Genomic DNA, 57,671 nt, shown 5'->3' on the forward strand with positions numbered 1-57,671 from the left:
TCGAGTACTCCCCCTCAAAAAATTCCCCAGTTAGGAAAAAATTTTTTTCTAACTGGGGAATTTTTTTTCCCTAACTGGGAAAAATTATAGCTTAAAGCAGTTTGAATTCATATCCTTCTTCCTTCAGAAAATTGAGGGCACGGGGCAGGGCATACTGCAGGTTGCCGTTGTCCCAGGACTTGAGGGAGTCGTGGAAAGTGATGATGGAACCGTTGCGGGCGTAGCGCATGACGTTGGCCAGCACTTGGGGGCCGCGAAGCTTCTTGCTGTAGTCGCGGGTGACGAGGTCCCACATCACAATCTTGTATTTGCTTTTCAGCACCATGTACTGTGCCCAGCCCATATGGCCGTGTGGCGGGCGGAACAGGAGCGGGCGCAGGGCTTTTGTGGTGATGTCCGGGTCGCAGATGGAGCACATGAAGTCGTATGCCTCTTCCGTGTTCTCCAAATAGCTGTACGAGGTAAAGTATTTCCGGCTGAATCCGCGGATGTGGTTGAAGGTGTGGTTGCCGATGCGGTGACCACGCTCCACCACCATGCGGAAGATGTCGGGATACTTGCGCACGTTGTCGCCTACCATGAAGAAAGTGGCTTTGACCTGATGCTGGTCCAGCAAGTCGAGCACCCAGGGGGTGACTTCGGGGATGGGGCCGTCATCGAACGTCAGATAGACGGCCTTTTCCTCCGGATTCATACGCCACAGGGCACTGGGGTATAGCTTGCGGAACAGCTTGGGGGGTTGTTCTATAAACATGCTGTCTTTATTTCATTCGATCTACATACATGTTGTATAGTTCTTCCACTTTCGGCTCATAGACGCCGGCTAATTGCGACTGATACTGCTTCATGATTTTCACTTCGCGGTCCAGTATCGCCCAATGGTATTCGTACTCACGGCTGGCATACATGAAGCGGGTGTCGCTCATGCTCATGTACCATGTCATGTATTCCACCGACTTGTCGGCCAGCTGCTTCATGATGGCGTCGGCTTTGGCGGTCTCGCCCAGTTTGTAGTAGGCTTCGGCTATCTGTACGGCACCGTTCTGGAAGTCGTATGGCACGTTGCTGGCAGGTATCATCTTTTCGCCATAGTCGAGCACGACTTTGGCCTTGTCGTTTTTGCCTTCCTTGATGAGCTGGTTGCCCAGTTGCGAGAAGAGGCGGCGGTGCGTGTAACACATGCGCATGGCGTTTTCGTCGATGTAGATGCCGGGCTTGTCGATGCCGCCGAACTTGAACTTGTTCATCAGGTTGTCGTACATCTTCTCGCTGTCGATGCTGACTCCGGTCTTGGTGTTGTCGAACGGCGTGAAGCGGTAGGCCAGGCCTTCCTGAACGAAATGGTTGGCCATGCCGAGCTGGTTGTCCTCACCCACGCTGATGGCGATGTAGATGGGTCGTTCCCAGTTGGCCTCGGACAGCATTTCGAGCATCATCAGTTCGCTCTTGTACAGGGCTCGTTTGCCTTTCAGCGAGATGTGCATGTAGTCGGGGATGGAGTCGCCCGGTATCAGCATGCCGCTGCGGCGTACGGCTTCCTTGTCCACCTTGATGACGATGCTGTCGGTCGGGATGACTTTCAGTTCTTCGTTTTTGCCGCGTACCCAGTACTTCAGGATGTTCTTCAGCTCGTAGGGATTGTCGCCGAACTCCTTCTGTACGTTGATCAGGGCTTCGTTGTTGCCGTTGAGGGCCTGCTTTTTGGCTTCGGCGTACAGGGCATCGAGGCTCTTTTTGTATTCGGGACGGACGGGGACGTATTCGTTGGTTCCTTCGACGTACTCCATGCGTTCCCAGGTGATGGGCAGCGACGGGCTGTCGTAGGCCGGACGTTTCATCTGGTCGATGTACCAGTCGGTCTGCAGGTACGAGAGGTTGCAGGTACGTGCATCGGTGCGGCATCCTTCGGTTTCCTGGTTGTACCACAGGGGGAAGGTGTCATTGTCGCCGTTGGTATAGATGATGGGGTTGCCCGATTCCTGAAGCGACATCAGATAGTTCTGGCCGAAGTCGCGTGCCATGTAGCGGTCGCTGCGGTCGTGGTCGTCCCAGGTCTGGCTGGCCATCTGTATGGGCACAAGCAGGCAGACGATGGAGATGATGAGGGCAGAAACCAGCGAGGGTGTAAGGGCGGCGGGCTCGTTTTCCTCAGGGATTGCCTGGTGGGCTCGTTTGCTTGTCCACTTGTTGACCGCCTGTGTCAGTCCGGCCACGCCCATACCTATCCAGATGGCAAATGCGTAGAACGAGCCGGCGTAGGCATAGTCGCGTTCGCGCGGCTGGCTCGGGGTCTGGTTCAGGTAGAGTACGATGGCGATACCCGTCATGAAGAACAGGAAGAATACGACCCAGAACTGCTGGATGCCCTTCTGTCCGCGGTAGGCTTGCCACAGCAGACCGATGAGGCCGAGCAACAGGGGCAGGCCGTAGAACACGTTGTGGCCCTTGTTCTCTTTCAGTTCGGTGGGCAGCAGTTGCTGGTTGCCCACCAGCATGTTGTCGATGAAGTCGAAGCCCGTAATCCAGTTGCCGTGCTCTATCTCGCCGGAGCCTTGCAGGTCGTTCTGGCGGCCTACGAAGTTCCACATGAAGTAGCGCCAGTACATCCAGTTGAGCTGGTAGGAGAAGAAGAACTTGATGTTTTCCCATTGGGTCGGCATCTTCACCATAATCATTTCGCCGCACTGGTCGTAGGGCACTTCGTAGCCCTGAATGTCCTGCCAGCTTTCGTATTGCTGGGTGTGCAGGCTGCTGTACATACGCGGGAAGAGCATGTTCTGTGCATACTCGTACTCGATGCGTCCGGGTATTTCAACGTAGCTGTCTTTCTCGTCGGGGGTGGCTTTTTCCTTGCGGATGAACTTGGTGCCGCTGTACGAGATGCGCGGCTGGCAGTAGCCGTCCTTTACGTCGAGCGCCACTTTGGACGAGTAGGCCGGACCGTAGAACAGCGGACGCGTGCCGTACTGCTCACGTCCCAGATATTCGCCCAGCGTGAAGATGTCTTCCGGCGAGTTCTGGTCCATCGGTGTGTTGGCTGTAGAGCGGATGACGATGAGGGCATACGACGAGTAGCCGATGACCATCATCATGGTGCACAGCAGGGCCGTGTTCAGCGTGCGGGCGCTGACGCGGTATTTTTCCTTCATGCGTGCCTGCATTTTCGGGTTGAGGTAGAGCCACAGCAGGGCAATGATGATGATGCCGATGATGACCGAGCTGGCACCGTGGCCGTAGAAGGGAATACCCAGCATGGCAATGGTGAGCACGAACGACAGGGCCATGCGCATCTTGCTCTTTTCGGTGTAGCTTTCGTACACGCCCCAGATGAGGCAGGCTGCCAAGAGGATGATATAGACGATGACGCCCGTGTTGAACGACATGCCCAGCGTGTTGACGAACAGCAGCTCGAACCATCCGCCCACTTTCACGATGCCCGGTACGATGCCGTAGAGCACCACGGCCACCAGCACCATAGAGCCTATGAGCGCCAGCAGCGAACCTTTGGCGTTGGCATGGGGCACTTTCTTATAGTAGTACACCAGCACGATGGCAGGCAGACAGAGCAGGTTGAGCAGGTGGACACCGATGCTGAGGCCCGTCAGATAGGCGATCAGGATGAGCCAGCGGTCGCTGTGAGGCTGGTCGGCCACGTCTTCCCACTTCAGTATCAGCCAGAATACGATGGCTGTGAACAGGGAGGAGAAAGCATATACTTCGCCTTCGACAGCCGAGAACCAGAAGGTATCGCTGAACGTATAGGCCAGTGCGCCTACCATTCCGCTGCCCATGATGGTCACAATCTGTCCGCGGGTGATGTGTTCGGGGTCTTTGACAACGAGTTTGCGTACCAGGTGCGTGATGGTCCAGAACAGGAACAGGATACAGGCACCGCTCATCAGCGCGCTCATGTAGTTGACCATTTTGGCAACTTCCGAGGGGTCGGAAGCAAATTGCGAGAACAGGTTGGCCGTCAGCATGAAGAAGGGTGCGCCGGGCGGGTGACCGACTTCCAGCTTATAGCCGGTGGTGATGAACTCGGGGCAGTCCCAGAAGCTTGCTGTAGGCTCGATGGTCATGCAGTAAACGGTCGCCGCAATGAGGAAGGTAATCCAACCCACAATGTTGTTTACGGTTTTGTACTGTTTCATTCGGATGAGGTTATTCTGTTTTTATTATTTATATTTCATCGTTTTGCCGATGCCGCGGCAGAGCCGTGCATACGGCGTGGCGGCAAAGATAATGATTTCTGTTCTAAATTGGTGACAATAAGCTTCATTATTAGTATAGGTTAAGGGATGGAGGAGTCAGCGCGGAGACTGCCGTGAGCCGTGCAAGTGTTGCTCGTGAGCCGTGCAAGTGTTGCTCGCGAGCCGTGCAAGTGTCTCTCGCGAGCCGTGCAAGTGTCTCTCACGAGCCGTGCAAGTGTCTCTCAAGGGGCGTACAAATGCCGTTTGAATGAGGTTCGGATTGTAAGGCCTAATCGTCTGAGCAACAGTGATCTGTGTGTTTGTGGTTCCCCAGGATGCGATGGGGCAGTGAGCCGTGTCCCAACAGCTCTATCGGACAGTTGAAGTTCTTCTCGAGCCATTCGCCCGTGACGCATTCGGTCGAGGGGTGGTAGTCCAACGTTTCGTTGACGCAGGCTACGGACTTGACCTGTTGCAGGATGGTGCCGATGTCGTGGCTGACTAAGATGATGGCGCAGTCGCGGTTGATTTCGGCCAACAGCTGGTAGAGGCGTGCTTCGAACCGCTTGTCGATGTAGGTGCTGGGTTCGTCGAGTATCACGACTTCGGGATCGGAAATGATGGCCCGGCCAAGCAGGGCGCGTTGCAGCTGGCCTCCGCTCAGTGCTCCGATGGGGCGCTGTTCGAGTCCCTCCAGTCCCATGCGGGCTACGACCTGACGGGCCAGTTCGCGGTGTCGGGCGGTGAAGCGCGAGGCCAGCGATTTCTTGCTGCTGAGGCCGGAGAGTATCACTTCTTCGACGGTGATGGGAAATTTACGGTCGATGCTGTTGTACTGGGGCAGGTAGCCCATGGTGATTTTTCCCGTTGCGTGGCTGTTGTCGGTGGCGGATATGTCTTTACTACTTTGCGAGGGAGTGAAGACGATTTCCCCCTGCAAAGGAGGCAACAATCCGAGGATACACTTTATCAGCGTAGTTTTCCCTCCGCCATTGGGGCCGATGATACCCAGAAAATCATGTTCGTATACGGTCAGGTTGACATCGTGCAGCACGGTGCGTCCGTCGTATCCGGCACTGAGATTTCTGATTTCAATGATAGGTTGCTGGGACATGGTCGGCAAATGTTTTTTCTTGAGGGTATCTGTTTGGCTTGCAAATGCTTTATTTTTCAGTCGCCTTTTCGCCGGACAGTGCCCGTGCTACTTTCAGCATTTCGTCTTCCCAGTCGTAGGACAGCGGATTGATGGGCACAACGGTAGTGCCGGTCTGCTTGGCTATCAGGTCGGCGTTGCGGCGGTCAAATTCGGGTTGCACGAAGATAACGTGCACATTTTCTTCCTTACAAGTATTGATCAGCTCCTTCAGCTGCGCGGGTGACGGTTCTTTACCTCCGGCCTCGATGGGAATCTGATACAGGTCGTAGTCGCGTGCGAAATACGATAGGGCGGGGTGGTAAATCATAAAGGCACGGTCGGCGTTCGGGGTCGACAGCATGTTACATATCAAACTGTCGGTCCGCTCCAGCTTGCGGCACAGCGTGTTGTATCGTTCCAGATAGACGCTCTCGTTCTGTTTGTTCATCAGGCACAGGGCGTTCAGTATGTTTCCGGCAATGATTTGGGCATTGGTTGGCGAGTTCCAGATGTGTGGCTCCACTCCGAGCAGGGGGCGTTCGCCGTCAGCTTCGTCGGCATGGTGCATTTCTTCTTCCTGATAGTTGCTTTCGGGTGCCGAGGAATGGACGTGTTGGTGCGGGGTGTCAAAGATCAGTTCGATGCCACGCGATAGTTCGAAAAACTGCAAGTGGGGCGCATTGTCTGCCAGTCGGTCGGCCCATACTCGTTCGAACCCGATGTGTCCGATTCGGAAGTAAGCTTTGCTTTTGGCCAGTTCAACCAGTTGCTGAGGAGTAGGATCGTAAGTTTCCGGGCTGCTTCCTTTGGGCACCATGCTGACTACGGTGTATTCGTCGCCGGCAATGGCCTCGGTAAAGTAGCGCAGAGGTTCGATGGTGACTGTGATGACGGGCTTTTCGGTACCGGCATCTTTTTTCGAGCCGTTTCCCGATTTGCATGCAATCATCAGAACAGACGATATAAGTAAGATAAGGAGTTTTTTCATATATAAAGCATGTCGTTTAAGTTCGCAAGTACAAAGTTGGAGTTAGGCTGCATCGCACTTGACTGTGCAAAGATAGTGAAATGTCACATTTATACGAAGTACAAGTTAAAAATGATAAGCGGGAACTTTGGATTGCAGAATTTTTTTTTGGAAAAATAGCAGGTGCGCATAGGGGTTTTTACGGAAGTCTGCGTTATAAAGGCAGAATCACCTGGCCAAGTGATGCGACAGCGAAAACAGAAACAGACAGGTATTCCGGCCGTTTTGTTGCATGGAAACAAGAAGAGAGAGAAAAAGAGACATCCGAAACGGGAAGGAGAAAACCTGATGAGTATTCAACCATTAAAAAACAAGAAGTTATGAAGATTAAATTTATTGCATTATCTTTGTGTGCATTGGCAAGTGTAAATATGGTAAACGCTCAGGAGAGCAGTAAAGGAGAGAGTAAACACGAAATCCGTCTTTCGGTAAGCGACGGACTAACGCAAGGAACGGTCGATGTACTCGGAATGGGATTGGCCGATGCTGTGTTGGGTAGTAAACGTACTGACGAATCATTCAGCATGGTATACGGATTGGGTTACCGTTATTCGCTCAATCGTTTCCGGGTCGGTACAGACTTTGGTTTCTCGTATGGAAGCAGTAAATTGATGTTGTCCGGCGAAAAGTCGCCTTCATTGAAGGAGAAAGACCTGAATATGCTGGTACTGCCCACTGCCGAGTTTACCTATTATAAACACGGGCTGATAGAATTGTATGGTGGAGCTTCGGCTGGTGTCAAACTGAACCGTCACACCGAAACTGGGCTTACTGATGCCGGCAAGAAGGTGGCAAAGAAAGCGGACTTGTCTACTTCGTTTGCCTATCAGGTTAATCCGATAGCTTTGCGGGTTGGCAATAACCGTGTCGGTGGATTCGTTGAAGCCGGATTGGGTCACAAGGGATTCCTGACGGCAGGTGTCAGCCTGAAGTTCTGACAAAACGATATTTGATGTGAATGCAATGATATGAGAGCCGATAGAAAGGAAATATTCAGATCCAGGTTTCAGAAACATTATTCCAGGCTGTGTAGTATAGCCTACGGATATGTTTCTGACAGGGATGACTCGGAAGACATTGTTCAGGAACTGTTCATCAGTATCTGGAACAAGGGACTCGACTCCATGCCCGAAGCTGAGTTCACGGCTTACGTGACTACTTCCGTGCGAAACAGTTGCATCTCTTTCCTGCGGAAGCGCAAGGAAGATGTAGTTTCTATCGAGGACTGCCCTTTCCTGGCCGGTGACGTAACGGACGATAGTCCGGAGGCTGGGCATGAGTCTCCTTCGCCTGCCGAGCTCCTGGAGTCGGCACTTGCTACCTTGCCTCCCAAGTGCAAAGGCATCTTCCTGATGGCGAAGTTGCAGGGACTGAAGTATCGTGAGATAGCCCAAAAATTGGAATTGTCCGAGAAAACCGTTGAGAACCAGATGACAAAAGCCATCAAGATGCTGCGCGCCTATGCAGCCGAAAATCGGTCGTTGCTGGCGGTAGCTGTCATTCTCCTTTTATCAATTATCGTAAACCGTTAGTACATTATGAATAGTAAGACAGATATCAACGAGCTGCTGGCCAAGCATTTTGCCAACGAACGGCTGACCGCTTCCCAGCAAGAAGAGCTGAACGAATGGATATCAGCCCATCGGGATGAATACAGACGGTTGCAAAAACTGATAGGTGCCTCTGTTGGAAAACCGCAAGGTATCAGCTTCGATGCAGAGCGGGCTTGGCAGAAGGTAGAAGCACGGTTGGAGGAACGGTCTCAGAAGGTCATACCATTCAGGCGAAAGATGTTGTTTTGGACTTCGATGGCAGCTTCACTCCTCATTGTGCTTGCTGTATCGGTGTTCTACTTCTCTTCGGCATCGGACGAAGAAATGGTGCGTTATGCCAATGTCGGCCGTACGGAGCAGCATTGCTTGTTGCCTGACAGTTCGGAGGTTATTCTTTATCCCGAAGCAGTGGTTACCTATCAGCATACCGATAAAGGTCGGTTGGCACGACTCGAAGGAAAAGCATTTTTCCAGGTAAAAAGGAAAATACACGGTGTCCCTTTCAAGGTAGAGACCAACTTGTTGAAGGTAGAAGTGCTTGGTACTTCGTTTCTGGTCGATGCAGCCGGTAAAGAGCAAGCCGCCGTATTTGTAAAGAGTGGCAAAGTCAGAGTCAAGACAGACGAAAGCGGAGCGGTGCTCGAAGCCAATGAAAAAGCTGAATGGAAAGACGGGCGTCTGGAAGTAGGTATCATTGAGGATCCTCAGGCTTTGTTTGGTGAGGCTCCGGTAGTATTGGTGTTCAGCGCGACTCCCTTGCCTGATGTAGTGCGGGAGATTGAAAAGAAGACCGGCGTTCGTATCGAATTGGAGGCTGGGTTAGAAAAGAATTTGATTACTACCCGAATAGAAAGTGAAAGTGCACAGGATATGGTAGAAGAACTGGCTTTCCTGTGCGGATGTAAATACAAAACTCTGACAGAAGGAAAACATTATCGCCTGTATGAAGAGTAGGCTGTATATCTTACTGCTGTTGGCAGTGTTAGGTATGACCGAAGTGGACGGACAGGATTTGAAGCCGTCGGATGCGGTAGCGGAAGAGCTGGTGCAGGTCAGCGCCTCTTCCGCTACCGTGTTGCAATGGTTTGGCTACATCGAGAAGCAATGTGGTATTGTGCTTTCGTATAATCCTGCGCAAATCGATCTTACTAAAATCTGCACTATAGAGACTGCTGGAGCCATGACTGTAGGCCGGCTGCTGGCACAGGTGCTGAAAGACTATCGCTTCAAGACAGCCTTTGTACCTCCTCGCAAGCTGGTCATACAAATACAGAAACAAGAAGAACATTATGTTCGGGGAAAAGTGAGCGAAGCCGATACCGATGAGAAACTCTATGGTGCGGTAGTCTCTTGGACTGACGCTGCAGGCAGACAATGGAATACGGTAACAGACGAGAACGGTATTTTCAAGCTTTATTTGCCTGAAGGAGCCTATACATTGAGCGTGTCGTACATGGGGTATACGCCCTATACCCGTCAGGTTAGAATCAGTCGCGACTGTTTTCAGAATGCTTCTTTGCAACCTTTGCTGTTCGAGATAGACGAAGTGACGGTACGTTCGGAGAAATCTACTGATGAACTCACTGAACTGAATCCTTCCAATCTACTTGCTTTCAGTACCAATGACCTGTTCTCACAGATATGGATTTTGCCGGGGGTGACTTCTTTTTTGGCCGGAAACAACCTGCAGGTAGATGGTGGGGGACCGGACGAGAACCAGTTTTTGCTTGATGGAGTACCGGTCTATCATCCGGGGCATTTCGGTTCATTGCTGCCCATGTTCAACGGAGATGCTGTGAAAAACATGGTTTTTCATAAAAGCTTCTTTCCCACCCGTCTGGCGGGTCGATTGTCTTCTGTCACCGAAGTCAACCTGAAAGAGGGGAATAAGGACGAACATATGCGTACCCTGACGCTGGATATGCCGGCGGCATCGGTGATGCTCGAAGGACCTATCCTGAAACAGAAGCTGTCGTATATGGTAAGTGCCCGTCGCAGTTGGCTCGATTTTTTCGACAATCTGTTATCGGAAGACGACCGGCTGAACCATTCTTCGTACGACTATAACGCTAAGTTGTCTTACTCCATCTCGCCGCTTTCTACCCTTAATCTGCTGGCGTATGGTGCACGTGACGATTATCACCTGCCAGTGTATGAAGGCGAGACAACTTCGGTTTTAAGATGGGAGAATCAGGTCTATCAATTGTCTTATAATATCCAGTGGGGTAAGTTGGGTAATGCAACTTCCCTGTATTATTCATCTTATTCCAACCGTGCTCTTGTTGACGGTCTGGGGCTGGATGGTGAGGGATATGTACGTAGTGGGATTAAGTCGCTGAATGTCTCGACCGAGTTTACTTATGCTCCTGAGAATTTATATCGGGCCCGTTGGGGACTGAAGTATACACATGAATCTTATGATTTGGCAACGTTGGGCGAAGAAATCCGTACCCGTCGTGAGCCTATCGGACAGGTGTCGCTGTTCTATGATAATACGGTGAATATTTCGCCTCGTTTTTCCGTGCAGGTCGGTGTGCACGGAGTGGGCTATTATCCACGAAATCATCGTTCGTATTATAGTATTCAGCCACGACTGTCGGTGAAGTATTTTCCGACGGAGAAAGACTTACTTTATTTTCATTTTTCGAAAATGGAGCAGTTTTATCATTATCTGCGTTTCAGCAGTTGGGCTTTGCCTACCGACTTCCGAATGCCGAGTATTGACGGTTATAGACCCCGTACGTCGGAACATTATGAAATAGGCTGGAAGCACTTTCTAGAAGAAGGTCGTTTGGAAGCTTCGCTTTATTACAAAACACGACGTAATGTTGTGGCCTTACGTCCTGAAACCTTTGTCGAGAATGGGGCGTGGCAAGAATATATTATGAGTGGTAACGGCGACAGTTATGGTGCGAAGTTCTATCTTTATAAAAATTGGCAACGCTGGAAACTGCAGCTTTCCTATGCGTACACCCGTAGCAGGGAATGGTTTGCCGAGGTTGAGAACAGGAAGAAATTGCCATCTTTGTACGATGTTCCCCATCAGTTGGGCGGGGCATTGTCCTATCAGCTGAATGCGCGTTCACTGTTTTCGGTTGGCGGTATGATGCGTTCAGGGAAAGTCATCGATCTGGACGAATGGTTTGAACCTTTACCTGAGGCCGATTTCCGTATGTGGCGCGAACCGCTTCATTATCGGGTGGATGTTGGTTATGCTTATAAGAAGTCGTTTGGTGAGAAGTTGTTCACATTTCGTTGTGGACTTTATAATGTAGTGGGTAATCCTTCGGAGGAAGATGTACTCAGTTTCTATTCCGTCCATTGGCATGGCAACTGTTTACCTTATGCTGGTATCAGCTTTAAATTCTAAAAAGGTTGCTCTGCCCGTTTTCGTTTGGTTATAGCTATTATTTGGATAAAAAAGAAAGAGGGTGCGTCTCTTCGTTGACGCACCCTCACTTCTGTGATATTAATCAAATGTAAAAAACAAATTAGTCTTTCAATTTGGCGATGATGAAGTCGCGGTTCAGACGGGCAATGTTGCTGATAGAAACATTCTTTGGGCATTCAGCTTCGCAAGCGCGGGTGTTGGTACAGTTACCGAAGCCCAGTTCGTCCATCTTGGCAAGCATAGCCTTTGCACGACGCAGTGCTTCAGATTTACCTTGCGGCAACAGGTTGAGCTGGCTTACTTTAGCTGATACGAACAACATGGCCGAACCATTCTTACAAGCAGCTACACAAGCACCGCAACCGATACAGCTGGCGGCATCCATAGCTTCGTCAGCAACGGTCTTCGGGATCAGAATAGCATTGGCATCTTGCGGAGCACCTGTGTTTACGCTTACGTAACCACCTGCCTGCATGATCTTGTCGTATGCTGTACGGTCTACCATCAAGTCCTTGATTACCGGGAAACCTGCAGAACGCCAAGGCTCTACTGTGATGGTATCGCCATCATTGAAGCGGCGCATGTAAATCTGGCAAGTAGTAGCTCCGGTAGCAGGTCCGTGCGGATGTCCGTTGATGTAGAGTGAACACATACCGCAGATACCTTCGCGGCAGTCGTGATCGAATACAACTGGTTCCTTACCTTCAGAAATCAGCTGTTCGTTCAGGATATCCAGCATTTCCAGGAAAGAAGTATCGCCGGGAATGTCCTTCATCTGATAGGTTTCAAAAGCGCCTTTAGCCTTGGGGCCTGCCTGACGCCATATCTTCAGTGTAAATGATATATTTTTATCCATACTTTCTTTAGTTTTTAAGTTGGTGAGTTTTTAAGTTTTTGAGTTAAATAACTCACCACGCTGTTTTGGTTGATTATTATTTTAAGTTATTTGAATCCAATCCTTTTTTTCTTCTGTAAATTAATGATTGTAACATTTTGTTTACTTCATTATTGAGTTTTTCTATTTCTTTAAATCTGTCTTCTGTGATGAAAGAAAGCTCGTAGGAAACAGTTAACTGCGTATCTAACTCATTTGAAGAACCTAAGGATATATATAAGAATTGAACTAATTCCTTATCAGAACCTCTTCCAAATCCCTCCGCTATATTAGATGGGATTGAAATAGAACATCTTCGCATTTGATTGGTTAATCCGAATCGTTCATCTGAGGGATAATTGGCAGTAAGCTGGTAAATAGCTTTGGCTAACTTTATGCTTTTTTGCCATACCAACAAATCCCTGTAAGTTCCCATAACTTATAAACTCAAAAACTTATAAACTCAAAAACTTATGATTTGTAGTTACGAGTCTGAACTTTGATTGCTTCGTAAACCAGTGGTTCTTTCAGCAATACCGGAGCTTTATCGTCGCTGTCTTGGTATTCCCAGCAAGCTACGTAGAAGTAGTTTTCGTCATCACGCTTAGCTTCACCTTCTTCTGTCTGGTATTCTTCGCGGAAGTGACCACCACATGATTCGTTACGGTTCAGTGCATCGTAAGCGATCAGTTCACCCATAGTGATAAAGTCGTTCAGACGGATAGCTTTGTCAAGCTCTACATTCATGCCTTCCTTGCTGCCTGGGATGAAGAGGTTGGTTTCGAATTCCTTGCGGATTTCTTTCAGTTTGGCCAAACCTGTCTTCAAGCCTTCAGCTGTACGGCCCATACCTACGTATTCCCACATTACGTGACCCAGTTCTTTGTGGATAGAGTCTACAGACTTCTTACCCTTGATGTTCATCAGATGGTCAATCTTGTCCTGAACGGCTTTTTCAGCAGCTGCGAATTCGGGCAGATCGGTTGAGAAGCGGGGAACGGTGATCTGGTCAGCCAGATAATTCTGGATAGTGTAAGGCAATACGAAGTAACCGTCGGCCAGACCCTGCATCAATGCAGAAGCACCCAGACGGTTGGCACCGTGGTCAGAGAAGTTACATTCACCAATAGCGAACAGACCCTTGATGCTGGTCATCAGTTCGTAGTCTACCCAGATACCACCCATTGTGTAGTGGATAGCCGGATAAATCATCATCGGGTTTTCGTAAGGCGATACGTCGGTGATTTCTTCGTACATGTCGAAGAGGTTGCCATAGCGTTGTGCTACTACATCTTTACCCAGACGGTTGATAGCTTCGGAGAAGTCGAGGAATACGGCCAGACCTGTGTTGTTTACACCGTAGCCCTTGTCGCAACGTTCTTTGGCTGCACGGCTGGCAACGTCGCGCGGAACGAGGTTACCGAATGCCGGATAACGGCGCTCCAAGTAGTAGTCACGATCTTCTTCGGGGATATCTTTACCTTGCAGTGTACCTTCCTGCAATTTCTTGGCATCTTCCAGTTTCTTCGGAACCCAGATACGACCGTCGTTACGCAGAGACTCAGACATCAAAGTCAGCTTAGACTGCTTGTCGCCGTGTACAGGGATACAGGTCGGGTGGATCTGTACGTAGGCTGGGTTGGCGAACCAGGCACCCTTACGGTAGCAAGCCATAGCAGCTGAACAGTTACATGCCATAGCGTTAGTCGAGAGGAAGTAAGTGTTTCCGTAACCGCCAGTTGCGATAACTACAGCGTGAGCAGCGAAGCGCTCCAGCTTACCTGTTACCAGATTCTTGGCGATAATACCACGAGCACGACCGTCGATGATAACGACGTCTTCCATTTCGTAGCGTGTATACAGTTTTACAGTACCGGCATTTACCTGACGGCTCAGTGCAGAGTATGCACCCAGCAGCAGCTGCTGGCCTGTCTGACCTTTAGCATAGAACGTACGTGATACCTGTGCACCACCGAATGAACGGTTGGCCAGTGTACCGCCGTATTCGCGAGCAAAAGGAACGCCCTGTGCCACACATTGGTCGATGATATTGTTCGATACTTCAGCCAAACGGTATACGTTGGCTTCGCGGGCACGGTAGTCACCACCTTTTACTGTATCGTAGAACAGACGGTATACAGAGTCGCCGTCGTTCTGATAGTTCTTGGCAGCATTGATACCACCCTGTGCAGCGATAGAGTGTGCACGACGAGGAGAGTCCTGAATGCAGAAGTTGAATACTTTGAAACCCATTTCACCCAACGAGGCAGCAGCACTGGCACCAGCCAGACCTGTACCAACCACGATGATGTCCAGACGACGCTTATTGGCGGGGTTTACTAATTTCTGATGGGCTTTATAGTTTGTCCATTTCTCAGCTACCGGTCCTTCCGGTATTCTTGAATCTATCTTGGTCATAATGATTTTTTAGTTTGTTAGTTCGTAAGTTCGTAAGTTTATAAGTTGATAGGTTTATCGGTTCGTAGGTTTACGAGTTTGGGAAACTCAAAAACTTAGAAACTCAAAAACTTAAATGAGAGATTGAATGTAGAATGCAACAACTACCAGTGCAAAGCAGATGACAACGATGGTGGAGTAGATGTTAGAAATGCATTTCCAACGGTTAATCCAAGTCTTGTTGTTCCATCCCAATGTCTGCATAGCGCTCCAGAAACCGTGAGTGAGGTGGAACCACAGCGCACCCAGCCAGATGATGTAGAGTACTACGTTGACTACATTGCCAAAGGTGTTCTGGATGTGATAGATACCATTAGCGGCATTCATCATTACGCCCAGATCTTGGCAGCCTGCCAGTTCGGGAAGCATCATTTTTGACCAGAAGTGTACCAAGTGCAGGCACAGACCTACAATGACGATGATACCCAACACCAACATGTTTTGTGAAGCCCATTCTACTGTTTTAGGCTTTTCTACCACTGCATAGCGTTCGCTACCGCGTGCACGGCGGTTCTGCATAGTCAGCCAGAAGGCATAGATGATGTGAATGATGAACAAGGCGGCCAGACCGAGTGTACCGACCACTGCATACCAGTTCGCTCCCAAGAACTCACAAACCATGTTGTAGCCTTCGGCCGAAACCAGCGCAACAAGGTTCATCGCCATGTGAAACGTCAGAAACAGGATAAGGGCGATACCGGTAACGCTCATCACCACTTTCCTTCCTACAGATGAATTACTTAACCACATAAATGATTGAATTTAAATTATTTAATAGTTAGAAAAAAATTCCTGTCAATGCCCGATGGCTATTTTCTTGCAAAAATAGGTGAAATACCTTGATTAAGCAAGGAATTAAAGAAATAATTCCTTAATAAGTAGTGGCTTGTTTCTCTGTTCGTTGCATGTATGAAGAAAGTAGATTATATTTGCTGCCTGATAGGAAAGAAGGATGTTAGAACGCTAAATTGATGGAAATGCAAATGATGAAACGTTGGACTTTTTTTGTATGTTTTCTGTCGTTGCTCGTGTCGGGCGCATGGGGGCAGAATTGGGATATCAACACGGTGCATCGTGTCAATAGTTGGGACGGAAAGTTCATTCGTAATTATAATAAGGTGATTTCACGGACGGAGCCGTATGTGGCAATTGGAGTACCTGTTGCCATGGCGGTAACTGCATGGGCCAAGCATGACAAGCAGTTGCTGAAGGATGCTGTTTATGTAGGTACCAGTGTGGCAGGTGCTTTTGTTGTGACGTACGGCATGAAGTATCTGGTGGACAGGCAGCGGCCTTATGAACGCTACCCCGACAGAGTGCATGCTTACAGCCACGAGAACAGTCCGTCTTTCCCTTCGGGGCATACGGCGACAGCCTTTGCATTGGCTACGTCGCTCAGTGTGAAGTATCCCAAATGGTATGTGATTGCTCCTTCGGCCGTGTGGGCCTGTTCGGTAGGGGTATCGCGAATGAACGAAGGCGTACACTATCCGTCCGATGTGCTGGCAGGTGCAGCAATCGGAGCCGGATGTGCAGTGGCTAATATCTATATCAATCGTTGGCTGAACAAATGGTTGTTCGGTGACTGATTACAATTCAGTCGTAGTCTTATCCATCAGTTGTTCGTAGAAGCCTTCGTTCAGCACTTTCAGAGCCTGCTGTACGCTTTGGTTGGTGGCGTTCATCACTTGGAAATATTCGTTCATGTCCCATAGGTCGCGGGCGATGAGGGCTTTCAGCTGTGTCTTGATGAGGGGAATCGCACGTTGGTATTGCGCTTCATCGAATTTCACCTTTTCCTTGTCGGCCAGTGCACGCAGGTCGGTCAGGAAGGCTTCGTCTATCTCGAAATCCTTGTCGAAGGCTTCAAAATTCTTGTATTTCTTCTGTAATTCCTGGCGGTGGTGTTCGATGTAGCCCGTTGTGCTGCGTATAATGACTCCCTTTGCCACGAGATTGCGGTGGTAGTCAGTGTACTGCGTAGTATCCATGGGGACAAAGAAGTCGGGCATGATGCCTCCGCCGCCATAAACGGTACGTCCCAGACGTTTGGTCTGGTATTTCAGTGAGTCGGGGAGGTGGATGCTGTCGGCGTGCATCAGTTCGCCGTGGTTGAAGCGATCGAGCAAATCCTTGGCGTAAGCTTCCTGCATGTCGTCGCCTTTGCCGCTGTAGGGTTTCTGGATGCAGCGGCCGGCAGGTGTATAGTATCGGGCAATGGTAAGCCGTATCATTGAGCCGTCGGGCAGGTCAATGGGACGTTGTACCAATCCCTTGCCGAAGGTGCGGCGACCTACTACTACGCCACGGTCCCAGTCCTGTATGGCACCAGTGACGATTTCGCTGGCCGAAGCCGAATATTCGTCTACCAGTACTACGAGGCGTCCTTCACGGAAGTTTCCGTTACCTTTGGCGTAGAAATTGCTGCGGCGGGCAGCCCGTCCTTCGGTATAGACAATCAGGTCCTTCTGGTTGAGGAATTCGTTGGCCAGATCGATAGCGGCGTTCAGATAACCGCCGCCGTTGCCTTGCAGATCGAGGATGAGGTCTTTCATTCCTTTCTTCTGGAGGTCTTTCATCGCAGTGAGAAACTCTTCGGCAGTAGTGGCTCCGAAACGGTTGATGCGGATGTAGCCTGTATGGGGTTGTATCATGTACGAGGCGTCAAGGCTCAGGATGGGTATTTTGTCGCGCTTCACGGTGAAGTGCAGCGGATCGGCAATGCCGCGGCGCACGATGGTCAGATTGACTTTCGAATCCTTGGGACCGCGCAGCCGCTTCATGATGTCTTCGGTACTCATTTTTACTCCGGCAATGGCTGTGTCGTTAACCGCTGTGATACGGTCGCCGGCCAGTATACCTACTTTTTCCGAGGGGCCACCGCTTACGGGCTGAATAACGAGCAGGGTGTCTTCTATCATCTGGAACTGTACCCCGATTCCTTCGAAGTTGCCTTGCAGGGGCTCGTTCATTTTCTTCACTTCTTCGGCGTTGCTGTAGGTAGAGTGTGGGTCGAGCTGCTCAAGCATCCCGATGATGGCCTCTTCTACCAGTTTGTTTTCGTCTACAGAGTCGACGTAGAGCTTGCTGATGGCAAATTCGGCCATTTGCAATTTGCGTAAAGCGTCCTGGTTTATGTTCTGTGCCTGTAGAGCAAGGGTACAGACAAGCAGAACCGGTAATAGTATATATTTCATGATGTGATTTGTTTTCAGTAGGTTCTCGCTACAGATTGCACTTCTCTGTTTAGCTGATTATTCTTCACTAATCTTCATGCCTTCGGGCAGGAATTGGCTGACATCTTTCTGAAACTGTAGCAGTTCGCGTACGGCGGTCGAGCTGATGCTGGTCAGTTCGGGTTCGGTGAAAAGCAGAATGGTTTCCACTCCCGCCAGTTTGCGGTTGATGTCGGCGATGGTTTCTTCGTATTCGAAGTCTTTCACCGTGCGGATGCCGCGGATGATGAGGTTGGCTTTCTCTTGCAGAACGAAGTCGATAGTAAGACAATCGTAGGATTTGACGCTGACACGCGGTTCGTCTTTATAGAGTTGCCGTATCATGGCTTTACGCTTTTCGGTAGGAAAGTAGCTGTGTTTCTTGTCGTTGATGCCGATGCCGATGACAACCTCATCGACAAATGTCAATGCACGCTTCACTATAGAGTAGTGGCCGATGGTAAAGGGGTCGAATGTTCCCGGAAAAATAGCTTTGGTCATAATTAAATTAAGAATGAAGAATTAAGAATTAAGAATCTTTGAGATGAAGGATAAAGAACGAAGAATGAAGAATTTCAGTTAAGCGGAAAACGGTAGGCTGTAATGTCACATAGCCAAAATTCTTCATTCTTCGTTCTTCATTCTTCATTTACCATGTCTTCTTCGATAACCAGATTATCTATAATAAAGTTCTGCCGTTCCATGGTGTTTTTGCCCATGTAGAATTCGAGCAGTTCTTTTACAAGGTCGTTTTTGCGAAGGTTCACCTGTTCCAGCCGCATGTCTTTGCCAATGAAGTGGCGGAACTCGTCGGGCGAGATTTCGCCCAAACCTTTGAATCGGGTGATTTCGGGGTTCGGTCCCAGTTCTTCGATGGACTTCAGCCGTTCGTCTTCGGTATAGCAGTAGTTGGTTTTCTTTTTGTTGCGTACACGGAAGAGGGGGGTCTGCAAGATGTACACGTGGCCTTTCTTGATGAGGTCGGGGAAGAACTGCAGGAAGAAGGTGATGATGAGCAGACGGATGTGCATGCCGTCCACATCGGCATCGGTGGCTACGATGACCTTGTTGTAACGAAGTCCGTCAAGGCCGTCTTCGATGTTGAGGGCGGCTTGCAACAGGTTGAACTCTTCGTTCTCGTAGACTACCTTCTTGGTCAGTCCGTAGGAGTTCAGCGGTTTTCCGCGTAGCGAGAATACGGCTTGGGTATTCACGTCGCGGCTTTTGGTGATGGAGCCGCTGGCCGAGTCGCCCTCGGTGATGAAGATACACGATTCGGCTTCCTGCTCCTTGCCTTTACCGTCGTTCAGGTGGTAGCGGCAGTCGCGCAACTTGCGGTTGTGCAGGTTGGCTTTCTTGGCACGCTCACGGGCCAGCTTAGTGACGCCGGCAATGGCTTTGCGCTCTTTTTCGGAGTCTTGTATCTTCTGCAGCATGACTTCGGCCATCAGCGGATTCTTGTGCAGGTAGTTGTCCACTTCGGTCTTGATGAAGTCGCCCACGTACTTGTTCACCGTGGGACCTGCCGGCTTGTCTTCCTGCGGCACGGCGGGCCACATGTTGTTCGAGCCCAGCTTGGTCTTGGTCTGACTTTCGAACATGGGCTCTTCTACATCGAGTGCAATGGCGGCTACCAGTCCGTTGCGGATGTCGGCATAGTCCATGTTTTTGTTGTAGAATTCCTTGATGGTACGTGCCAGATGCTCTTTCAGAGCTGTCTGGTGTGTACCGCCTTGGGTGGTATGCTGGCCGTTGACGAAGGAATAATATTCCTCGCCGTACTGGTTGGTATGGGTGAAGGCTATTTCGATGTCCTCGCCCTTCAGGTGGACAATGTCGTAAAGGCCCTCGCTGGTCATATTATCTTTCAGCAAGTCTTCCAGGCCGTGACGCGAGACAATGCGCTGGCCGTTGTAGATGAAGGTCAGACCTGTGTTTAGGTAAGTGTAGTTACGCAGCAGTGTTTCTACAAACTCGTTCTGGAAACTGTAGTTGAGAAACAGGGTGTTGTCCGGCTCGAAGAAGATGTAGGTACCGGTTTCTTCCTGTGTGTCTTCGGTAGTGTCGTTTTGCAGTACACCCCGTTCGAAGATGGCAGTGCGTACTTTACCGTCGCGGTAGCTGCGGACTTCGAAATGGCTGCTCAGTGCGTTGACGGCTTTGATACCTACACCGTTCAGTCCGACGCTTTTCTTGAACGCTTTTGAGTCGTACTTTCCGCCTGTATTCAGTTTGCTGACAGCCTCAATGAGCTTGCCTTGGGGGATGCCCCGGCCGTAGTCGCGTACACTGACACGCAGGTTGTCTTCGATGTTCACTTCGATTTTTTTGCCGGCTCCCATTTTGAACTCGTCAATCGAGTTGTCCATAACTTCCTTGAGCAGGACGTAGATACCGTCATCGTTTTGTGAACCATCGCCCAACCGGCCGATGTACATACCCGAGCGGACACGGATGTGCTCCATGTCGTCCAGGTGGCGTATGTTGTCTTCGGTATATTCTACCGGTACTTCTGTAAATTGCAGGTTGCCGTCTTTTTTTTCTTCTTCCATGGTCTGACTATTCCCTTTCTGTCTTATCTTGCAAAAATAACGGTTTTATGGGGCATGAACAAATTTTTTATTCTTTTTAGGGGAGAAGTTTTTGGGCTTTTAGCCGAGCAGAGGGCTTCTGTATGCAGTCATCTCGCCGTTTTCTTGTCCAATATCCCTGGACTTTGCAGGCAAAACCGCTGGGGTTTGTGGGGCTGTTGCCCCGCATTTGCCAGGAAAACGCCACGCGTCTGTCTGGCAAATGCGGCGGCTTTATTTGTTCAGTATGAGCCTCCGTTGATACGGACGATTGTTTCAAGTGGAACGTTGTCGTCGGTTGTCGTTTCTCTAACAACAACAATATCTTTTTTTCTTTCTTTCTTTTTATATATATAAAGAGACGTTTTTTTGTCGTTTCTTTGCGTAAATGGATGATAAGTTGTTTGCTATCAGTTTGTTAGTTCGATTTTTAAGGCGTTTTTTATGCCTGTTTTCAGCTATTTTTCATCGGTTTTTGCTGTTTTTTCAGCGTTTTTTGCCCGATTTTGAGCGAAATTTTACTGTTTTTCCGCCAAAATTCGTTGTTTTTTCGTCAGAATTCATCAGTTTCCCATCAAAAAACATCCGTTTTTCGTCAGAAATCATCGTTTTTTCATCGGATTTCGAGTAAAAACGGGGTAAAAACAATCTCTTCAGGCATTACTTGATTTCCTTGATGAATGCTCGGCGACGCTTGTGCTGCTCCGTGCGGAAGTATTCCCACTGCGCCTGTACTTTTCCGTTCAGTTCCAGTTCAGGATTACTTTCGGCATATTCGAAACCCAATTGCTGGTAGACGGGAATCAGGTCGGAGAACAGCAGTGCATTGACGCCCTTATTCTGATATTCGGGTTTGACGGCTACGAGCAGCAGGTCGAGCATCTTGGCGCGGCGTTTGAAGAACAGAGCTTTGAGCAGGTAGAACCATCCGAAAGGTAACAGACGTCCGTGCGACTTCTGCAGGGCTTCGGACAGCGACGGCATGGAGATGCCTACGGCAATCAGCTGGTCGTCGGCATCGGTGATGAGTGTCACCATGCGCAAGTCCAGAATGGGCAGGTACATCTTGACGTATTGGTCTATTTGTTTCTGCGTCAGAGCCGAGTAACCGTAAAGTGGTGTATAGGCTTCGTTTACCAGTTCGAAAATAGCCTGTCCGTAATCGCGGGCGATTTCTTTCCCCGATGTATATTTTTTTACTTTAAGATTGTACTTCCGCTGTATCAGGTCAGAGATGCGTTTGTGCTTGTCGGGGATGGCGTCGGGGATAAATATTTTATATTCTACCCAGTCAGCATCTTTCGCAAATCCCATCCGTTCCATGTGCTGCGGATAGTAAGGATAGTTGTAGATGGTAGCCATGGTACCCAGCTGGTCGAAGCCTTCGACAAGCATTCCTTCGGCATCCATGTCGGTGAAACCCAACGGACCGGTGATGTGGGTCATTCCACGCTCCTTACCCCATTGTTCGACAGTGCTGATCAGGGCATCTGCCACTTCGGCGTCGTCGGTAAAGTCGATCCATCCGAAACGGACTTCCCGTTTGTTCCAGGTCTGGTTGGCCCGATTGTTGATGATGGCGGCCACACGACCTACTAGTTTCCCGTCTTTGTATGCTAGAAAGTATTCGGCCTCGCAAAACTCGAAAGCTGCGTTCTTTTTCTTGTTGAACGTGTTCAGCATATCGTCGTAAAGGTCGGGTACGGAGTAGGGGTTGCTTTTGTATAGTTCGTAGTTGAAGCGGATAAAGCGCTTCAGTTCTTTTTTTGTGGTAACTTTTTTTATTGTAACAGCCATGGTCGTTGAGTTAGTTTGATGGCGCAAAGATACTTTTTTTTCATGAAGAATGAACTATGTGGGAAGAAGAATGATGCCCCAGTCATGAGTTTTAGGCGGCATTGTAGATCAGCCAGGCTGTATATCCCACATAGCATGCTATCAGTATGGCACCTTCGACGCGTGTGATGATGCGCTTGCCGAAGAAGACTCCGAACAGCCATAGCAGAATGCTGGAGCCGACGAGTACCAGCAGATCGGTATTGTTGATACCTGCCAGGTGCAAGGGGGTGATAGAAGCCGAACAACCCAGTACGAAAAAGATGTTGAACAGGTTACTGCCTACTACGTTGCCGATGGCTATTTCAGGATTTTTCTTCAAGGCGGCAACAATGCTGGTTGCCAGTTCGGGCAGTGAGGTTCCTCCTGCCACCAGCGTCAGACCGATGATCGATTCGCTGACTCCCAGACTGCGTGCAATGCCGCTGGCACCGTCTACAAAAAACTGTCCGCCGTAGATGAGGCCTGCCAGTCCAGCCACGATGTATATCAGAGACCGCCACAGAGGCATCTCTTTAATTTCCGTTTCTTCTTCTGCAGTAGCCGGACCGTCGCTTTCTCCACTCTTTTCGGGAGAGGGGGTGAGGCCACTTCTTGCAATGGCAAAAGTATAACTCAGGAAGATGGCCATGAAGCACAACAGGATAAGGCCGTCGGTGATGCTGATTACGTTTTCGCCAGATTTGTCGAGCAGCATGTCGTTGCCCATAATCAACAGGGCAAGTGAGGCCAGTATGCAGAGTGGTATTTCTTTGAGCAACGTGTTGCGTTGCACCACGATGGGGGCAAACATGGCTGTGCAGCCTACAATCATCAGGGCATTGAAGATGTTACTTCCTACTACGTTTCCTACGGCGATGTCGGCACTGCCTTTCAAGGCTGACGATACGCTGACGGCCAGTTCGGGTGCCGAAGTACCGAAAGCTACGATGGTTAGTCCGATAACGATGTTGGGGATGTTGAAGCGTTTGGCTACGGAAGAGGCGCCGTCGGTCAGTCCGTTGGCACCCAGCAGGATGAGGAGCAAGCCTCCGATGAGCAAAAGAATATCCATATACAGGGAATAATGATGTTATTGGTTATTATTTATTGTGCGGCAAAGATATACATTTCACGGATAATGGGCAAAAGCGGGACGTGACAAACACTTTTTTTCGCCTTTGTAAGGAGCGGAATGTGGAAATATCGGAAACATTACGTATGTTTGCTCCCTTGCTTTGATTTTGGAACAAAATAGAATGTTTATGAGTATGAAGAAAAACCTGTTTCTTATTTTTAGTCTGTTGTTGTGGGTTCCGGTCGCTCTGCCGGCTCAGGTGGTAGAAAAGGTTCTTGATATTTTCCATGCCGACAGTTTGCAGGCTTCCGAGATAAAGGCTGATAGTGATTCACTGCATCTTGCCGCTGTCCGGAAAGAACTGGCAACAGCCAAACTGAATGAAGCCAATCTGCGTATGGAGATTGAGCAGATGAAGCTGGCTGCTTATGCTGCCGATTCGGTAAAACTGGCGTCACAAAAACAGCGCATCGATTCGCTGAGGCAGGTTACCTTGGGGCGTTCCTGTAGTAGTGGACGAAGATACTCTGTTCTACCTTTATGCCAAGCGTGGAGGCCTTTCTCCGCAGCAGCGGGCCGAAAATGTGTCACGCGACATCACGGCGTTGGGCAAGCGCTTCAATCTGCATCCTGATTCGGTCTACATCGAAAGTACCGATATTGTTACCGACTTGATGTATGGCGACAAGGTACTTGTTTCGTTTACCGACCAGGACGGTTTGTGGGAAAGTTGTTCGCGCGACCGTTTGGCCGAGATCAGGCGTCAGGTGATTGTAGAAAAGCTGAAGGTGATGAAAGCCGAGCACGGCTTTTGGCAATTGTGCAAACGTATTGCATATTTCCTGCTGGTGATTGTAGGACAGTTCCTGTTGTTCAAACTTACCAACTGGCTGTTCCGCAAGCTGAAGGCACGCATTGTCCGGCTGAAGCATACGCGCCTGAAGGCATTTTCCATTCAGGACTTTGAGTTGTTGGACACACGCAGGCAAGTGATTGTACTGGTATGGCTGGCCAATCTGTTCCGGTATGTCATTATGCTGTTGCAGCTGTTGCTTACAGTGCCTCTGCTGTTCTCCATCTTTCCGCAGACCAAAGATCTGGCCTATCAGTTGTTTTCCTATATTTGGAATCCTGTGAAAAGCATCCTTTATGGTGTGTTGGCCTATATCCCCAATCTGTTCACCATTCTTGTCATCTGTATTGCTATCAAGTATCTGGTGCGGATGTTTCGTTATCTGGCGAATGAGGTGCAGGAAGAGCGCCTTAAATTGAACGGATTCTATCCCGACTGGGCCATGCCTACCTATCACATTATCCGTTTTCTGCTCTATGCCTTTATGATTGCGATGATTTATCCGTATCTGCCTGGATCCAATTCGGGAGTATTTCAGGGGATATCGGTATTTGTGGGTCTGATTATTTCGCTGGGGTCGAGCACCGTTATCGGGAATATTATTGCCGGTTTGGTCATCACCTACATGCGTCCTTTTAAACTGGGCGACCGTATCAAGCTGAACGATACGACGGGTAACGTGGTCGAGAAAACTCCACTCGTAACCCGTATACGTACGCCTAAAAACGAAGTCGTGACTATTCCCAACTCGTTTATCATGTCTTCGCATACGGTGAATTTCAGTCAGTCGGCGCGCGATTACGGATTGATTATCCACTCCGAAGTCAGTATCGGATACGATGTCCCTTGGCGGCAGGTCAATAAATTGCTGATAGAGGCAGCGCTCAATACCCCCGGCGTGGTAGACGATCCCCGTCCTTTTGTCCTTTCTACTTCGTTAAGCGACTGGTATCCGGTATATCAGGTCAATGCCTACATCAAGGATGCCGACCGTCTGGCACAGATTTATTCGGATTTGCATCAGAATATTCAGGACCGCTTCAACGAAGCCGGTGTCGAAATCATGTCGCCCCATTACATGGCCGTGCGCGATGGAAATGCTTCGACTATTCCTCACGAAACAACGGATGAGGCAGAGGAAGGTGCAGCAAAGTAAGTGTGTGCCTTCGGTCACGCGATAGACAGACGTGCTGTGTTTAGTCGGGTTTGCTGCATCTGACCAGCACTTTTTGTCCTTCGGCCAGTGTTGTTGCAAATAGATAGATGTTGCCTCCTTCGGCCAGTTTCAGCCGTTTGCGCAGTTCGGCCACGGTGGCGGGAAAGTTGCGGACAGTGATATTGGCTTTTCGGTTTTCGCCCAGCAGACTTTTTACTTCTTTTTTGCCGAAGCCGCACCAGCCGTCTATGCGGAACATACGGCCGGGGAAGTCGGGCAGCGGCATGTCCGAGGTGTAGAGGTGGCTGTTGGGATGCAGTTTTTCTGCTTTGTATGCGTTGGCCAGGCTGCGGAAAGCTCCGGCTTTAAGCAGGGAGGCATTGGGCTCGTACAGGTATGTGCGAAGTGTTGGGGCATACGGGCACGCAGTGTCCTGTTCTTCCTGACGTGTAAAGCTGAAAGCAGCCTGGTCCGTGGGCAGGTTGATGCAGCGGATGGGGACGCGGTCGGGTTCGGTCATGTCGCCGCGTGTCAGTATCAGCAGCAACTCCTTGCATTCGTTTCCTACGGAGACGATGTGTGCTTCGCTGACGTGCCGCAGGGTATGCAGGGCCTGGGTCAGGTCGAGCATGGGTGATAGCTTTATCAATACGTGTCCGGCTTTTTCGAGCAACAGCGGTTCGAGGGCGGCGACGTCGGGTTCGCAGTCGGCTATGGCAACGGTTTTTCCGCCGTGTCCGTCGCGGCGGGCAGGATCAAGAAAGAGCCAGTCGGTACCGGTCATGTCCCGCAGGTAGTCGGTGCCGTCGGCATGGCACACGTTGATGTGCTCCAGTCCCAACAGCGGAAAGTTGTGGCGGGCCGCTTCGCACAACACTTCTTGCCGTTCTACATAAGTGGCATGGCTGAAGAGTGCGGACAGGAAAGAACAGTCGATGCCGAATCCGCCTGTCAGGTCGGCAAACTGTTCGTTTCTGCCTCCGAAAGCTTCGACGATGGTGGTCTTGTAGCGGGCCGTCACCTCCGACGAACATTGCTCCATGGAGAGGTGTGGCGGATAGAGGATGCCGTTTGTCGCAGCCCAAGTGGGTATCTTTTCTTCAGCAGCCTGCCGGCCGGCTATCTGCGTCAGTGCTACAGGCATATCTACATGCGGATAGCGGGCTGCTTGCAGTGCCAGTGTGCGTACATCGTCGTGCCGGTGTTCGGCTACGAATCGGAGGGTTTCTTCGGTCAGTGTCATAAGGCTTTTTCTATTAAAAGGAAATGTTCAGGAGGCCGGCGGTCAGGGAATAATCGGGAATCGTTGTCTGGCTGTCTGCCGGCTGTATCGGTTGAAGTGCCACCATTCGGTTGGCAGGGGGCGGAAGCCGGCGTTCTTCATCACACGGCGTAGCAACAGGCGGTTCTGCCGTTCGGCTTCGGTCAGTTTGCCTTGTGCTACAAGCTGTTCTTCGGCTGTGATGTGAGCTTCCTTGCCCAGGTAGTCTATGGGAGTACCCATGGGCAGAGGCTTTCCCTGTCCGTCTACGATGCTGACGTCTACGGCCAGACCGTAGTTGTGCAGTCCTCCGCCGTGGGCGGGGTTGGAGACGTAGATGTATTTGGGGGTACCCTTCACTGCGTTCCACATGGTTTGCTGGACGGACATCGGGCGGGCAGCGTCGTAGACGATGAGGCTGTACGACGGGTGTTCTGCCTTCAGCTGTTGTTGTGCTTTCTGCAGGCTCGTCATGGCGTCGGGGTGCAGGTAGGCTTCGTGCAAATCTTCGTAAAGTATTTTGCCAGTAAAGTTGTCGGCACGGGTGTACATCAGGTCTACTGCAATGCTGCTGTCTGCTTCGCTGATGCAGACCAATCCGAGCGAGTCGAGGTAAAGCGCCGTCTGGCTTTTGGCAGGATGGGGGACTGCTGTATCTGCCACGATTGTTTCCTCTGTCTTTCCGGTCGTATCTATTTCCGCATTCGCAGTCTGTTTCGCGTCTGTCTTGCAGGCGTACAGCATGGGCAGAAAGAGTAGTACGAGCAGAATCTGCAAGTAAAACCTGTCAAAACAGGCCCGACCCAAAGAATCGCATGCTTTTTTCATGCAACAAAGATAGGAACTTATTTACGTACCTGCAAATGGGTGGAGGGGGAAAGAAAAAGGAGTGCCAGTGCTCCGCTAACGGAAGCTGACGTTTTCTGACGAAAGTTGTCCGTCATACAATAAATTTTCGTAACTTGGGCTGCCGATTAATGGGAAAATGGATGTTGTATGATGAAAAAAATTTATTGGAAGGGTGTGAAGCGAAAAATAGATAAATTTATAGACAGAGTAATCGATTGCATTCTTATCTTCACAGACTGGTTAGGTTAAGGCGGTTGGAACAGAGATACTGTGTTTACGCATTGTTTACGCACGGACATAAAAAAAGCAGTTACGAGATTCGTAACTGCCTGATTTTCTTCGTGGACCAGCCTGGGCTTGAACCAGGGACCTCCAGATTATGAGTCTTTTTGTAGGGTATTTCATGAAATTACATATTATGTAAATATACTGATTGTCAGCACTTAATACATTTTGTGGTTTGCAGGAAAATACGTATATTTGCAGTAGTTTTCGTGCGAAAAGGTCACCTGAAGGTCACCAAAGAGAGCGGAATATCACTTGTAAATAAACATATTATGGAGAAGAAGGAGACGAATAAGGTCACTAAAACGGCAAAAATGGAAGCCAAAACCACTTCAAGGGGAGAAAAGTGCCTCGCCAAATTCACGGCTGCAAATGGCAACGTATATGGTTCATTGACTCTTGATATACGAAAAGCAGGAGATTACTCGCAACCGCTTCCTGTTGCCGTGCGTATATGTCATGCTGGACAGAAGGTCTTTCTTCGTTTGGGCAAAACATACACTATGGAAGAATGGTTGACCTTGTGCGAATACGAGAAAAGTGGCCGTCGTGTTCAACTGACAGAGAGAAACGACATGAAAAATCTAATGGATAGGGTGGAACTTATCGCCAATCAACTTATCGCAGAAAACAACTTCTCTCTTCGCAAGCTGCAAGACAGATTTCAGGGTAGAAAAGATGATGACAGCACCATTATTACAGTGTGGGATTCATACATTCAATCTAAGACCAATGAGGGCAAGGCTGGTTCAGCCCGTTGTAGCAAAGATGTTCGTAACCGCTTTGTGAAAGACTTGGGTACGGATGTATCATTTGCTGATATTAACAAGGAGTTTATCATGAAGTGGGTAAAAATCATGAAAAAGAACGGACTGAGTACAACGACCATTGCCATCGCACTTCGTAGCCTCAGAACAATCATCAATATGTGTATCTCAAATGGTTTGATGAAGGGTGATACCAAGGAAATGTTCAAGGACACAGGTTACAATAAATCCCAAAGCCGCAAGCATGAGTTTCTTGATGTAGCTACCATGCGTAAACTCTATGACTTCTGGAAAGCAGGTGAGGCAAAAGACAAGGATAGGAACGAGTTGTTTCTTGGGCGAGAAAAACATGCTATATTTCGCGACCTTGGATTATTCCTCTTTATGTATTTAGGCGATGGACAAAATCTTGCTGATACACTCCGTCTGACTTATGATGAACTATACTATGCCACTCATGGCAAACAGTTGCGTTTTCTTCGTCATAAGACCCGGGAACGAAACGAGAGTGCCAGTGAGGTAATATTTCCTGTTACACCTGAGATACAAGAGATACTCAACCGATATGGTAATGCTCCAAAACTTGGGCGAAGGGTATTTCCCATAATGAGCGAACTTATTACCCCTGAACAGGAGATATGGGTTATCCAACGTTATAACAGATATATACGTGAGCACATGGCAAAAGTCGCTAAACTTATAGGATTGGAACAAACACCATCACCAACATGGGCAAGACATAGCTTTGCTACCAATCTCAATAATTTAGGTGTCGTACCTTATAAATATATAAGTGACAGCATGGGGCATAGTGGTGGCAGTGACATCACTTCCAACTATATAGGCACCTATCCTCTTGCGAAGATGTTGGAGTACAATTATTATTTGCTTAATGAGAAGCCTAAAGAAACTGCCCCAGTTGTAGATAAGAAAGCTTTGTTGGAGATGCTGAAGGGCTTAAGCGAAGAGGAGAGGATGGAACTGATAGCTAATCTATCTGACTAATTATAGCTGTTTACCGCAAGAGCACCAAGTGAAATACCACAAAAACACGGAACAAAACACAGCAAAAATACCGAATGAAATACCGCAAAAAAGTGGATTTAATTACCACAAAAAACACGAATTGGCAATACAATTCGCAGAAAATGTGTATCTTTGCCATTGAAAAATATATTATATGAATTATTATAAAAGAACAGCCGATGCCCTGCTGCAAGATTTACTGGATGCATTTGGGGCAGTATTGATAGAAGGTCCCAAATGGTGCGGTAAAACCACTACGGCATCTCAACTTGCCAATAGCATCTTGAGAATGCAAGACCCAAGTATGCGTGAGGAGTATTTAGCCACAGCTAAAACTAAGCCGTCCATTCTGTTAAAAGGAGATACACCTCGTCTTATTGATGAGTGGCAAGATGCTCCAATGTTGTGGGATGCGGTACGAACAACTGTTGATGACCGCCAAATTCCCGGACAATTTATACTCACTGGTTCCAATGCTGTTGACAAATCTCAAATACATCATTCCGGAGCTGGTCGTATTGCCCGGCTGCGTATGTTGCCTATGAGCTTGTGGGAGTCGCAAGAATCTACGGGCGAAGTTTCATTGAAAGAACTTTTCAACAATCCTGATTATGATATTGACGGTAAAATGTCTAAGATGACCGTCGAAGACCTAATCTTTGCCGCATCCCGAGGTGGATGGCCGGCTTCTTTGTTGGCTCGTACTCCAAAAGCTCAATTACTTGTGGCAAAGAACTATGTTCAAACCATTTGTTCTGACGACGTTTCCGGTATTGATGGAAAGAAAAGAGATGCCAAACTGACCAGCATGATACTTCGGGCTTATGCCAGGAATGTTTCGACATTGGTCAAGAAAAAATCTCTTTTAGATGATGTAACCTCGTCTGGCGAAGTAAGTTGTCACGTAGATACATTTGATGATTATGTTTCGGCTTTAGAAAAACTATTTGTTATCCAGAACATAAGTGCATGGTGTCCTGCCATAAGAAGTAAGACCGCTATCAGAAGCAGTGTAAAACGATGCTTCTGTGACCCTTCTATACCGATTGCCCTTTTGGGACTATCTCCCGAATCATTAAGTATGCAACTTAGGACGTTTGGATTTATCTTTGAGCAGATGTGTATTCGTGACCTAAAGGCGTACACCATTGATTTAAATAGTCATGTATCTTACTACCATGACCGATACGACTTGGAAGCGGACATAGTGCTGCATTTGGAAGATGGACGTTATGCTCTCATTGAGTGCAAACTTGGTAGTAGCGAAATTGATGAAGGAGCTAAACACTTACTCGAACTCAAAAGGCTTATACAGGAACACAACAAGACGGAGAAGCAGGTACCTATTCGGGAGCCAGATTTACTTATTGTGATGACAGGTGGAACAATGGCATATTCTCGTCCCGATGGGGTTAAAGTGATTCCTTTGGCATGTCTCAAAGATTAACCATTTAGCGGAGCTGTTTATATGGACAATAATATGAAGGAACTTTCCCCTGATAAGTTTCATCTTCAAGCAAAAATGCAGGAATGGCTTGAAGCGAATCAAGAAATCTATACAAATTTTAAGAGCAAGATTCAATCAATCTTAAAGAATCTGTTGTGCGATAACCACAGTAAACAGATAGACGATGAGGCAATTACGTTACAAAACATAATCTTGGAGGTAATGACCACAGAAGAAGGTGTTGCTACGATGAGATGATTGACAAATTCTCTAATGCCATAAAAGATGGGAATGTGTCAGCCTGCTGCTTGTATTGCTATTTGGAACTGGACAATGGGCTTAAGGAAATAGAATATGCCATGACCAAATTTGAGCAATCAGAGGATGCAAAATACATTAAAGAAGGCATTCATGCCTATTTGGAAGATAAGAAACGTGAAACTCAAGAAGCAGTTAACAAGGATTTGAATTTGCTCAGCCTGCGTCGCTGGCACTATGAACACCCCGGAGACTATCAAGAATTTGCAAATCTTTTTGCCAAAGCATACGAAGGTGATATGACTTTCATTCTTAAAGGCATGTCTTACTTGGCAGAGATGCTGTCTCTTAATGGAATTAAGGGCATTACAGAATTACTTGAAAGCCTTTGTCCTGGGACTGAAAGCTACAATAGAGCTCAATTTGGAAGCAATTACCAGCAAGTCCATGAGAAACTGACAGCCTTGTTTGCTTCTACATTTAATCAAGAGGCAACGAAACAAAAACTCCTGCATAACAATCCTTTCATGTGTAGTGCGTTCTACTGGATGATATTTGACGATGGTTTTGTGAAGATGGGAGATTTACTCTCCAAAACAATGATGGGAGAAAACTCGTCTGTCTGGCAGAAAGGTTTTGGTGGGCAATTTATACGCTCTTTAATGCTTACCAGTTTTGACAAAGCAGCTTATACCAAAGGGGCATGGAAAGCTATGGGTAAAAATGGTGCGGCAAAAGAGGTGGTCAGTTCCACCTTACAGGCATCTAAAGGTCGCCGTGGACGCAAGCAAGTCTGTGTCCTGCTTGAAGAAATGCTTATACAACCTTATGCGGAACTTCTTACCAATGGGATAGAAACAATACTCACCGAATGGATGGAAACGAATGCTACAGACTCCGTTCTTGCCTATATTTTTGCTGCGTTGACTAATGGCGGTTTGCTTAATGACTCTTACAATTACCGAACTTTTCATACTGCCATTTTGGAGAGGTTCCCATCCCTTGGATTCAAATCTGGTTTTGATTGGGCAGAAGCCCTTTATTGTGCCATTATCAATGAACATGGTGACTATGGCTATAATTTGAGTTTATCAGAAAAAACTATTCAAACAGGAAGGGAACAAGCGAAGTTGATGGAGATAAGACTGCGTACTTTGCTTTCTCCCAATATATATTAATTCTATCATAAACGCTTGGTTAGTTAAAAAGAAACGCTATCCCGTTAAAAGCACCTCGGCAGAAATCGACGCGATTTTTACCGAGGTGCTTTCTTTGTGTTCTATAATAATTTCGCGGCATAATCATCTAAACAACATATTATGCAAGGAAATTTTATCATGTTACAGAAGGATGACCTCAAGCAGGTTGTTTCCGAATTAGTGGAAGAGTTGGTAGGAAAGAAATCCCAGCCCGATTTGACATCAGAAGAGAGTGACGAATACTATACGCGCGACCAAGTATGTGAACGGCTTCACATCACCTACACCACTTTATGGCGTATGCAGAAAGAGGGTACAATCATCGTTCACAAGTTAGGTGGACGTAATCTTTACTCAAAAAGAGAGATTACTTCACTTGTGAAATCGAAAGTTCAGGGTTCTGGCTGTAATGAATTGAATGTATAATCCCAAGAGATACAATATGGAAGAATTATATATTCGAGTAGGTACTACAATATATAAGGTAGTGCAGCAACCTTTGGTCGATGGTACAACTATCACCCGCCGGATTCAATGGAGCTTTGGCACTATCCGGCAGGACTATGGAAAGAACAATATTCCTCCCATCACAAAGTATAATGGCTTTTGTACAGTACCGAGTCATATTAACTATCAAAAAGAAGTTGCAGGTTTCTACAATCTTTACGAGCCGATAACCCATATTCCTGTGGAGGGCGATTTCAAGCATATCCGCTCGTTGGTGGAACACATTTTCGGTGAGCAGTATGAGTTGGGAATGGATTACCTTCAACTGTTATATCTGAAACCGACACAGAAATTGCCGATACTTCTGTTGGTTTCGGAAGAACGGAATACAGGCAAGAGTACATTCTTGAACTTCTTGAAAGCATTGTTTCAGGATAATGTTACTTTCAATACGAATGAGGATTTCCGCAGTCAATTCAATGCCGATTGGGCAGGCAAACAGATGATAGTTGTGGATGAAGTGCTGCTCAACCGCCGTGAGGATAGCGAACGGTTGAAGAATCTTAGCACAGCCCATTCCTATAAAATGGAATCCAAAGGAAAAGACCGCTATGAAGTGCAGTTCTTCGCTAAGTTTGTGCTGTGTTCCAATAACGAGAATTTCCCCGTTTACATTGAGCCGGAGGAAACACGTTATTGGGTAAGGAAGGTTAACCGATTGGAGAAGGATGATACTTCGTTTCTACAGAAATTGAAAGACGAAATCCCAGCATTTTTGCACTATCTGTTGCATCGTGACTTGACAACCAAAGAAGAAAGTCGAATGTGGTTTTCGCCGTCACTCATACGCACGGAAGCATTGGAGAAAATCATCCGCAGCAATCGGAGCCGCATAGAACTTGACATGGCTGAACTGCTGCTCGACATCATGGACTGCATGCAGGTGGATGTGGTGGATTTCTGCATCAACGACCTATTGGCGTTGTTCAACTATTCTATGGTAAGAGTGGAACGCCACCAAGTGAGGAATGTCCTGCAACAGTGTTGGAAACTGGAGCCTGCTCCCAATGCGCTGTCTTATTCCACTTACCAAATATCCGTGTTGCCGGGACAGAAGTATTCAGCATCACCCAAGAAAGTCGGTCGCTTTTACACCGTCACCCGAGAAATTCTGAAAGACTATCGTTGAGTTTGTTGAATTTGATGAAATATAGGGAGAAACGTATGAGCAAGGCTTATATGATTCAACAATAGTCTCAACAGTTTTCAACAGAATTGCTGGCCAAAAAAGAAAAGTAGAATCCTAAACCGTTGGATGCGATTTTTATTTTCCCTTTTGTCGGTACTCTCTCAACAAAGTCAACAAAATCAACGAGAAATAAACAATCACAAGACTTCTAAAATAACAGTCACATGAAGAAAGAAGATTTGATACCAATTATCGCACAGCGCAATCCGCTCTTGGCGGATGCGGTCGGCAAAATGGTCGGCTACATTCAAGACAGGTGGGCAGCACCGTACCCCTCAAAGGAACAGACGGAAGCGGTCAATGCCTACCTCCGTTCAGTCCATGCTGACGGTAACGGTACGATGAGCGAGAACAATATTGCACACCGCAGGATTGCCACGCAGGTGATAACCATTAACGCAATCCGTGTGCTTGACCATGACCAGCTCGACCGTTTGCAGGATGTGCTGAACCATATCGCAGCGGACAGGGAATACCATATGCCGGAACACGGGTATGGCATGGGCAGGTAGCTGACCAGTGTAACACCTATAAATATCATAGACTATGTGCAAGAACGAACAGACCATACATTACTGCACCATCCTTTCCGCCGGGCAGTGGGATTTCCTTTTGGACGGCAGATCCGCCATCGACAGGCAGAAGTGCCTGCACAGGCTGATGACCGCAGCCGTGCGGACAAAGACCGCCCTCCGTATCAAGGGAGTTGAGATTGAGTTGGAGGTGGGACAGGCGGCAGCTTCCGATGTGGAACTGGCGGAATACATGGGCTGCAACCGAAAGACCATCGGAAAGCTCATCGGCAGCTTCAACAGGCTTGGTATGCTGACCACCCGAACCAACAACCGAACATCCATACACACCCTGCATTTTCTTACGGGGTGGTATGTGGATGGTGTCCTGCTGACTAATCCCCATTATGTCAAGCCTGCGGCAGTTTCCAAAGGACAGGCAGACGGAGTGCGGACACCATACTCTAATGATATGCCGTCGGAGAACAAACCGTGTACCGTGCCGGATGGTTGCCAGTGCCCAAGGCTGGAAGCGGACAGCATGGCAGGCGGAGCAGCCGCCCTTTCTTTTTCCCTATGTTCGCCTGTGGTTTTCGACAGTTCGGAGAACAGAGCGGATGCGGAGGACAAAGCCGACAATCCCCATATCGCAGACAATGACAACGGACAGCATGAAAACAATCCTATAGAAAGCCCGAAAGAAGCGCAGAACGGCACGATTGGCGGCGTGGAAGACCCGACATAGCCGGGAGGAACTGACGGGCGCACAGCGCAGGATTTCAGCGGTACTCCGTTGGTGGACGTGACTGACTGGGCTTGCCCAGATATAGCCCACTATAACTTCTCCGCTGCGTTCCGAAGTTGTGGGCTCTCCCGAGGGGCTTAGGACGCTGCCCTAAGAACCCGGCAAGGACTTTCAGCCCTGTGCAACCCGACCAAAGAGTGACCCTCTCTTTGGAAACTCCGCTTAGTGGCTTCCACCCCTAAGAACCCGGAGCAGGAAGTGACCCTCTCCCTGCACCCTCCGATTAAGGCTCCGCCCTAATGACCCGAAGTGAAACCCAAAATACAGACAAGCCTATGGCACAGAAGACATCCATTAACATCAAGCCGTGCAACATCGGCAGCAGCGAAGCGCATAACAAGCGGACAGCGGAATACCTCGCCAATATCCGCAGGGAGAAGTTCTACATCCGTACCGACCTCATGGCAGGAAACGAGACATGGGTATCACCTGATTTCGGCGAAGACACGCTCACCGACCGTTACAATCAGATAGCCGCTATGGTCAAGGAAAAGACAGGTCGGGCGATGCAGACCAAAGACCGGGAAAGGGTGAACAAGAAGACGGGCAAGGTGACCATCGTCCGTGGCAGCACTCCGCTCAAGGAGGGCGTGGTTGTCATCAAGGAGGACACCACGATGGAACAGTTGCAGAAATTCTGCAAGGTGTGTAACGAGCGTTGGGGTGTCACAGCCCTGCAAGTATTCATCCACCGTGACGAGGGGCATTACGGAACGCACGGCAACAATACCACATGGAAGCCCAACCTCCACGCCCATATTGTGTGGGACTGGATGAACCACGATACGGGCAAGTCCTGCAAGCTGGACGAGAAAGCCATGAGCGAGATGCAAACGGTTCTGGCTGAGTGTCTGGAAATGGAAAGAGGCACCTCAAAGGAGGTGACGGGAAAGGAACATCTGGAGCGCACGGACTTCATCATCGCCAAACAGAAACAGGAAGCGGAACAGGCGAAAGCCGCAAGGCAAGCCGCCATCGCCGCCAAGGAGGAAGCCGAAGCGGAACTCATGTCTGTGGAGAACGAGAACAAGGCGAAAGAACAGTACCGTCTTGCCCTCGACAGCGAGATTGCCGAAAAGGAGAAGCAGTTGAAAGACGAGCGAAAGGCGAAAGTGGACAGCATACTGGACAGCGTTGGCAACCTTGTGGGGGTCGGCAAGTCCGCAGCGGTCGAAAAGGAAAACGCCAAACTCAAAGCCGAGAACGAACGCATGAAGAAAGCCTTTGCCGAAGCTGTAAAGGACAAGGCGGAAGAACGGACAAAGGCATTGGTCGCAGAAAAACAGAAAGCCGAAACGGAGCGTGACAGGGCTTTGGTGCAGAGCCGTTCATTTGCCATTGAAAGGAACAAGGCGGTACGGCAGCTTCAGGAGCAAAAGGACGGCGAGCGGCAGCGCATCAGCCAAGCGGTGAGCCAAGCCACGGTGGAGAAAGACAAGACTATCCGCCTGTTGCAGAGTACGCTGAAAGCGAGCAGGCATATCCTAAGCCTGTTTGCGGATATGCTCTACAAGGCAAGCGAGGTGTTCAAAAGAGCCATCGATGCGATTATCCATTTCGGCACGGAGCGGCACAAGTCATTCTTCGCCCCGTCTGAAGCCGCCGACATCAAGAGCGTGATGCAGGAGTACGGGGAAACAACCGAACAGCAGAACGCGGTCGGAGCATGGCTCTGTGACTATGCGGAAAGCCGACAGCCGTTTGACGAAATAAAACATCGCCATACACTCAAAGAGGTTGGTGATGTGGCAGAAGGTAAGTATGATTGGAAAATAGAGAGTATACAACAAAGATTACAAAGATGATATTGGATCTAAATATCATCCAAATCGCTTTGAATTTTGGCTTCTACATTTTGAGAATCACGATAGAGAATCAGCACCATACCTTCGTAAACCCCAGAGGATTTTTCAATTGAAAGTTGTATATCTCCACCTGTCACTTCCCATGCACTACCATATACAACTGTTCCTTGATGGACTTCTGCCATTAAAGCAGTATTGGAATCAGAAAGGGCTGGATTTTTTTCTTTTGAGATAGACGGCTTACCATATTTGCGAGTATACAAATCTTTATAGTAGTCATAGGTGTTAACGAGAGTGTTCCATTCTCCGCTCGGTTCAAACAACACAACTACAGCAAAAACATTTTTCCCATCGTCTGTAGCAGTTACACCTACAGTCGCTTCACGGCCAGTAAAATCCCCTGTAAACAAAGAGATATTGTTTTCCTGCCCGATAGAAGTAAATCCTTTGGTTTTTAGTTTTTACAAAACTCGGTCATGCTTCCTTCAATAGGAATCCCTTTGAATGAAAGGTGTTCTTGTGCCATGATGTTAATGACAGCTAAGAATACGGCTAAAGAGGCTAGAATCTTTTTCATAATTTATGATGGTTGATTTGTTATAGTTACAAATTTACTCATTTTTAGCAATATAGCAAATTATTTTAGCAATAATCGTCAATTCCATCTTCACCATCCCATTCTAAACCTTGGGCTAATGTAAAAGCCTTTCGTGCGCCCTGTTCCTCAAAGAATGTTTGTCCCTCGTGAATATATTTATCACCTTCAAATGACACAGTAATCAAAGAGAATTTCTTGATGCCATCATCTGCATGGGTTTTGATTAAAAGGGAGTCCCCTTTCAAGGCGAAATCGTCAATATAATGAGTGGAAAATTCATTCTTGGTAACGATAGCCCCTTTTTTAAGCATCTTGGAATATGTTTCCAATGGTTCTTCATCCCAACGAATTGGGCATAGCGGAAATTCTGTCGGTGTACGCCAATACTTTTGCATCGCAGTCGGTGATAGCGATTCAGTCAGAATGTCTTGCTTGTATTCTACGGCAGAGAATTCTGATTGGCTACTGGGTACAGAACTGTATTTAGAAAATGGCTCAATGTGTTCGTGGCGTTTGGTCGGTGCATAAATCCACTCGCCCATAGTACCATTGCTTGTGTTTGTTGGGGCAGATGGTGTTTCCGCCCATAATTTCAAGCGTTCATATGAAGCCTTTGCTTCCTCGGCGGAAACAGTCCGCATCCATGCAAAGTTTGGGTTGTCATTGGCAAATTCCTGTATGATTGAAGGGTCGTTTATGAATGCTTCAATACTCCCACATAGAAACTCTATTCTCTTTCTTGTAATAGGATTTAGCAAAACATTTTCCAACTTTGTTAACCACCTTAGATTTTGAGGGCGATTGTTTCGTCTATTGGTGTCTATATGGTCAACAACATGTTGGGGTGTAGGTGGCTCCCCTAAGAAAGCATAGGCAACAATGCGATGTACTCTTTCGCCGCCAATAATCATATATCCAGTTTGTTCATTAGCTTTTCCGAATGTCCAAATATCATCTTCTTTCCTCACTCTTTTACCTATGCGAGAATGGCGCAATACCGCCCCATTGTCACGGACAGAGTAGGTTTCACCTTTGTAGATGCAATCCTTAACCTCCTTATAATCATCCAATAAATTTCTCATTATTACCTCCGTCCAAATCTGTCATAGGTTTCAAAAGCTAACAGCAAAACTTTTCTCCATTCGTCTTGTGTCTTGTAATCCAGCTTTACATTTACACAGACTGACCCATAGACGACATTAGTGCAGACTTCGACTTCACAGTTATTCGTGCTGTCGTGGACTACTCCAATAGGAAGCGCAAGGTTGTTGCCGATTCGCTCTTGGAGAGTGTCTCCGATGGTGAAAGTTATGAAATAGTCGGGCAATCCAAAATCTGGTGTAGCACAATCTTCATAGCCAGAATCGTCCAATTTACAGAAGATAATTGTAGACGGTTTTCCCAATTCTCGCAATATATTCGGTACGACCTCAAAGAATTGTGATACTGCCTTTTGCTTTTTTACATCAGCCCCACTCATTTCTTCTTCATTTATCAATTCAAGGTCATCGGCAAGCTCTTTGAAAAAGTTCCGCCTTAAAACCTTTGATATTTGTTTAAGCTGTACGATGTCAATTTTGCTGCGCTTGAATATGTCATACACATTGTTCCTTTGGCAGCAAATCAATCGTGCAAACTCTGTGATTGGAATTTGCTGTTTCCTCACCTCCTTTTCGATGAGTTTGCCAATGGTTAATTTTTCGCTTTCCATATTGCATAATATTTATGGATACAAAGTTACAGAACAAAATATACGCAAAGAAAAAATAGGTGTATCATGTTATTGTGCATAATGTATTAATTTCAAGAATACTCAATAATTCCCCGACAAGTTATTGCGGTCTCATCTTATCCCTTACACGAATAATCGCAATGATTTATTTAAAGGCCAGATTTAGCCACTCTTTCTATTTAAAAATCTATAAAAACTCTCTGTAATTTCATGGAATTGCAAAAGGCCATTATTACAGAGTTTCGCCTCAAAAAGGTCACCTGAAGGTCACTGTATATAAGAAAAAGCACTTACAAATATTTGTAAGTGCTTGATTCTTAATGTGGACCAGCCAGGGCTTGAACCTGGGACCTCCAGATTATGAGTCTGTTGCTCTAACCAACTGAGCTACAAGTCCGGTGTATCCTTTTGTCGGATGCGGGGGCAAAAGTAATGCTTTTGCTTGAAATATGCAAGCATTTTCTGTTTTTTCACTTGTTTTTTGATGGTTGAAGTCTTAAAAAAGGAGGGGCGGGACGCTTGTCCGATCTGTGCAAGTGTCCCTTGTGAGCCGTGCAAGTGTCCCTCGTGAGCCGTGCAAGTGTTTCTCGTGAGCCGTGCAAGTGTTTCTCACGAGCCGTACTGGTGTCTCTCTCACGAGCCTGTTTGTGACTGCCATGTACTACTTTACGGCTGTAAAGTGCCTCATTACACTCGTAATTATACAGTTTTTACGGAATTATCCTTCATGCCTTCACCAACGTTCTTTGTGTGCTGATACATAGGCGGGTGTGGTGAAAGATGACGTTTCACGGCAGTTTCACAAATGGGGCGCGGCGAGGGGCAATTTTGCAGCATGTTTCACTGCATTTTGCTTATAATAAGACGCTTACGTTGAAACTTTACCTTACAGCTTCCGCAATCCTTGTGTCGTGGTGAAAGCAAGGTGACATGTGGAAGTTGCGTCACCGCGATGGGGCGGCGATGTTACATAAGTGAAAGTCTATGTTACGTGAACGAAAGTCGATGTTACATAAACGAAAGTGGCGGAGGGAGGAGACGCACCTGTCAGAACTTGTAGGTACGTTTCGGGTTCTTGGGGAACCAGCCTTTCTTTACTCGTTCTTCCTGTTCGAAAATTTCCTTAATGGTCCAGAACGACGAGAAGGCGAAAACACCCAACAGGGCCGACAGCAGAATGTTGTCGATACACACCGAAGCAGCTGTTCCCCCGATACCCAGCAAAAGGAATATCCACCAGCATCTGGTACCCCAGTAATATTCGGCCTTTACCACGATGGGGTGGAACAGGCCGATGATGAGGAACGTGCAGATGCCGATGAACAGTCCGGCAAGATGGTATGTGTTCAGAAAATCCATGACTTATTTCTCCGGACAGATAGGTATTTCTTTCTTGATACTCTGTTCCAGTGAAATCAGTGTTTCGGTGGCGGTTACGCCGGGGATTTCCTGCATTTTGTTATTCAACAGGTCCATCAGGTGCTCGTTGTCGCGGGCATATACCTTGGTCAGCATGGTGTACGGGCCAGTGGTGAAGTGGCATTCCACTACTTCGGGAATCTTTTCCAGCTGTGCCACTACCGTCTTGTACATGGAACCTTTTTCCAGCTTGATACCCACATACGTGCAGGTTCTGTATCCAAGGGATTTAGGGTTGACGTGATAACCCGAACCTACAATGACACCGAGATCAATCAGACGCTGCACACGTTGGTGGATGGCAGCACGCGATACGCCGCATTCGGCAGCTACATCCTTGAAAGGAATACGGGCGTTCTGGGAAATGATTTCCAGAATCTGCCGGTCAAGATTGTCTATTTTTTCCATAATAGTAAATTAGTAAAGTTCTTGTTCTTATCAAATAGTAAGCAAATATAGGACTTTATTTTAATTTCTCTATAAAATGGAAAGGAAAATTGTGAAAAACAAAAGAAAAAGCGGATAAGACAGGCTTTTTTCTGTGCATCTGTCTTATCCGCCCGGAATAACGTTCTGATAGGAAACGCTATCTTATGACTACTTCTTGTCGTTTTCGATACCTACCAGTTCTACTTCGAAGATCAGTGTAGAGAACGGTTTGATCTGTCCGCCAGTTTCTCTTGAACCGTAAGCCAGGTCGTAGGGGATGTAGAGTTCCCACTTCGAACCTACAGGCATCATGGTCAGAGCCTCAGTCCAGCCTTTGATCACCTGGTTGGCGCGGAAAGTAGCGGGTTGCGACTTGCCGTCTTTGTCTTTACGCTTGTACGAGCTGTCGAACTCTGTTCCGTCGATCAGGGTACCTTTGTAGTTTACCTTCACCTTGCTGGTATCGGCCGGGATGGCACCTGTACCTTTGGTGATGATTTTATATTGCAGACCGCTTTCGGTAGTTACCACGCCTTCCTTAGTCTTGTTCTCGGCCAGGAACTTTTCGCCTGCAGCCTTGTTGTCGGCATATTTCTTTTCAATGGCTTTCTCTCTGATAATGTCCATCTTGGTACGCATGTAGTCCTGAGCCTGAGCCATTTCCATGGCGCCACCCTTACCTACTACTCCGGCTACGAATCCTGCCAGCATGTTTTCGCGGCTCAGTGTCTGTGTAGAGTCTTCACCGAAGATCTGTTGGTTGAAGCCTTCTACCCATTGCTTGCTGACCATCTGGCCAATCTGCAGACCGGCCATGTAAGCTACGTCTTCCTTGCTGATCTTTTTAGCACCTTCGTTGAAACCTTTCAGGAAGGTAGTCATTTGAGTTGAGTCGATGCCTTGTTGTGCCAGATATTGTTCCAGACCTTCGGTACGTGCCATACCGATGGCATAAGACAATGAGTCGATGTCCGTCTTGATGTTTCCTTTCGGACTTTGTGCAGTACAAGATGCCATACCGGCGGCTACTGCCAGAGCCATGACGATTGATACTTTTTTCATTTTGCTTTTAAGTTTATTATTTGGATAAGATTTTCAATAATTCTACGTCGAATATCAGTGTGCTGTGAGGCGGAATCATTTCGCCGGCTCCCTGTGCGCCATAGGCCAGTTCGCTGGGGATGTAGAGTTTCCACTTGGCACCTTCGGGCATCAGCTGCAGGGCTTCTACCCATCCGGGGATCACTTGGTTGACGCCAAACGTAGCGGGCTGTCCACGCTTGATGGAGCTGTCGAACAGGGTTCCGTCTATCAGCGTACCTTCGTAGTGGCACTGTACCTGGTCAGTAGCTTTGGCATAGTGGCCTACGTTGCCTTCCTTGATGACCTCGTATTGCAGGCCGCTGGGCAGTGTGACTACGCCGGGGCGTTTGCCGTTCTCTTCCAGGAACTTCTGTCCGGCTTCGATGTTTGCCGCGTTCATCTTCTGTTCCATTTCTTCGAAGTATTTGTTCACGATGTCGCGTGCTTCCGTATGGCTGATGGCTGTCTGGTTGCCTTCCAGCACATCTTTGATGGCCTGTGCGAAGTCTTCTACTACGATGCCTTTGGCACCCATGCTCCATAAGTTCTGACCTATTCCAAGGCCGATTGCATAACTGAATTTGTCCATAAGTCGTTTTTTCGTTGGTGGGGCAGTACTGATTATCTGCCCGTTGCAAATGAATGAGTGGCAAAAGTACGCCTTTTATTTGAATGATAAGGCGTTTGGTTATTTAATTTTTCTTATTTTATTCATGTTTCGCAAACTCAACATGTAGTTGACAAGTAGATAGTTAACAAGGCTGGAAAGCCGAATATTGGACAGGACGGCAGAAGATATCTGCAGGATGTTGCCGGTTCTTAATCTTTACGGCCGTGCTTGTTTGCGTCCTATAGCTTTGTTTACTAAGAAGTTGAACTGTGTGCGACGATTCAATTGCAAGGCGTGATGCCGCATTCTTTTCATACCCTGATGTTATGGCTCCGCTGCGGAGTGGCATCGGTTGTCTGGCCGTTGTGTTTGATTTCTTTCAAGTGCCTGCCGGCGTAGTCGCACAGTTCGAAACGGATATCTTCGTGCTCCAGGTCGATACAAAGGTAGGTTGCGGTGTTCTTGAAAGCTTTGGAGTAGAAGATGACTCTTTTCTGCTCGTTGTTCGAGTTGATGCGCGACAGTCGCGTGTGCAGACACCATCCGTTCATCAGAGCTATTTGGGTAGCGTGTTCGATGAGGTAGGCCTGCTTCTCTTCAGTCGAGGCGGAGTGGCGGTTGTCTTCGTGTCCTATCCGTGACAGATATCTGGTCACCATTTCCTGGTTCCATAAGGGCTCTTTTTCAGGGTTCTTCCTTTTGCATTCCTTCAACGAGGTGAGGCAGACAGCCATCTGTCCGGTTTCTACCCGATACAGGTTTTTTACGGTGGCTTTTTGTACTTTTTTGCCGGTACCCGCACGCAGGAAACCCTCGATGGTGTCTCGCTTGTCTACTTCCCGAAAGGTGAAACTCACCACAGGGCGGTCGTCCGTACAGGCTTTGCCCAGTGCGGCGGAAGGGTTGCTGAAGTCTGCTTCTTCGCAGAACACGGTGTCGGCATCCAGTTCGTCGGGGCGGGCTTCGCGCAGGGTGCTGTCCATCAGGGTGACGATTTCCATCCGCTGGTCGTCGTTCAGTTCTTCCATCTGGAGGTAACAGTCTTTCCATGCCACTCCGCCCAGAGGCAGGCTCTTGTAGTCTTGCGGACAGACAATCTTGTCTACGCCGTATTCTTTCAGCCGGTCGGCAAGGATGCCAAAACAGCTTATAGCTTCCCAGTGTTCGCACAGTTTTCCGTTGCACTGGTACGATTGGTCGTTGAGCAGAAGTTCCATGAGGGGTAGTGGCTGAAGAAGGAGGTTAAGGTTGGTTGATTTGGCGCAAGGCCAGTTCCCATTCGTCGAAGAATCCTTGCGGCCAGTGGTCCAGGGTGCCGTCTTCTTCGAGCACGATGCGTTCGTTCAGATGGAGTTCGGGATGGTCCTTGTCCTGATAGATATAGTGTATTTCCACCTTGCCGGCATCTGTCCGGCCTTTGCCTTCCATTCCAGCTTTGGCCATGACCCGCACGCCGTTCAGCAGGTGGTCGCTGTGGGTTTCGACTATAATCTGTATGCCGTGTTCGGCGGCCAGTGCCAGCAGTTGCCCTGTGCGGAACTGTGCCGACGGATGCAGGTGGGCTTCCGGGTTTTCGATGATGAGCAACGAATTCTCCGGTGCCGTGAGCACGGCCAGTATAATGGGTAGTATATACGAGTTTCCGAAAGCTACGTTCAGGGGCGAAAAGGCTATTTCGTTGCCCTGCACGTTTTTCGAGTAGCTCAGGGTGACGCGGTCGGCAGTCTCCTGTGCGGCAGCCAGGCTGACGTCGCTGCCCATGATGTAGCTCAGCCAGGCCGATACGTTGGCAAAGACGGAGTGGTTCTTCTCCAGCAGGCAGAGGGCCGGTACGGGTACCTGTTCGTTGCTACTCATGGCTTCGTAGAAGCGGAAGGCGGTGTTGCTGCCGTGCTTGTCGCCCAGACGGCTGTCGGTGTTGCTGGCATTGCCTTTCCGGTAATTGCTTTGCGGAGCGGTGCGGTCGGCATACAGGTAGACGAAGCTGGGGGCGAAGAGCGGCCACGCTGTCAGTACGTGGTCAATGTTGTCCGAAGGAATGCAGGCAATTTCCGTATCGTCTGTCACGGCGTCCTTCAGGGTGAAGCAGGCTTCTTCCGATTGGTCATCGGTCAGCCTGATCAGGATGTCGGCATCTTCGCTCAAGGCATAGCGCATGGCATTGCCGTTGGTCAGGTCGGCCAGGTCGCCGTCGGCTTTTACGTGGGTGTGCAGGTCGGTCCGCTTGTCGTCGTTGCTTTGTCGCAGGAGCAGCAGGGCCTGGACGATGCTCGACTTGCCGGCACCGTTCACTCCCGTTATCAGTGTCAGTCCGCCCAGCGGCAGAGCCAGTTCATCGAAGCATTTGAAGTTCTTCAGGTATACGTGTTTCAGCATTATTTCGTTTCCAGTTGTTGTTTCAGATAAAGGTACCGTTTCAGATAGTTTTCCAGCAGTTGTCCCGTGTAGGGAGGGGTGGCAGGTATTTCTTTCCAGGCTTCTGTTGCCCATTCCTCCCAGTTGCGGGGAGGCTGTTCTTGAGGTTGGGTGGAAAGCAGTGCCAGCATAGCTTCCTGTTTTTCTGCCTGCTTCCGGGTTGTCAGTCTGGGCCGGTCTATTTGTTCGAAAGTCCTCCGGGCGGTTTCCGCAAAACGGCTTTCCTGTACAAGGCTTTCCAGATCGGGCTGTGTGAGCAGTTCGTTCACCAGTACTTCGACCGGAGTTCTCAGAACTTCATAGTTGCTGCGGAGCATGTTCAACCTATAAAGGTGGAAGACAAGCAGCCGCCCGGTCACTCCCTCTGGCGAATACACATCGAATCCGCTTCTGAGGAGACCGCTTCTTCTCGGATTTGTTTCCTGGCAAAGTCTTTTCAGCGTTTTAAATCCCTCGGGGAAGAGGAAGTTCCGACACGGATTGCTGACATCGCTATTCCCTTTTGCCAGCAGGCCGGTGTACACACCGTAGCGTACCAGGTCGGGCGTATTGGGGTTCAGCAGGTTGACTTCGAACCTGAAGTTCAGAATTTTACGCCTTACCAGCAGAGGAAGCTGGTCGAAGTGCTGGTTTTCGTACATGTCGCCCAGAAAGTAGAGCGACTGCAGGGCAAACCGTCCTTGGACAAAATCAGATAGAGCCGTCAGGCGTTTCCGTCCGTCAACGATGTACCATTCTGTCTGGCTGCCGTCGAAGAAGAGAGCTGGTTGCGGTTGTCCTACAATCAGACTTTCGATGAAGCGCGATTGCTGTTGCGGCTGCCAGTCGCTTACTGTTCTCCGTCGGTGGAATGGGAGTGGTTGCAACTTGCCGTGCCACAGGTTGATGAGTTCTTCCGATGCGAAGAACTGGTTGCGGAAATGGCTGAGTGTGGCTTTGTAACTGTCTGAAAACATACTTACTTTCTGTTGCGGCCTTTTTTTGATTTGCCTGATGCAAATATAAATACTTTTTGCGGTATTCTTTTCCGAATAGGCCCGAAAGAAGTGCGAAAACCGGAGAAAAGATAGTTATTTTGCCCGAGAACGTTTATTTTTGTCCGTACGAATCAGTCAAATTATAAAGAGAAAGGAACAAGTTATGAAGAATCTGGTTGTTTTGTCGGGTGCAGGCATGAGTGCCGAGAGTGGTATCAGTACGTTCCGCGATGCGGGCGGGTTGTGGGACCGTTATCCGGTGGAGCAGGTGGCTACGCCCGAAGGCTATGCACGCAATCCCGAACTGGTCATCAACTTCTACAACGAGCGCCGCCGTCAGTTGCTCGAAGTGGAACCCAACGAGGGACATCGGGGAGTGGCGGCTTTGGAGAAAGACTTCAACGTCACCGTAGTGACGCAGAACATTGATAACCTGCACGAACGTGCGGGTAGCACGCACATTATCCACCTGCACGGCGAGCTGACCAAGGTCTGCTCCAGTCGCGACCCCTACAATCCGCACTTCATCAAGGAACTGAAGCCTTCCGAATACGAGGTGCACTTGGGCGACAAGGCTGGCGACGGCAGCCAGTTGCGTCCCTTCATCGTGTGGTTCGGCGAGGCTGTGCCCGAGATTGAAACCGCTATCGAATACGTGCAGAAGGCAGACATCTTCGTCATCATCGGCACTTCGCTGAACGTTTATCCGGCAGCCGGTCTGCTGCACTATGTGCCCCGCGAGGCGGAAGTCTACCTCATCGACCCCAAGCCGGTGGACACGCACAGCTCAAGGCCGGTTCATGTCATCCGTAAGGGGGCTTCGGAAGGTGTGGCCGAGTTGAGGAAGCTGTTGGAGAAGTAAATTGTGAAACCGGAAACTTAAAAATCAGAAATCTGTTTTTACATGCGTACACTTCGCACACTGTTGCTTTTCTTCCCTCTCCTGCTGCTTGCCATCGTCTCGTGTGGCAAGCGGAACGATAGTTTGCCTGCCTTGCAGCGGGTGGCCTTGCTGGCTAACACCCATCCCGACAGCGCAATGGCGTTGCTCGATTCGTTGCGCGACAGCATCTTCCTTCAGCCCCGTTCCGTCCGTATGTACTACGACCTGCTGACTGTGAAGGCACGCGACAAGGCTTACATCCGTCACACCTCCGACTCGCTTATCCGGAGCGTGCTTCGCTACTACGAGCGTCAGGACGACAAGAAACACCTGCCCGAAACTTATTATTATGCCGGGCGGGTGTATTCCGACTTGGGTGATGCTCCTCAGGCACTCAACTACTTTATCCGAGCCAGTGAAACGGCAGACGGGAAGGATTATGACTTGTTGAGCCGGATTTACAGTCAGATAGGAACCTTGTACCTGTATCAAGCCGTTTACGACAAGGCTTTACCTGTTTTCCGGAAGTGCTATCAATACAACTTGTTGGAGGGGGACAGCGCGGCTTTGGTTTATTGCATTCGCAACATTGGTCGGGCCTATAGTGTGCTGAATCAGGTGGACAGTGCACTTTATTATTATAAGGGAGCAGATAGTCTGGCAATCAGATTGGGTAGTAATTTCCTTAGAAGAAGAGTGAACGGGGAGCTTTCGGCCTATTATACGCAACTGGGGATGTATAAAGAGGCTTATAAGTGTTTGCAAATGGCATTGTCACAGATGAGTCTTGCAGAAAGAGCACCTCGTTATAGTACGGCAGCTCGTTATTATTTTAGTGTAAATCAAATAGATTCAGCTTATTATTATTCGAAACGAATGACCGAGATGGAGCGGTATTCCTATAAGAAAGAAGGATATGAGGGATTGGCCAAAATCGCACGTCTGAGGGGAAATTATGAAAAGGCGTTTGAGTATTTTGATAAATATTTGGTTTATGCAGACTCAACCAGTGAGCTTGTCCGTACCGAAACTGTTCGCAAAATCAATGCACTCTACAATTATCAGTTACGGGAAGAGGAAAACAACCGGTTGCAAATGCAGAACAGGCAACAGAAAAATTATATTGTCTGGATTACAGCAAGCATGGTGGTGGCGGTTGCATTGTTTTTTGCCTATCGGCAGAACCGGAAACGAAAGGAAGAAGGCAGAATCAATCAATTGCAGAAATTAAAAGCCTTGGAAGAACAGAAGTATCGACAGAGCCAGGAGTTTATAGAAGAAAATAAAAAGCGGATAGCCGAACTGGAAAAAGAATTGCAAGAGGTGAGGACAACATCGGATATCTCCCGGCAAGAATTGCTCCATGCACAAAAACTTTCGTTAGAAAAAGACAACGAACAGGTAGAAGCACAGCAAAAGATGGAACAGGAAGCAGTAAAGGCGTTCCAAACTTCTGCGATTTATATAAAGTTTCATGAAACCGATGATAAGATATTGGAGGAAGACTGGAGTGGATTGATTTCAGCGATAGATAATACTTATCGGAATTTTACGCAACGGCTGAAAGACTTGTACCCAATGAATGAAGTGGAAATCCAGGTTTGTTTGTTACTCAAAATAGATATGCCTTTCAAGCGTATCGCTTTGCTTGTACTCCGCAGTAAGCAGGCTGTAACATCCATTCGCAAACGCCTGTACAAGAAAGTGTTCGGTCGGGAAGGTACGCCAGACGACTGGGACCGCTTTATACGGAATTTCTAAATAAATATCAAATCTCTTTGTACGCAAGTTGTACGCAAATCTTTCGTGTGGTTTGCGTACAACTTGCGTACTGTTTTTGGAAAGTAAACAGATAAATAGATTTATTTTTGTGCATGAATTTGAAAAAACGATTGATTATGAAAACAATGATGAAACTATTTTCTTTTTCTTTGTTTACTTTACTCACTTTATTTACAGTAACGGGATGTAGTGACGATGACTCTGATTTGACTGCTCTGATTGGGGAATCCGTTTGGAAAGGTAAGCTGACCTCCGTGTTTGACGGGGTGAGTTATGAAAACGATGTTCGTATCGAGTTCTATCAGGATGGTACAGGCATCTTTTGTGAAGTCAAAACAGAAGAACGTTACGACGAGTTTACCTATCAGTTGTCCGATAATGGCATTCAGTTTACTACTGTCCGCGAAGGAGCTCCCTTGAAAGGTTATTGGTGGTTGCTTGAGTGCTCTGACAACCAGCTTTCTTTAAGGACTCACATCGGCGATGAGGCTAATTATCATTTGTTGGAAATTGAACGGTTGCGTTGATTGAAAAGGATATAGAGAAGGAGGTGAATGTTTTTGTGTTAAAAACATTCCCTCCTTTGGAATTTTTGCTTATTATGACTTTTTTTGTGCACGTCAATAATCTAAGAAAATGATGAAACACTTTAATATTTTCGTGTTAAGCCTTCTTATTGGCTTTGCGGCTTTGGCTGTATTTACTTCGTGTGATAATAGCGAAGAAATGGTGGAAGAAACTTCTCACCCCTTTCCTCGAAGCAGTGTGTTTTGGGGGTATTTTGAAGGAACGGTGGGAGAAGAACAGTTTAGTTTATCCAATTCGGTTCAGTCGAGGCCGGTCGTAACTTCTTCCGGATCATTTCAATGGACAGACTCAGTTGTTGTTTTTATGTCGACAGGTATTGTACTTCGTGAAGACTTGGTGATGAAAGTGGTGCTGCATGGAATTGACGACAGCCGTATCCCCCGTTACATAACCGATTATGACTATGACTTGCTGGAAACAAAAACCGATTGCATCAGACTGATAACGGGTGAAGGTGTGGATAAAACTTATTATATTCCGGACAAAGAACATCCGGTTCGTGCGGAAATATTTTATGTCAACTGGGTGACATCCATTTCACCTATGATCGAAGTGCTGGTGGATGGTGTGTTTTATAACCAGAAAAATCCTCTGGATACGATAACAGTAAAGGCACGTTACGGAGCAAGGCAATAATGTAATCAGAAGGTATTCGGCTTGCATGGCTGAAAATATGCCGTTATTGGCTTTCGTTTTTTTCCTAACTATCTAATAATTTTTTCCCAGTTAGGCAGTAATTTTTTCCCAGTTAGGGAAATTTAGGAACGTGATTTATTCCAAAATATAAAAAAGTTCTATAATGATGAAACGCTTCATTCTTTTATTCGTTCTGCTCTCAGCAGTCAGTTTTGCTTCTTTTGCACAGTCTTCTTCCGAAGGCAAGTTTACCTTGTCAGCCGAGTTTGGTGCGGGGCATTTGTTAGGCAACTCCAATCTGTCGCCCTATGGTGTCAGCTATCGCGATGCTTACGATAAATCTTTCAGCAGCAACGTCGAAGTTTTCTGGCTTTTGGACGAGCTGTGGCAGGTAGGCTTGAAGTACAACTTCTTCACTGCTTCCGAGAACTACGAGGTGGACGGTGTCGGCATGCTGGCCGAGAATGTGAACCTGAACTACATTGCGCCACAAGTGGGGCTGCGGCGGATGATTACCCCGCGGCTGTGCATGGAGTACACCATCGGAGCAGGTTATATGCACTACCGTACCGAAGGTTTTGCCGATGACAAGGAACAACCGACTTATTCGACCGGCTTTCTGGGTGTCAACATGGACTTGGGCTTCAGCTACCGCCTGTATAAAGGATTTTACATGGGTGCGGGTGCTTCGTTGATCGGTGGAAACAGTTCGTCGCTGGATGTAGACGACAACGGAGTGGAAGGAACGGTCGATTTGAGCAAATGGAACAAGATACGGGTGTTGCGTGCCGACTTTCACCTGTCGTTCAAAGCTGTGTTCTGAAAACTGACGTCTTAAGATAGTGTGTTCGATAAACAGAAGGCTTACAGAGAAGATGGAAAAGAAGATTGCTTGTGCATGACATAAAAATCTTTATCTTTGTAACAGATATTATCTCTGGTTCATTGGTAAGTAAATCCTGAAGCATTATGAAAAGAAACTATCCGGTAGGCATACAGAATTTTGAAAAGATACGTAGCGGAAACTACTGCTATATCGATAAAACAGAACTGATTTACAAATTGGTGAAATCAGGGCAGTATTATTTCCTAAGTCGTCCCCGTCGCTTCGGAAAGAGTCTGCTAATCTCTACCATAGAAGCATACTTTCAGGGGAAAAAGGAACTTTTCGAAGGGCTTGCCATGGAGACGTTGGAGACGGAATGGACCGAGTATCCCATCCTGCACTTGGATTTGAACGCCCAGAAATATGATACACCGGAAAGCCTGTACAGCATCCTTAACGATGCTTTGTGTGCTTGGGAGGCGATGTACGAAACCCGTCCCAGTGAGACGACCCTGTCCTTACGCTTCCAGGGGGTGATACAGCGTGCGGCAGAGAAGTGGGGGCGCAACGTGGTCATCCTCATCGACGAGTACGATAAACCCATGCTTCAGGCCATCGGCAACGAAGCGTTGCTGACCGACTACCGCAACACGCTGAAAGCCTTCTATGGCGTGATGAAGAGTTGCGACCGCTACATTAAGTTCGCTCTGTTGACCGGAGTAACCAAGTTCAGCAAGGTTAGCGTGTTCAGCGATCTGAACAACCTGAGAGATATCTCCATGTCCAACCATTTCGCCAATCTGTGCGGCATCACCGAAGAAGAACTGTACAGTAACTTCCAGGAAGACATCATTGAATTAGGTCGGCAGAACAAGCTGACTGAAGAGGAAACCAAGGCTGCACTGAAAGAAATGTACGATGGCTACCACTTCACCGAGGAGAGCGAAGATATTTATAATCCCTTTAGCTTGCTCAACACATTTGCAGAAATGCGGTTCGGAAGCTACTGGTTCGAAACCGGTACACCCACTTTCTTGGTCGAACTGCTGAAGCACAGTCGTTACGACCTGCACCGCCTGACCGAAGAAATGGCTTCTGCCGACTCGTTGGGAGGTATTGATACGATGCACACCAATCCGGTGCCCATCTTGTATCAGAGCGGTTACCTGACTATTAAGGGTTACGACTGTGAGTTCCAAGTTTACTATTTAGGATTCCCCAATAAAGAAGTAGAAGAAGGTTTCACCAAATTCCTTCTACCCCGTTATGCCCACTTGGAGACGGGCAACCCATCGTTCGAGATTATGAGTTTCGTCAAGGATGTGCGTCAGGGCGATGCGGATGCTTTCCTCCGACGGCTTCAGAGTTTCTTTGCCGACAGCCCTTACGAACTGGCACGCGACCTGGAACTGCACTACCAGAATGTGCTTTTCATTGTGTTCAAACTGCTGGGTTTCTATACACAAGCCGAGTATCACACTTCCAGCGGACGCATCGATATGGTGGTGAAGACAGATAAGTACATTTATGTCATGGAGTTCAAGCTGGACGGTACCGCCGAAGAAGCACTACAACAGATTAATGACAAGCAGTATGCCCTGCCCTTTGCCTCCGACTCACGGAAACTGTTTAAGGTAGGCGTGAACTTCAGCAAGGAGATACGGGGGATAGAGGGATGGTTGATAGAAGATTAACATTTAATTCGAGTGCATTATGAAAAGAAACTATCCGGTAGGCATACAGAACTTTGAAGAAATCCGTAAGGGAAATTATCTCTACATTGACAAGACGGCTTTAATCTACAGACTTGTGGAAAGCGGTAAATACTATTTCCTGAGCCGCCCCCGTCGGTTCGGGAAGAGCCTGCTTATCTCTACCTTAGAGGCATATTTCCAGGGACGGAAGGATTTGTTTGAAGGACTTGCCATGGAAACGTTGGAGACGGAATGGACGGAATACCCCATCCTGCATCTCGATCTCAATACCAAGAAATACGAGAACCATTCTTCGCTTAATGAAATCCTGAATCAGCACCTCGAAAAATGGGAAGCTGTCTACGGTGACGAAAAAAAGGAACGTTCGCCCGAGGAGCGTTTTTCTTATATGATAGAAAAAATCAGTACGGTTACGGGGCACAACGTGGTCATCCTCATCGACGAGTACGATAAACCCATGCTTCAGGCCATCGGCAACGAAGCGTTGCTGACCGACTACCGCAACACGCTGAAAGCCTTCTACGGCGTGATGAAGAGCTGCGACCGTTACATCAAGTTCGCCCTACTGACCGGAGTAACCAAGTTCAGCAAGGTTAGCGTGTTCAGCGACCTGAACAACCTGATGGACATCTCCATGTCCAACCGTTTCGCCAATCTGTGCGGCATCACCGAAGAAGAACTGTACAGTAACTTTCAGGAAGACATCATTGAATTAGGTCGGCAGAACAAGCTGACTGAAGAGGAAACCAAGGTTGCACTGAAAGAAATGTACGATGGCTACCACTTCACCGAGGAGAGCGAAGATATTTATAATCCCTTTAGCTTGCTCAACACATTTGCAGAAATGCGGTTCGGAAGCTACTGGTTCGAAACCGGTACACCCACTTTCTTGGTCGAACTGCTGAAGCACAGTCGTTACGACCTGCACCGCCTGACCGAAGAAATGGCTTCTGCCGACTCGTTGGGAGGTATTGATACGATGCACACCAATCCGGTGCCCATCTTGTATCAAAGCGGTTACCTGACTATCAAGGGGTACGATCGCGAGTTTCAAGTATATTACTTAGGATTCCCCAATAAAGAAGTAGAAGAAGGCTTTACCAAATTCCTGCTACCCCGTTATGCCCATTTGGAGACGGGTAACCCGTCGTTCGAAATTATGAGCTTCGTCAAGGACGTGCGTCAAGGCAATGCGGATGCTTTCCTCCGACGGCTTCAGAGTTTCTTTGCCGACAGCCCTTACGAATTGGCGCGCGATCTGGAACTGCATTATCAGAATGTGCTTTTCATTGTGTTTAAGCTGCTGGGGTTCTATACGCAAGCGGAGTATCACACTGCCAATGGACGCATCGATATGGTAGTGAAGACAGACAAATACATTTATGTCATGGAGTTCAAGTTGGACGGCACCGCCGAAGAAGCGTTGCAACAGATTAACGACAAACAGTATGCCCTGCCCTTTGCTTCCGACTCACGGAAACTGTTTAAGGTAGGCGTGAACTTCAGCAAGGAAACGCGAGGGATAGAGGGATGGCTGATAGAAGATTAATATTATTACAGAGAGTCAATATACTATTTTATCATTATTGCAAACATCTTTAAAGTTATGAAAAAAGGAGTCTTGTATGTGGCCCTTGCCGGCCTGTTGTTTTCGTCTTGTTGCACTATCTTTACCGGTTCGCGCCAAGCGGTAACGTTCATGGCGCCCAACGGCACCAAGATTTTTGATGCGGCGACCAATGTGAAGATTGCCGAAGTGAAGGAAGAAAACACTGTAACTGCCAAAATCAAAAAGAGCCGCGAGGACAAACAACTGATAGCCCGCAAGGAAGGTTTCAATCCTACACCTTTCCTGCTCGAAACCAATTTCAATGCTTCCAGTCTGTGGAATATTCTTTTCTGGCCGGGTTTCCTGGTTGACTTTGGAACCGGAAAGATGTTCAAGTGGGACAATACCATTGTGAACTTAGAGTTGGAACCTGCTGAGCAACAGACGGAAGGAGCCGAATGAAAGAACCTGTTTAAGGGACTGCTTTCTTTCAGGCACGGATTACGCGGAGACTCACGGATTATTTTCCGGTGTCTTTCCGTGTAATCCGTGCCTGAAAAATAATTAATATATCCTTTATTTACTTCTTTATCACTGCCCTCACCACGAACCAGGCGTGATGAACCACGGTACTCAGCCAGCCGTAATGCTTCGTCATGATGCGGAAACGTTCGTGCAGCGAAGCCTTGTGGTTGCGGGTGGTCATGCCTTCCTCTAAATAATCGATCAGAGTGAGGTGCGTATTGTGCAATACCTTTGACTTTTTCATGATGCGGATGCACCAGTCGAAGTCGGCCGAAAAGCGGTAGCTGAGGTCGTAGGGCTCGGCCAGCGTGCGCTTGGCGAAGAATGCCTGATGGCACACCAACATCCCATGTCGGAAGCTGCGCCACGTCAGATGTTCGGGTGCTTGAAGACGGCGCATGCGTACAAAGTGTCCTTCGGCATCGACCAGTTCCGTTTCGCCATAGAGTACGTCGGGCAGTTCGGTCAGTTCGCGCAGGGTGTGCACCATCTGTTGCAGGGTGTCGTCCTCGTGGAAGCTGTCGCCCGCGTTGAGGAAGCAGACGTAGTCGCCCGTGGCAAGGCGGAGGCCTTTGTTCATGGCGTCGTACAGTCCCTTGTCAGGTTCGCTTACGACGGTGGCGATGCGGTCGCGATAGCGGTTGATGATGGACAGGGTACGGTCCTTCGAGGCGCCGTCCACGATGATGTACTCCACGTGGTGGTAGGTCTGCGCAATGACACTTTGGATGGTATCTTCGATGGTAGCCTGGGCGTTGTAGCAGACGGTAATGACGCTGAACTTCGGTGTGAGGTGATTATGCATTGCTTCCGGTGACTTTGTTGTAGAGATCGGTGAACTTCTTGGCGATGACCTGTTCCGAATAGTGTGTCACTACTTTCCGGTAGGCTTCTTCGGACAGGCTGTTGTAGCCCGGGTCGGTCAGGGTCCAGTAGATGCCGTTGGCTAAGTCTTCCGACGATTTGTACTGTGCGACGTAGCCGTTGTGCAGGTGGTCTATCATCTCCGGTATGCCGCCTACGTTGAAGCCTACGCAGGGGATGCCGCATGCCATGGCTTCCATGATGGTGTTGGGCAGATTGTCCTGCAACGAGGGAGTGACGTAGATGTCAACCGAATTGTAGATGTTGACCAACTGGTGCTCGTCGTGTACGAAGTCCAGCGGATAGACTTTGAAGGGCAACAGGTTCTCCAATTGCTTCGACTGGTTGCCGAAAGCTACGATACCCAGTTCCTTCACCAGTTCGGGATGCTTTCCGGCCAGCAGTTTGCACGATTCAATCAGGTATTGCATGCCTTTGCGTGGGTCGGTGATTTTCACCGAGCCGAACAGTATCAGTTTGATGTCCTGCGGCAGCATGCACCGGCTTCGCGCTTCCTGCTTGCTGCGTGGCTTGAAGAGGTTGGTATTGATGGCGTTGGGGATGCTGATGATGTTCTGTCCCGTCAGCAACGCACTTTTCCGTGCCATGCCTTCGAGCCAGTGGCTGCATGCCACGAACGTGACGGGGTGGTTGCGGTAGAGCTCGCGTTTCTTGCGGAACACGCGGTTGGAAAGGTCTTTACGGCTTCCGCCGCCGTAGAGTTGGGGACAGTGGTGACACTCTTCTTCGTAGAGGCTGCAATCGCCGGCGTAGTGGCAGATGCCGGTTGCGGGCCACATGTCGTGCATGGTCCACACGATGGGCTTCCCCGAATCGAATATCTTTTTCAGGTTCTTCAGCGAGAGCATTCCCTGATTGATCCAATGCAGGTGGATGACGTCGGCCTGCTGGAATTCGGGCAGTGAGGTGATGTCCGTACCGGTGTTGGCAATGTCGATGGCGAACAGGTTGTGCTTCTTGAAGCGGTTGGCCTGCCAGATGCGGATGCGTTCCCACACGAATTTCCATACTAACCGCCAGCTGCGGTCGAGCGACACGACGGTGATCTGTTCGGTCTGCTTGTCGCGCACCAGCATTTTGGCCTTGATGCCGTTGTTCTTCAGGGCTTCCATCAGCCGGCTACAGGCTATGGCGGCGCCGCCGATACGTTCGGATGTATTGATCAATAGTACTCTCATCTTTTTGAATGGTCAATTGAAAAATAGAGAATAGACAATGAAATGCCCGTTATTTGCTGCAAAAGTAGTGGTTTTCGGCGAGAAACGGTGCAAAGTCACACATATTATTTGTACTTTTGCCCGTGTTATGACAAAGAACTAAATATATATTCTATATGAAAAAGGTTGTATTTGTAGGATTGGGTTACATTGGCCTGCCCACCGCGGCTGTAGCAGCCCATCATGGTTATCAGGTGGTAGGAGTGGACGTCAATCCCTCGGTAGTGGAAACCGTCAATCAGGGAAAAGTACATATCGTGGAGCCCGACCTGGAGCGGGTGGTGCGCGAAGCGGTGCAGAGCGGAAGTCTGCGTGCTGTCGCCAAACCCGAAGAGGCCGACGCCTTTTTCATCGTGGTTCCGACGCCCTTCAAGCAGAACCACCGTGCAGACATCACGTACGTAGAGGCTGCTACCCGTTCGGTCATTCCTTGTCTGAAGCCCGGCAACCTGTTTGTCATCGAATCGACTTCGCCTGTGTTCACCACCGAGCGTATGGCCGAACTCATCTTCAGCCAGCGTCCCGAACTGAAGGGACAGATCTTCATCGCCTACTGTCCCGAGCGTGTGTTGCCTGGC

At 48.4% G+C, this 57,671-nt stretch carries 49 protein-coding genes, 1 tRNA gene and 2 pseudogenes (1 of these 52 running past the window's edge); 24 read left to right on the top strand and 28 right to left on the bottom strand.

Going from position 1 to position 57,671, the window contains the following annotated elements; genetic code table 11:
* Positions 1-91: 91 nt before the first annotated feature.
* The 4 genes from Q3C19_RS07620 to Q3C19_RS07635 all read right to left on the bottom strand — a co-directional run bounded on the left by Q3C19_RS07620 (position 92) and on the right by Q3C19_RS07635 (position 6,313).
* A complete protein-coding gene (locus Q3C19_RS07620; RefSeq protein WP_302728341.1) occupies positions 92-754 on the bottom strand; it encodes a polysaccharide deacetylase family protein in 663 nt (220 codons plus the stop codon).
* Between the two features lie 7 nt (positions 755-761).
* Entirely contained in the window at positions 762-4,151 is a 3,390-nt protein-coding gene (locus tag Q3C19_RS07625; RefSeq protein ID WP_302728343.1) for a DUF2723 domain-containing protein, read from the bottom strand.
* A gap of 328 nt (positions 4,152-4,479) precedes the next feature.
* Positions 4,480-5,304, bottom strand: coding sequence for a metal ABC transporter ATP-binding protein (locus tag Q3C19_RS07630; RefSeq protein ID WP_302728345.1), 825 nt, complete (start codon positions 5,302-5,304; stop codon positions 4,480-4,482).
* Between the two features lie 49 nt (positions 5,305-5,353).
* Complete coding sequence (locus Q3C19_RS07635; RefSeq protein ID WP_302728347.1) at positions 5,354-6,313, bottom strand: metal ABC transporter solute-binding protein, Zn/Mn family; 960 nt, start codon at positions 6,311-6,313, stop codon at positions 5,354-5,356.
* 359 nt (positions 6,314-6,672) lie between these two features.
* On the opposite strand from Q3C19_RS07635, the gene Q3C19_RS07640 reads away from it, so the two are divergent.
* Genes Q3C19_RS07640 through Q3C19_RS07655 form a run of 4 tightly spaced genes read left to right on the top strand, consistent with a single transcriptional unit; the run spans position 6,673 to position 11,275 of the window.
* Positions 6,673-7,290 carry a hypothetical protein gene (locus Q3C19_RS07640; RefSeq protein ID WP_022162767.1) on the top strand — a complete coding sequence of 206 codons (618 nt, stop codon included), beginning with the start codon at positions 6,673-6,675 and terminating at the stop codon, positions 7,288-7,290.
* A gap of 30 nt (positions 7,291-7,320) precedes the next feature.
* A complete protein-coding gene (locus Q3C19_RS07645) occupies positions 7,321-7,884 on the top strand; it encodes an RNA polymerase sigma-70 factor (RefSeq protein WP_302728349.1) in 564 nt (187 codons plus the stop codon).
* 6 nt (positions 7,885-7,890) lie between these two features.
* Complete coding sequence (locus Q3C19_RS07650; RefSeq protein WP_302728351.1) at positions 7,891-8,859, top strand: FecR family protein; 969 nt, start codon at positions 7,891-7,893, stop codon at positions 8,857-8,859.
* Positions 8,849-11,275, top strand: coding sequence for a TonB-dependent receptor (locus Q3C19_RS07655; protein ID WP_302728353.1), 2,427 nt, complete (start codon positions 8,849-8,851; stop codon positions 11,273-11,275). The genes Q3C19_RS07650 and Q3C19_RS07655 overlap by 11 nt, the downstream gene beginning before the upstream one ends.
* 121 nt (positions 11,276-11,396) lie before the next feature.
* Here the strand turns inward: Q3C19_RS07655 and Q3C19_RS07660 are convergent, their stop codons facing one another.
* The 4 genes from Q3C19_RS07660 to Q3C19_RS07675 all read right to left on the bottom strand — a co-directional run bounded on the left by Q3C19_RS07660 (position 11,397) and on the right by Q3C19_RS07675 (position 15,377).
* Positions 11,397-12,152, bottom strand: coding sequence for a succinate dehydrogenase/fumarate reductase iron-sulfur subunit (locus Q3C19_RS07660; RefSeq protein ID WP_071148159.1), 756 nt, complete (start codon positions 12,150-12,152; stop codon positions 11,397-11,399).
* 76 nt (positions 12,153-12,228) lie between these two features.
* Entirely contained in the window at positions 12,229-12,606 is a 378-nt protein-coding gene (locus Q3C19_RS07665; protein WP_277122697.1) for a four helix bundle protein, read from the bottom strand.
* 35 nt (positions 12,607-12,641) lie between these two features.
* The gene (locus tag Q3C19_RS07670) at positions 12,642-14,588 is read right to left on the bottom strand and encodes a fumarate reductase/succinate dehydrogenase flavoprotein subunit (protein WP_302728356.1); all 1,947 of its coding nucleotides are present in this window, start codon (positions 14,586-14,588) and stop codon (positions 12,642-12,644) included.
* A gap of 111 nt (positions 14,589-14,699) precedes the next feature.
* Positions 14,700-15,377: a b558 family succinate dehydrogenase cytochrome b subunit gene (locus tag Q3C19_RS07675; protein WP_022162761.1), complete on the bottom strand. Its 678-nt coding sequence runs from the start codon at positions 15,375-15,377 to the stop codon at positions 14,700-14,702.
* A gap of 236 nt (positions 15,378-15,613) precedes the next feature.
* On the opposite strand from Q3C19_RS07675, the gene Q3C19_RS07680 reads away from it, so the two are divergent.
* A complete protein-coding gene (locus Q3C19_RS07680; RefSeq protein ID WP_071148548.1) occupies positions 15,614-16,216 on the top strand; it encodes a phosphatase PAP2 family protein in 603 nt (200 codons plus the stop codon).
* Here Q3C19_RS07680 and Q3C19_RS07685 read toward each other — a convergent pair whose 3' ends face one another.
* The 5 genes from Q3C19_RS07685 to Q3C19_RS07705 form a co-directional block, all read right to left on the bottom strand.
* Positions 16,217-17,824, bottom strand: coding sequence for a S41 family peptidase (locus tag Q3C19_RS07685; RefSeq protein WP_287641691.1), 1,608 nt, complete (start codon positions 17,822-17,824; stop codon positions 16,217-16,219).
* A gap of 57 nt (positions 17,825-17,881) precedes the next feature.
* Positions 17,882-18,343, bottom strand: a complete 462-nt coding sequence (gene coaD / locus Q3C19_RS07690; RefSeq protein ID WP_302728359.1) for a pantetheine-phosphate adenylyltransferase — start codon at positions 18,341-18,343, stop codon at positions 17,882-17,884.
* Positions 18,344-18,480: 137 nt separating this feature from the next.
* Entirely contained in the window at positions 18,481-20,394 is a 1,914-nt protein-coding gene (locus Q3C19_RS07695) for a DNA topoisomerase IV subunit B (protein WP_302728361.1), read from the bottom strand.
* Between the two features lie 678 nt (positions 20,395-21,072).
* Positions 21,073-22,209: a hypothetical protein gene (locus tag Q3C19_RS07700; RefSeq protein ID WP_022162756.1), complete on the bottom strand. Its 1,137-nt coding sequence runs from the start codon at positions 22,207-22,209 to the stop codon at positions 21,073-21,075.
* Positions 22,210-22,300: 91 nt separating this feature from the next.
* Positions 22,301-23,302, bottom strand: coding sequence for a calcium/sodium antiporter (locus tag Q3C19_RS07705; RefSeq protein ID WP_302728363.1), 1,002 nt, complete (start codon positions 23,300-23,302; stop codon positions 22,301-22,303).
* Between the two features lie 196 nt (positions 23,303-23,498).
* Between Q3C19_RS07705 and Q3C19_RS07710 the strand changes: the two are divergent.
* Positions 23,499-25,314, top strand: a pseudogene (locus Q3C19_RS07710) (mechanosensitive ion channel family protein).
* A 40-nt stretch (positions 25,315-25,354) separates the two neighbouring features.
* Here Q3C19_RS07710 and Q3C19_RS07715 read toward each other — a convergent pair.
* Entirely contained in the window at positions 25,355-26,557 is a 1,203-nt protein-coding gene (locus tag Q3C19_RS07715) for a class I SAM-dependent methyltransferase (RefSeq protein WP_302728365.1), read from the bottom strand.
* A 42-nt stretch (positions 26,558-26,599) separates the two neighbouring features.
* Positions 26,600-27,319 (bottom strand): M15 family metallopeptidase, encoded by a 720-nt coding sequence (locus Q3C19_RS07720; RefSeq protein ID WP_083380871.1) that lies wholly within the window; start codon positions 27,317-27,319, stop codon positions 26,600-26,602.
* A 662-nt stretch (positions 27,320-27,981) separates the two neighbouring features.
* Between Q3C19_RS07720 and Q3C19_RS07725 the strand changes: the two genes are divergently transcribed.
* The 9 genes from Q3C19_RS07725 (at position 27,982) to Q3C19_RS07765 (ending at position 37,224) form a co-directional block, all read left to right on the top strand.
* Positions 27,982-29,481, top strand: coding sequence for a site-specific integrase (locus Q3C19_RS07725; RefSeq protein ID WP_302728367.1), 1,500 nt, complete (start codon positions 27,982-27,984; stop codon positions 29,479-29,481).
* Between the two features lie 175 nt (positions 29,482-29,656).
* Complete coding sequence (locus Q3C19_RS07730; protein ID WP_007747646.1) at positions 29,657-30,949, top strand: ATP-binding protein; 1,293 nt, start codon at positions 29,657-29,659, stop codon at positions 30,947-30,949.
* Between the two features lie 33 nt (positions 30,950-30,982).
* On the top strand, positions 30,983-31,207 hold the full coding sequence (locus Q3C19_RS07735) for a hypothetical protein (RefSeq protein ID WP_302728371.1): 225 nt from the start codon (positions 30,983-30,985) through the stop codon (positions 31,205-31,207).
* A 62-nt stretch (positions 31,208-31,269) separates the two neighbouring features.
* A complete protein-coding gene (locus Q3C19_RS07740) occupies positions 31,270-32,385 on the top strand; it encodes a DUF6043 family protein (RefSeq protein ID WP_302728373.1) in 1,116 nt (371 codons plus the stop codon).
* Between the two features lie 141 nt (positions 32,386-32,526).
* Entirely contained in the window at positions 32,527-32,832 is a 306-nt protein-coding gene (locus Q3C19_RS07745) for an AlpA family transcriptional regulator (protein WP_071149319.1), read from the top strand.
* On the top strand, positions 32,825-34,042 hold the full coding sequence (locus Q3C19_RS07750; RefSeq protein WP_302728375.1) for a DUF5906 domain-containing protein: 1,218 nt from the start codon (positions 32,825-32,827) through the stop codon (positions 34,040-34,042). The genes Q3C19_RS07745 and Q3C19_RS07750 overlap by 8 nt, the downstream gene beginning before the upstream one ends.
* Positions 34,043-34,266: 224 nt before the next feature.
* Positions 34,267-34,614, top strand: a complete 348-nt coding sequence (locus Q3C19_RS07755) for a hypothetical protein (RefSeq protein ID WP_071149321.1) — start codon at positions 34,267-34,269, stop codon at positions 34,612-34,614.
* 34 nt (positions 34,615-34,648) lie between these two features.
* Entirely contained in the window at positions 34,649-35,359 is a 711-nt protein-coding gene (locus Q3C19_RS07760) for a hypothetical protein (RefSeq protein ID WP_204403907.1), read from the top strand.
* Positions 35,360-35,694: 335 nt separating this feature from the next.
* A complete protein-coding gene (locus Q3C19_RS07765) occupies positions 35,695-37,224 on the top strand; it encodes a mobilization protein (RefSeq protein WP_302728380.1) in 1,530 nt (509 codons plus the stop codon).
* 8 nt (positions 37,225-37,232) lie between these two features.
* Here Q3C19_RS07765 and Q3C19_RS07770 read toward each other — a convergent pair.
* The 11 genes and pseudogenes from Q3C19_RS07770 to Q3C19_RS07825 form a co-directional block, all read right to left on the bottom strand.
* Positions 37,233-37,801 (bottom strand): annotated as a pseudogene (locus Q3C19_RS07770) (hypothetical protein).
* 65 nt (positions 37,802-37,866) lie between these two features.
* Positions 37,867-38,904 (bottom strand): HNH endonuclease signature motif containing protein, encoded by a 1,038-nt coding sequence (locus Q3C19_RS07780; protein ID WP_071149324.1) that lies wholly within the window; start codon positions 38,902-38,904, stop codon positions 37,867-37,869.
* 2 nt (positions 38,905-38,906) lie between these two features.
* Positions 38,907-39,533 (bottom strand): hypothetical protein, encoded by a 627-nt coding sequence (locus Q3C19_RS07785; RefSeq protein ID WP_204436272.1) that lies wholly within the window; start codon positions 39,531-39,533, stop codon positions 38,907-38,909.
* A 344-nt stretch (positions 39,534-39,877) separates the two neighbouring features.
* Positions 39,878-39,951, bottom strand: a tRNA-Ile gene (locus tag Q3C19_RS07790).
* Positions 39,952-40,601: 650 nt separating this feature from the next.
* On the bottom strand, positions 40,602-40,913 hold the full coding sequence (locus Q3C19_RS07795; protein ID WP_022162620.1) for a DUF4491 family protein: 312 nt from the start codon (positions 40,911-40,913) through the stop codon (positions 40,602-40,604).
* Between the two features lie 3 nt (positions 40,914-40,916).
* Complete coding sequence (locus Q3C19_RS07800) at positions 40,917-41,381, bottom strand: Lrp/AsnC family transcriptional regulator (protein WP_022162619.1); 465 nt, start codon at positions 41,379-41,381, stop codon at positions 40,917-40,919.
* Positions 41,382-41,570: 189 nt separating this feature from the next.
* Entirely contained in the window at positions 41,571-42,464 is an 894-nt protein-coding gene (locus Q3C19_RS07805) for an FKBP-type peptidyl-prolyl cis-trans isomerase (RefSeq protein ID WP_302728390.1), read from the bottom strand.
* 16 nt (positions 42,465-42,480) lie between these two features.
* The gene (locus tag Q3C19_RS07810; protein ID WP_022162617.1) at positions 42,481-43,074 is read right to left on the bottom strand and encodes an FKBP-type peptidyl-prolyl cis-trans isomerase; all 594 of its coding nucleotides are present in this window, start codon (positions 43,072-43,074) and stop codon (positions 42,481-42,483) included.
* 332 nt (positions 43,075-43,406) lie between these two features.
* On the bottom strand, positions 43,407-44,312 hold the full coding sequence (locus Q3C19_RS07815; RefSeq protein ID WP_302728392.1) for a hypothetical protein: 906 nt from the start codon (positions 44,310-44,312) through the stop codon (positions 43,407-43,409).
* Positions 44,313-44,337: 25 nt separating this feature from the next.
* The gene (locus tag Q3C19_RS07820; RefSeq protein ID WP_302728394.1) at positions 44,338-45,471 is read right to left on the bottom strand and encodes a DUF3696 domain-containing protein; all 1,134 of its coding nucleotides are present in this window, start codon (positions 45,469-45,471) and stop codon (positions 44,338-44,340) included.
* Positions 45,471-46,466: a DUF262 domain-containing protein gene (locus Q3C19_RS07825; RefSeq protein ID WP_302728396.1), complete on the bottom strand. Its 996-nt coding sequence runs from the start codon at positions 46,464-46,466 to the stop codon at positions 45,471-45,473. The genes Q3C19_RS07820 and Q3C19_RS07825 overlap by 1 nt, the downstream gene beginning before the upstream one ends.
* A gap of 184 nt (positions 46,467-46,650) precedes the next feature.
* On the opposite strand from Q3C19_RS07825, the gene Q3C19_RS07830 reads away from it, so the two are divergent.
* From Q3C19_RS07830 to Q3C19_RS07865, 8 genes are all read left to right on the top strand, one after another.
* Positions 46,651-47,349 (top strand): NAD-dependent deacylase, encoded by a 699-nt coding sequence (locus Q3C19_RS07830; RefSeq protein WP_302728398.1) that lies wholly within the window; start codon positions 46,651-46,653, stop codon positions 47,347-47,349.
* A 42-nt stretch (positions 47,350-47,391) separates the two neighbouring features.
* Positions 47,392-49,131, top strand: coding sequence for a lipopolysaccharide assembly protein LapB (locus Q3C19_RS07835; RefSeq protein WP_302728400.1), 1,740 nt, complete (start codon positions 47,392-47,394; stop codon positions 49,129-49,131).
* 137 nt (positions 49,132-49,268) lie between these two features.
* A complete protein-coding gene (locus tag Q3C19_RS07840; RefSeq protein WP_022162611.1) occupies positions 49,269-49,679 on the top strand; it encodes a hypothetical protein in 411 nt (136 codons plus the stop codon).
* Between the two features lie 109 nt (positions 49,680-49,788).
* Positions 49,789-50,376 (top strand): DUF5025 domain-containing protein, encoded by a 588-nt coding sequence (locus Q3C19_RS07845; RefSeq protein WP_302728403.1) that lies wholly within the window; start codon positions 49,789-49,791, stop codon positions 50,374-50,376.
* 163 nt (positions 50,377-50,539) lie between these two features.
* Positions 50,540-51,199, top strand: a complete 660-nt coding sequence (locus Q3C19_RS07850; RefSeq protein WP_277120768.1) for an outer membrane beta-barrel protein — start codon at positions 50,540-50,542, stop codon at positions 51,197-51,199.
* A 146-nt stretch (positions 51,200-51,345) separates the two neighbouring features.
* Positions 51,346-52,896 (top strand): ATP-binding protein, encoded by a 1,551-nt coding sequence (locus Q3C19_RS07855; RefSeq protein ID WP_302728405.1) that lies wholly within the window; start codon positions 51,346-51,348, stop codon positions 52,894-52,896.
* A gap of 19 nt (positions 52,897-52,915) precedes the next feature.
* Positions 52,916-54,466 carry an ATP-binding protein gene (locus tag Q3C19_RS07860; protein ID WP_302728407.1) on the top strand — a complete coding sequence of 517 codons (1,551 nt, stop codon included), beginning with the start codon at positions 52,916-52,918 and terminating at the stop codon, positions 54,464-54,466.
* A 57-nt stretch (positions 54,467-54,523) separates the two neighbouring features.
* Positions 54,524-54,928 carry a hypothetical protein gene (locus Q3C19_RS07865; protein ID WP_302728409.1) on the top strand — a complete coding sequence of 135 codons (405 nt, stop codon included), beginning with the start codon at positions 54,524-54,526 and terminating at the stop codon, positions 54,926-54,928.
* A 118-nt stretch (positions 54,929-55,046) separates the two neighbouring features.
* Here Q3C19_RS07865 and Q3C19_RS07870 read toward each other — a convergent pair whose 3' ends face one another.
* Both Q3C19_RS07870 and Q3C19_RS07875 read right to left on the bottom strand, forming a co-directional pair.
* Positions 55,047-55,796 carry a glycosyltransferase family 2 protein gene (locus tag Q3C19_RS07870; RefSeq protein ID WP_302728411.1) on the bottom strand — a complete coding sequence of 250 codons (750 nt, stop codon included), beginning with the start codon at positions 55,794-55,796 and terminating at the stop codon, positions 55,047-55,049.
* A complete protein-coding gene (locus Q3C19_RS07875) occupies positions 55,789-57,054 on the bottom strand; it encodes a glycosyltransferase family 4 protein (protein ID WP_071148123.1) in 1,266 nt (421 codons plus the stop codon). The genes Q3C19_RS07870 and Q3C19_RS07875 overlap by 8 nt, the downstream gene beginning before the upstream one ends.
* A 155-nt stretch (positions 57,055-57,209) precedes the next feature.
* Between Q3C19_RS07875 and wecC the strand changes: the two genes are divergently transcribed.
* A protein-coding gene (gene wecC, locus Q3C19_RS07880) for a UDP-N-acetyl-D-mannosamine dehydrogenase (RefSeq protein ID WP_302728414.1) crosses the window boundary here: on the top strand, positions 57,210-57,671 show its beginning. It continues 741 nt past the right edge of the window; 462 of the gene's 1,203 nt are visible here — the first part of the coding sequence; it begins with the start codon at positions 57,210-57,212; its stop codon lies beyond the right edge, outside the window.

Origin of the sequence: Bacteroides sp. ET489 (genome assembly GCF_030518095.1) — a bacterium.
Taxonomy (GTDB): domain Bacteria; phylum Bacteroidota; class Bacteroidia; order Bacteroidales; family Bacteroidaceae; genus Bacteroides; species Bacteroides ndongoniae.

Excerpts from the sequence above, each read along its gene's own strand:
- Q3C19_RS07620 (WP_302728341.1), bottom strand. The coding sequence starts at position 754 with ATGTTTATAGAACAACCCCCCAAGCTGTTCCGCAAGCTATACCCCAGT.
- Q3C19_RS07625 (WP_302728343.1), bottom strand. The coding sequence starts at position 4,151 with ATGAAACAGTACAAAACCGTAAACAACATTGTGGGTTGGATTACCTTC.
- Q3C19_RS07630 (WP_302728345.1), bottom strand. The coding sequence starts at position 5,304 with ATGTCCCAGCAACCTATCATTGAAATCAGAAATCTCAGTGCCGGATAC.
- Q3C19_RS07635 (WP_302728347.1), bottom strand. The coding sequence starts at position 6,313 with ATGAAAAAACTCCTTATCTTACTTATATCGTCTGTTCTGATGATTGCA.
- Q3C19_RS07640 (WP_022162767.1), top strand. The coding sequence starts at position 6,673 with ATGAAGATTAAATTTATTGCATTATCTTTGTGTGCATTGGCAAGTGTA.
- Q3C19_RS07645 (WP_302728349.1), top strand. The coding sequence starts at position 7,321 with ATGAGAGCCGATAGAAAGGAAATATTCAGATCCAGGTTTCAGAAACAT.
- Q3C19_RS07650 (WP_302728351.1), top strand. The coding sequence starts at position 7,891 with ATGAATAGTAAGACAGATATCAACGAGCTGCTGGCCAAGCATTTTGCC.
- Q3C19_RS07655 (WP_302728353.1), top strand. The coding sequence starts at position 8,849 with ATGAAGAGTAGGCTGTATATCTTACTGCTGTTGGCAGTGTTAGGTATG.
- Q3C19_RS07660 (WP_071148159.1), bottom strand. The coding sequence starts at position 12,152 with ATGGATAAAAATATATCATTTACACTGAAGATATGGCGTCAGGCAGGC.
- Q3C19_RS07665 (WP_277122697.1), bottom strand. The coding sequence starts at position 12,606 with ATGGGAACTTACAGGGATTTGTTGGTATGGCAAAAAAGCATAAAGTTA.
- Q3C19_RS07670 (WP_302728356.1), bottom strand. The coding sequence starts at position 14,588 with ATGACCAAGATAGATTCAAGAATACCGGAAGGACCGGTAGCTGAGAAA.
- Q3C19_RS07675 (WP_022162761.1), bottom strand. The coding sequence starts at position 15,377 with ATGTGGTTAAGTAATTCATCTGTAGGAAGGAAAGTGGTGATGAGCGTT.
- Q3C19_RS07680 (WP_071148548.1), top strand. The coding sequence starts at position 15,614 with ATGAAACGTTGGACTTTTTTTGTATGTTTTCTGTCGTTGCTCGTGTCG.
- Q3C19_RS07685 (WP_287641691.1), bottom strand. The coding sequence starts at position 17,824 with ATGAAATATATACTATTACCGGTTCTGCTTGTCTGTACCCTTGCTCTA.
- coaD (WP_302728359.1), bottom strand. The coding sequence starts at position 18,343 with ATGACCAAAGCTATTTTTCCGGGAACATTCGACCCCTTTACCATCGGC.
- Q3C19_RS07695 (WP_302728361.1), bottom strand. The coding sequence starts at position 20,394 with ATGGAAGAAGAAAAAAAAGACGGCAACCTGCAATTTACAGAAGTACCG.
- Q3C19_RS07700 (WP_022162756.1), bottom strand. The coding sequence starts at position 22,209 with ATGGCTGTTACAATAAAAAAAGTTACCACAAAAAAAGAACTGAAGCGC.
- Q3C19_RS07705 (WP_302728363.1), bottom strand. The coding sequence starts at position 23,302 with ATGGATATTCTTTTGCTCATCGGAGGCTTGCTCCTCATCCTGCTGGGT.
- Q3C19_RS07715 (WP_302728365.1), bottom strand. The coding sequence starts at position 26,557 with ATGACACTGACCGAAGAAACCCTCCGATTCGTAGCCGAACACCGGCAC.
- Q3C19_RS07720 (WP_083380871.1), bottom strand. The coding sequence starts at position 27,319 with ATGCTGTACGCCTGCAAGACAGACGCGAAACAGACTGCGAATGCGGAA.
- Q3C19_RS07725 (WP_302728367.1), top strand. The coding sequence starts at position 27,982 with ATGGAGAAGAAGGAGACGAATAAGGTCACTAAAACGGCAAAAATGGAA.
- Q3C19_RS07730 (WP_007747646.1), top strand. The coding sequence starts at position 29,657 with ATGAATTATTATAAAAGAACAGCCGATGCCCTGCTGCAAGATTTACTG.
- Q3C19_RS07735 (WP_302728371.1), top strand. The coding sequence starts at position 30,983 with ATGAAGGAACTTTCCCCTGATAAGTTTCATCTTCAAGCAAAAATGCAG.
- Q3C19_RS07745 (WP_071149319.1), top strand. The coding sequence starts at position 32,527 with ATGCAAGGAAATTTTATCATGTTACAGAAGGATGACCTCAAGCAGGTT.
- Q3C19_RS07750 (WP_302728375.1), top strand. The coding sequence starts at position 32,825 with ATGTATAATCCCAAGAGATACAATATGGAAGAATTATATATTCGAGTA.
- Q3C19_RS07755 (WP_071149321.1), top strand. The coding sequence starts at position 34,267 with ATGAAGAAAGAAGATTTGATACCAATTATCGCACAGCGCAATCCGCTC.
- Q3C19_RS07760 (WP_204403907.1), top strand. The coding sequence starts at position 34,649 with ATGTGCAAGAACGAACAGACCATACATTACTGCACCATCCTTTCCGCC.
- Q3C19_RS07765 (WP_302728380.1), top strand. The coding sequence starts at position 35,695 with ATGGCACAGAAGACATCCATTAACATCAAGCCGTGCAACATCGGCAGC.
- Q3C19_RS07780 (WP_071149324.1), bottom strand. The coding sequence starts at position 38,904 with ATGAGAAATTTATTGGATGATTATAAGGAGGTTAAGGATTGCATCTAC.
- Q3C19_RS07785 (WP_204436272.1), bottom strand. The coding sequence starts at position 39,533 with ATGGAAAGCGAAAAATTAACCATTGGCAAACTCATCGAAAAGGAGGTG.
- Q3C19_RS07795 (WP_022162620.1), bottom strand. The coding sequence starts at position 40,913 with ATGGATTTTCTGAACACATACCATCTTGCCGGACTGTTCATCGGCATC.
- Q3C19_RS07800 (WP_022162619.1), bottom strand. The coding sequence starts at position 41,381 with ATGGAAAAAATAGACAATCTTGACCGGCAGATTCTGGAAATCATTTCC.
- Q3C19_RS07805 (WP_302728390.1), bottom strand. The coding sequence starts at position 42,464 with ATGAAAAAAGTATCAATCGTCATGGCTCTGGCAGTAGCCGCCGGTATG.
- Q3C19_RS07810 (WP_022162617.1), bottom strand. The coding sequence starts at position 43,074 with ATGGACAAATTCAGTTATGCAATCGGCCTTGGAATAGGTCAGAACTTA.
- Q3C19_RS07815 (WP_302728392.1), bottom strand. The coding sequence starts at position 44,312 with ATGGAACTTCTGCTCAACGACCAATCGTACCAGTGCAACGGAAAACTG.
- Q3C19_RS07820 (WP_302728394.1), bottom strand. The coding sequence starts at position 45,471 with ATGCTGAAACACGTATACCTGAAGAACTTCAAATGCTTCGATGAACTG.
- Q3C19_RS07825 (WP_302728396.1), bottom strand. The coding sequence starts at position 46,466 with ATGTTTTCAGACAGTTACAAAGCCACACTCAGCCATTTCCGCAACCAG.
- Q3C19_RS07830 (WP_302728398.1), top strand. The coding sequence starts at position 46,651 with ATGAAGAATCTGGTTGTTTTGTCGGGTGCAGGCATGAGTGCCGAGAGT.
- Q3C19_RS07835 (WP_302728400.1), top strand. The coding sequence starts at position 47,392 with ATGCGTACACTTCGCACACTGTTGCTTTTCTTCCCTCTCCTGCTGCTT.
- Q3C19_RS07840 (WP_022162611.1), top strand. The coding sequence starts at position 49,269 with ATGAAAACAATGATGAAACTATTTTCTTTTTCTTTGTTTACTTTACTC.
- Q3C19_RS07845 (WP_302728403.1), top strand. The coding sequence starts at position 49,789 with ATGATGAAACACTTTAATATTTTCGTGTTAAGCCTTCTTATTGGCTTT.
- Q3C19_RS07850 (WP_277120768.1), top strand. The coding sequence starts at position 50,540 with ATGATGAAACGCTTCATTCTTTTATTCGTTCTGCTCTCAGCAGTCAGT.
- Q3C19_RS07855 (WP_302728405.1), top strand. The coding sequence starts at position 51,346 with ATGAAAAGAAACTATCCGGTAGGCATACAGAATTTTGAAAAGATACGT.
- Q3C19_RS07860 (WP_302728407.1), top strand. The coding sequence starts at position 52,916 with ATGAAAAGAAACTATCCGGTAGGCATACAGAACTTTGAAGAAATCCGT.
- Q3C19_RS07865 (WP_302728409.1), top strand. The coding sequence starts at position 54,524 with ATGAAAAAAGGAGTCTTGTATGTGGCCCTTGCCGGCCTGTTGTTTTCG.
- Q3C19_RS07870 (WP_302728411.1), bottom strand. The coding sequence starts at position 55,796 with ATGCATAATCACCTCACACCGAAGTTCAGCGTCATTACCGTCTGCTAC.
- Q3C19_RS07875 (WP_071148123.1), bottom strand. The coding sequence starts at position 57,054 with ATGAGAGTACTATTGATCAATACATCCGAACGTATCGGCGGCGCCGCC.